Annotated in this window: 49 protein-coding genes and 4 pseudogenes; 21 read left to right on the top strand and 32 right to left on the bottom strand. The window is 69.3% G+C overall.

Translation table 11 applies throughout. The features are described 5' to 3' along the window. Nucleotides 1–296: 296 nt before the first annotated feature. Together J7E89_RS12210 and J7E89_RS12205 are read left to right on the top strand one after the other, a co-directional pair. Nucleotides 297–500 carry a cold-shock protein gene (locus J7E89_RS12210; RefSeq protein ID WP_006604711.1) on the top strand — a complete coding sequence of 68 codons (204 nt, stop codon included), beginning with the start codon at nt 297–299 and terminating at the stop codon, nt 498–500. Between the two features lie 215 nt (nt 501–715). Next, nucleotides 716–1024, top strand: coding sequence for an SCO5918 family protein (locus J7E89_RS12205; RefSeq protein ID WP_214972636.1), 309 nt, complete (start codon nt 716–718; stop codon nt 1022–1024). A 20-nt stretch (nt 1025–1044) separates the two neighbouring features. On the opposite strand, the gene J7E89_RS12200 is transcribed toward J7E89_RS12205, so the two are convergent. Then, the gene (locus J7E89_RS12200; protein WP_214972634.1) at nt 1045–2004 is read right to left on the bottom strand and encodes a DUF3048 domain-containing protein; all 960 of its coding nucleotides are present in this window, start codon (nt 2002–2004) and stop codon (nt 1045–1047) included. 167 nt (nt 2005–2171) lie between these two features. Here J7E89_RS12200 and J7E89_RS12195 point away from each other — a divergent pair, with 167 nt between their 5' ends. Continuing rightward, the gene (locus tag J7E89_RS12195) at nt 2172–4280 is read left to right on the top strand and encodes a SpoIIE family protein phosphatase (RefSeq protein WP_214972633.1); all 2109 of its coding nucleotides are present in this window, start codon (nt 2172–2174) and stop codon (nt 4278–4280) included. 7 nt (nt 4281–4287) lie between these two features. Here the strand turns inward: J7E89_RS12195 and J7E89_RS12190 are convergent, their stop codons facing one another. The 3 genes from J7E89_RS12190 to J7E89_RS12180 all read right to left on the bottom strand — a co-directional run bounded on the left by J7E89_RS12190 (nt 4288) and on the right by J7E89_RS12180 (nt 9856). Continuing rightward, the gene (locus tag J7E89_RS12190) at nt 4288–6060 is read right to left on the bottom strand and encodes a ThuA domain-containing protein (RefSeq protein ID WP_214972632.1); all 1773 of its coding nucleotides are present in this window, start codon (nt 6058–6060) and stop codon (nt 4288–4290) included. 22 nt (nt 6061–6082) lie between these two features. Next, a complete protein-coding gene (locus tag J7E89_RS12185; RefSeq protein WP_374196809.1) occupies nt 6083–8899 on the bottom strand; it encodes a carbohydrate-binding protein in 2817 nt (938 codons plus the stop codon). Between the two features lie 510 nt (nt 8900–9409). Next, on the bottom strand, nt 9410–9856 hold the full coding sequence (locus tag J7E89_RS12180; RefSeq protein WP_214972629.1) for a subtilase-type protease inhibitor: 447 nt from the start codon (nt 9854–9856) through the stop codon (nt 9410–9412). A gap of 437 nt (nt 9857–10293) precedes the next feature. Here J7E89_RS12180 and J7E89_RS12175 point away from each other — a divergent pair, with 437 nt between their 5' ends. Further along, nucleotides 10294–11841: a PHB depolymerase family esterase gene (locus J7E89_RS12175; RefSeq protein WP_251060437.1), complete on the top strand. Its 1548-nt coding sequence runs from the start codon at nt 10294–10296 to the stop codon at nt 11839–11841. 25 nt (nt 11842–11866) lie between these two features. Here J7E89_RS12175 and J7E89_RS12170 read toward each other — a convergent pair whose 3' ends face one another. The 5 genes from J7E89_RS12170 to J7E89_RS12150 all read right to left on the bottom strand — a co-directional run bounded on the left by J7E89_RS12170 (nt 11867) and on the right by J7E89_RS12150 (nt 17410). Further along, nucleotides 11867–12109 carry a hypothetical protein gene (locus tag J7E89_RS12170; RefSeq protein WP_214972626.1) on the bottom strand — a complete coding sequence of 81 codons (243 nt, stop codon included), beginning with the start codon at nt 12107–12109 and terminating at the stop codon, nt 11867–11869. Between the two features lie 10 nt (nt 12110–12119). Continuing rightward, a complete protein-coding gene (locus J7E89_RS12165; protein ID WP_214972623.1) occupies nt 12120–12809 on the bottom strand; it encodes a TNT domain-containing protein in 690 nt (229 codons plus the stop codon). 106 nt (nt 12810–12915) lie between these two features. Continuing rightward, the gene (locus J7E89_RS12160; RefSeq protein ID WP_214972620.1) at nt 12916–14952 is read right to left on the bottom strand and encodes a CocE/NonD family hydrolase; all 2037 of its coding nucleotides are present in this window, start codon (nt 14950–14952) and stop codon (nt 12916–12918) included. 40 nt (nt 14953–14992) lie between these two features. Continuing rightward, the gene (locus J7E89_RS12155) at nt 14993–16303 is read right to left on the bottom strand and encodes an ATP-grasp domain-containing protein (RefSeq protein ID WP_214972606.1); all 1311 of its coding nucleotides are present in this window, start codon (nt 16301–16303) and stop codon (nt 14993–14995) included. Nucleotides 16304–16393: 90 nt separating this feature from the next. Beyond that, nucleotides 16394–17410: a LacI family DNA-binding transcriptional regulator gene (locus tag J7E89_RS12150; RefSeq protein WP_214972764.1), complete on the bottom strand. Its 1017-nt coding sequence runs from the start codon at nt 17408–17410 to the stop codon at nt 16394–16396. A gap of 285 nt (nt 17411–17695) precedes the next feature. Here J7E89_RS12150 and J7E89_RS12145 point away from each other — a divergent pair. The 3 pseudogenes from J7E89_RS12145 (at nt 17696) to J7E89_RS12135 (ending at nt 21290) form a co-directional block, all read left to right on the top strand. After that, nucleotides 17696–19015: pseudogene (locus tag J7E89_RS12145) on the top strand (ABC transporter substrate-binding protein). A 54-nt stretch (nt 19016–19069) separates the two neighbouring features. Further along, nucleotides 19070–19771 (top strand): annotated as a pseudogene (locus J7E89_RS12140) (carbohydrate ABC transporter permease); the annotation flags it as partial. 62 nt (nt 19772–19833) lie between these two features. Then, nucleotides 19834–21290, top strand: a pseudogene (locus tag J7E89_RS12135) (GH1 family beta-glucosidase). 52 nt (nt 21291–21342) lie between these two features. Here J7E89_RS12135 and J7E89_RS12130 read toward each other — a convergent pair. Continuing rightward, a complete protein-coding gene (locus J7E89_RS12130; RefSeq protein ID WP_214972604.1) occupies nt 21343–21951 on the bottom strand; it encodes a helix-turn-helix domain-containing protein in 609 nt (202 codons plus the stop codon). Between the two features lie 82 nt (nt 21952–22033). Between J7E89_RS12130 and J7E89_RS12125 the strand changes: the two genes are divergently transcribed. Next, nucleotides 22034–23041 carry an NAD(P)/FAD-dependent oxidoreductase gene (locus J7E89_RS12125; protein ID WP_308315447.1) on the top strand — a complete coding sequence of 336 codons (1008 nt, stop codon included), beginning with the start codon at nt 22034–22036 and terminating at the stop codon, nt 23039–23041. Here the strand turns inward: J7E89_RS12125 and J7E89_RS12120 are convergent. The 6 genes from J7E89_RS12120 to J7E89_RS12095 all read right to left on the bottom strand — a co-directional run bounded on the left by J7E89_RS12120 (nt 22978) and on the right by J7E89_RS12095 (nt 26800). Beyond that, nucleotides 22978–23757: a hypothetical protein gene (locus J7E89_RS12120; RefSeq protein WP_214972601.1), complete on the bottom strand. Its 780-nt coding sequence runs from the start codon at nt 23755–23757 to the stop codon at nt 22978–22980. The two genes, J7E89_RS12125 and J7E89_RS12120, sit on opposite strands and share 64 nt — an antisense overlap. 121 nt (nt 23758–23878) lie before the next feature. After that, nucleotides 23879–24364 (bottom strand): CBS domain-containing protein, encoded by a 486-nt coding sequence (locus J7E89_RS12115; protein ID WP_214972597.1) that lies wholly within the window; start codon nt 24362–24364, stop codon nt 23879–23881. Nucleotides 24365–24427: 63 nt separating this feature from the next. Continuing rightward, entirely contained in the window at nt 24428–25726 is a 1299-nt protein-coding gene (locus J7E89_RS12110; RefSeq protein WP_214972594.1) for an SLC13 family permease, read from the bottom strand. Further along, nucleotides 25723–26181: a CBS domain-containing protein gene (locus tag J7E89_RS12105; protein WP_214972592.1), complete on the bottom strand. Its 459-nt coding sequence runs from the start codon at nt 26179–26181 to the stop codon at nt 25723–25725. The genes J7E89_RS12110 and J7E89_RS12105 overlap by 4 nt, the downstream gene beginning before the upstream one ends. A 49-nt stretch (nt 26182–26230) precedes the next feature. Then, the gene (locus tag J7E89_RS12100; RefSeq protein ID WP_214972590.1) at nt 26231–26527 is read right to left on the bottom strand and encodes a hypothetical protein; all 297 of its coding nucleotides are present in this window, start codon (nt 26525–26527) and stop codon (nt 26231–26233) included. Between the two features lie 81 nt (nt 26528–26608). Further along, a complete protein-coding gene (locus J7E89_RS12095; RefSeq protein WP_214972589.1) occupies nt 26609–26800 on the bottom strand; it encodes a hypothetical protein in 192 nt (63 codons plus the stop codon). 213 nt (nt 26801–27013) lie between these two features. Between J7E89_RS12095 and J7E89_RS12090 the strand changes: the two genes are divergently transcribed. Next, nucleotides 27014–29488, top strand: coding sequence for a SpoIIE family protein phosphatase (locus tag J7E89_RS12090; RefSeq protein WP_308315446.1), 2475 nt, complete (start codon nt 27014–27016; stop codon nt 29486–29488). A gap of 35 nt (nt 29489–29523) precedes the next feature. After that, on the top strand, nt 29524–30393 hold the full coding sequence (locus J7E89_RS12085) for a glycosyltransferase family 2 protein (protein WP_374196808.1): 870 nt from the start codon (nt 29524–29526) through the stop codon (nt 30391–30393). Between the two features lie 171 nt (nt 30394–30564). Here the strand turns inward: J7E89_RS12085 and J7E89_RS12080 are convergent, their stop codons facing one another. Then, a complete protein-coding gene (locus J7E89_RS12080) occupies nt 30565–31689 on the bottom strand; it encodes a haloacid dehalogenase-like hydrolase (protein WP_214972586.1) in 1125 nt (374 codons plus the stop codon). A gap of 243 nt (nt 31690–31932) precedes the next feature. Here J7E89_RS12080 and J7E89_RS12075 point away from each other — a divergent pair, with 243 nt between their 5' ends. Beyond that, complete coding sequence (locus J7E89_RS12075; protein WP_214972585.1) at nt 31933–32556, top strand: hypothetical protein; 624 nt, start codon at nt 31933–31935, stop codon at nt 32554–32556. Here the strand turns inward: J7E89_RS12075 and J7E89_RS12070 are convergent. The 3 genes from J7E89_RS12070 to J7E89_RS12060 all read right to left on the bottom strand — a co-directional run bounded on the left by J7E89_RS12070 (nt 32508) and on the right by J7E89_RS12060 (nt 34139). Next, nucleotides 32508–32900: a hypothetical protein gene (locus J7E89_RS12070; RefSeq protein WP_214972583.1), complete on the bottom strand. Its 393-nt coding sequence runs from the start codon at nt 32898–32900 to the stop codon at nt 32508–32510. The genes J7E89_RS12075 and J7E89_RS12070 overlap by 49 nt on opposite strands. Nucleotides 32901–33066: 166 nt before the next feature. Continuing rightward, nucleotides 33067–33465, bottom strand: coding sequence for a hypothetical protein (locus J7E89_RS12065; protein ID WP_214972580.1), 399 nt, complete (start codon nt 33463–33465; stop codon nt 33067–33069). Further along, nucleotides 33459–34139 (bottom strand): TIGR03086 family metal-binding protein, encoded by a 681-nt coding sequence (locus J7E89_RS12060; RefSeq protein WP_214972579.1) that lies wholly within the window; start codon nt 34137–34139, stop codon nt 33459–33461. The genes J7E89_RS12065 and J7E89_RS12060 overlap by 7 nt, the downstream gene beginning before the upstream one ends. Before the next feature lie 187 nt (nt 34140–34326). Between J7E89_RS12060 and J7E89_RS40790 the strand changes: the two genes are divergently transcribed. Both J7E89_RS40790 and J7E89_RS12050 read left to right on the top strand, forming a co-directional pair. Beyond that, a complete protein-coding gene (locus tag J7E89_RS40790) occupies nt 34327–34656 on the top strand; it encodes a hypothetical protein (protein ID WP_251060436.1) in 330 nt (109 codons plus the stop codon). A gap of 100 nt (nt 34657–34756) precedes the next feature. Next, on the top strand, nt 34757–35101 hold the full coding sequence (locus J7E89_RS12050) for a hypothetical protein (protein ID WP_251060435.1): 345 nt from the start codon (nt 34757–34759) through the stop codon (nt 35099–35101). 78 nt (nt 35102–35179) lie between these two features. Here J7E89_RS12050 and J7E89_RS12045 read toward each other — a convergent pair whose 3' ends face one another. The 3 genes and pseudogenes from J7E89_RS12045 to J7E89_RS42345 all read right to left on the bottom strand — a co-directional run. Then, nucleotides 35180–37177: a transglycosylase domain-containing protein gene (locus J7E89_RS12045; RefSeq protein WP_214972566.1), complete on the bottom strand. Its 1998-nt coding sequence runs from the start codon at nt 37175–37177 to the stop codon at nt 35180–35182. Between the two features lie 112 nt (nt 37178–37289). Next, nucleotides 37290–38216 carry an ATP-grasp ribosomal peptide maturase gene (gene tgmB, locus J7E89_RS12040; protein ID WP_214972563.1) on the bottom strand — a complete coding sequence of 309 codons (927 nt, stop codon included), beginning with the start codon at nt 38214–38216 and terminating at the stop codon, nt 37290–37292. A gap of 130 nt (nt 38217–38346) precedes the next feature. Continuing rightward, nucleotides 38347–38436, bottom strand: a pseudogene (locus tag J7E89_RS42345) (hypothetical protein); the annotation flags it as partial. A gap of 247 nt (nt 38437–38683) precedes the next feature. On the opposite strand from J7E89_RS42345, the gene J7E89_RS12030 reads away from it, so the two are divergent. Next, nucleotides 38684–39433, top strand: coding sequence for a protein phosphatase 2C domain-containing protein (locus tag J7E89_RS12030; RefSeq protein WP_308315445.1), 750 nt, complete (start codon nt 38684–38686; stop codon nt 39431–39433). 5 nt (nt 39434–39438) lie between these two features. After that, on the top strand, nt 39439–40359 hold the full coding sequence (locus J7E89_RS12025; protein WP_251060444.1) for an ADP-ribosylglycohydrolase family protein: 921 nt from the start codon (nt 39439–39441) through the stop codon (nt 40357–40359). 32 nt (nt 40360–40391) lie between these two features. Here the strand turns inward: J7E89_RS12025 and J7E89_RS12020 are convergent, their stop codons facing one another. From J7E89_RS12020 to dnaK, 6 genes are all read right to left on the bottom strand, one after another. Further along, nucleotides 40392–41540 (bottom strand): CapA family protein, encoded by a 1149-nt coding sequence (locus J7E89_RS12020; RefSeq protein WP_214972557.1) that lies wholly within the window; start codon nt 41538–41540, stop codon nt 40392–40394. Nucleotides 41541–41558: 18 nt separating this feature from the next. Next, nucleotides 41559–41864 (bottom strand): cupin domain-containing protein, encoded by a 306-nt coding sequence (locus J7E89_RS12015; protein ID WP_214972554.1) that lies wholly within the window; start codon nt 41862–41864, stop codon nt 41559–41561. Between the two features lie 59 nt (nt 41865–41923). Further along, on the bottom strand, nt 41924–42376 hold the full coding sequence (locus J7E89_RS12010) for a YbhB/YbcL family Raf kinase inhibitor-like protein (protein WP_214972551.1): 453 nt from the start codon (nt 42374–42376) through the stop codon (nt 41924–41926). Nucleotides 42377–42447: 71 nt separating this feature from the next. After that, a complete protein-coding gene (locus J7E89_RS12005; protein WP_308315444.1) occupies nt 42448–43440 on the bottom strand; it encodes a zinc-dependent alcohol dehydrogenase family protein in 993 nt (330 codons plus the stop codon). 44 nt (nt 43441–43484) lie between these two features. Then, entirely contained in the window at nt 43485–44120 is a 636-nt protein-coding gene (gene grpE, locus J7E89_RS12000; protein WP_214972548.1) for a nucleotide exchange factor GrpE, read from the bottom strand. After that, nucleotides 44117–46000: a molecular chaperone DnaK gene (dnaK, locus tag J7E89_RS11995; protein WP_214972545.1), complete on the bottom strand. Its 1884-nt coding sequence runs from the start codon at nt 45998–46000 to the stop codon at nt 44117–44119. The genes grpE and dnaK overlap by 4 nt, the downstream gene beginning before the upstream one ends. A gap of 318 nt (nt 46001–46318) precedes the next feature. Between dnaK and J7E89_RS11990 the strand changes: the two genes are divergently transcribed. Then, nucleotides 46319–46657 (top strand): STAS domain-containing protein, encoded by a 339-nt coding sequence (locus J7E89_RS11990; RefSeq protein ID WP_214972542.1) that lies wholly within the window; start codon nt 46319–46321, stop codon nt 46655–46657. 174 nt (nt 46658–46831) lie between these two features. On the opposite strand, the gene J7E89_RS11985 is transcribed toward J7E89_RS11990, so the two are convergent. The 3 genes from J7E89_RS11985 to J7E89_RS11975 are packed head-to-tail and all read right to left on the bottom strand — an operon-like array spanning nt 46832 to nt 50385. After that, complete coding sequence (locus J7E89_RS11985; RefSeq protein WP_214972539.1) at nt 46832–49126, bottom strand: FtsX-like permease family protein; 2295 nt, start codon at nt 49124–49126, stop codon at nt 46832–46834. A 3-nt stretch (nt 49127–49129) separates the two neighbouring features. After that, nucleotides 49130–49882: an ABC transporter ATP-binding protein gene (locus J7E89_RS11980; RefSeq protein WP_214972536.1), complete on the bottom strand. Its 753-nt coding sequence runs from the start codon at nt 49880–49882 to the stop codon at nt 49130–49132. Beyond that, nucleotides 49879–50385, bottom strand: a complete 507-nt coding sequence (locus tag J7E89_RS11975; RefSeq protein WP_214972534.1) for a PadR family transcriptional regulator — start codon at nt 50383–50385, stop codon at nt 49879–49881. The genes J7E89_RS11980 and J7E89_RS11975 overlap by 4 nt, the downstream gene beginning before the upstream one ends. 180 nt (nt 50386–50565) lie before the next feature. On the opposite strand from J7E89_RS11975, the gene J7E89_RS11970 reads away from it, so the two are divergent. The 5 genes from J7E89_RS11970 (at nt 50566) to J7E89_RS11950 (ending at nt 57367) form a co-directional block, all read left to right on the top strand. Further along, on the top strand, nt 50566–51840 hold the full coding sequence (locus J7E89_RS11970; RefSeq protein ID WP_214972533.1) for an ABC transporter substrate-binding protein: 1275 nt from the start codon (nt 50566–50568) through the stop codon (nt 51838–51840). Nucleotides 51841–52060: 220 nt separating this feature from the next. Beyond that, nucleotides 52061–53722 carry a glycoside hydrolase family 13 protein gene (locus tag J7E89_RS11965; protein WP_214972531.1) on the top strand — a complete coding sequence of 554 codons (1662 nt, stop codon included), beginning with the start codon at nt 52061–52063 and terminating at the stop codon, nt 53720–53722. Then, on the top strand, nt 53719–55050 hold the full coding sequence (locus J7E89_RS11960) for an ABC transporter substrate-binding protein (protein ID WP_214972529.1): 1332 nt from the start codon (nt 53719–53721) through the stop codon (nt 55048–55050). The genes J7E89_RS11965 and J7E89_RS11960 overlap by 4 nt, the downstream gene beginning before the upstream one ends. A gap of 11 nt (nt 55051–55061) precedes the next feature. After that, nucleotides 55062–56456 (top strand): ABC transporter permease subunit, encoded by a 1395-nt coding sequence (locus tag J7E89_RS11955; RefSeq protein ID WP_214972528.1) that lies wholly within the window; start codon nt 55062–55064, stop codon nt 56454–56456. Further along, complete coding sequence (locus J7E89_RS11950; RefSeq protein ID WP_251060432.1) at nt 56453–57367, top strand: carbohydrate ABC transporter permease; 915 nt, start codon at nt 56453–56455, stop codon at nt 57365–57367. The genes J7E89_RS11955 and J7E89_RS11950 overlap by 4 nt, the downstream gene beginning before the upstream one ends. Nucleotides 57368–57390 lie beyond the last annotated feature (23 nt).

The raw sequence follows: 57390 nt of genomic DNA, 5'->3' as shown, positions 1-57390 counted from the left end.
CCTCCATGTGCCCGGCGAATATCTGTGGCCGCCAGCATAGAAAATAGTGCGATATGCAACGAGGGTTTAAGGGATTCCGGGCGAAATGATATTACTTGCCGCCCTCCCGTGCCCAAGTCGTGCTACGGTGAATATCAGTTGCAGTTGTGGTTCCCAAAGACTTCAAGTGCTCTTGTCGGCGTTCGCGTCGACGGGTGCACTTTTATATTTCCGGTGCTTTTTCCGGAGGGGCGATCATCGCGCGACACCGGGTCCGCACAGTGCGGTTCCGGGCACTGCCCCGAAGGAGATATGACATGGCTACTGGCACCGTGAAGTGGTTCAACGCGGAAAAGGGCTTCGGCTTCATCGAGCAGGAGGGCGGCGGCGCTGACGTCTTCGCTCACTACTCGAACATCGCCGCCCAGGGCTTCCGCGAGCTGCAGGAGGGCCAGAAGGTGAACTTCGACGTCACGCAGGGCCAGAAGGGCCCGCAGGCCGAGAACATCGTTCCCGCCTGACGCTGAAGCGTACGGCGTAGCTGGGGCCCGCACCTTGGGGTGCGGGCCCCAGCTCGTTGCATTTTTGAGGACGTATTGCCGTGGCCGATTACCGGCGGTCCTGCTTCATTTTGTATTTTCTTGGCTCGCCGTGCCGCACAAGCCTCAGTTCGTCCTTCATGCCGTCCGTGAGGACGTCAACCATTTCCGGCTCTCTTCAACCTTGCTGAGGCATTATGCGCTGCGTCATCGCCCGTTTCCCCTTCGATCTGATCAAGAGCGACGTGCAGGAGTCGATGAAGGGCATCAAGCCCGAACCCGTCACCGGCGAGTCCGTGATCATCGGCCGTCGTCACTACCCCGTCAAGCAGGTGGGCGAAGTGATCACCGGCCAGGACCGCCGCGACTTCAGTGCCAGTGAGGTGACCAGGGCGCTGACCCGCCTCGGCTTCACCTGCCGCGCCGTACCCACGCCGGCCGAACCTCCCGTCCTGACTCCCCTGGAGACCGCGTCGGCACTGCTCGGAGCGCCGGAACGCGTCTGAGACCGGACAGTGAAGAGGGCTCAGCGCGCGACGTACACGATCCATATCTGGCCCGCGGCGAACGTCATGCGCTTGCCGCCCGGGGTCGTGAACGCGGTCCGGGACTCGGCGGTGTCCCTTGCCCATTCGGCGTCGTACGCCTTGCCTTCGCGCAGGACGGTCGCGGATCCCGAGCCGACGGTCTCGGTGAACGGTGACGTATTGCCGGACCGGTCCCTGAAGAGCGACGGGCGTACGGTGACCTCCTGCAGGACGACCGTGGCCGCGGCCAGCCGCCCCCCGTCAGCCGTGCGGGCAGGTGCGCCGTCCATCTCCACCAGCCATCGCTTCTGGTCTGCGGACCACGTGAAGGCGAAGCGCGCAGCCGGATAGCGGACCGTCTGCTCGCTGACGGGTTTGCCACCGGAGGGCGCCGGTCCGAAGCGCAGCCCGATGCCCTCGGCGGCATTCGTATCGGAGCCGGCGTGGGGTATGTTCCCGGGCCGCAGATACAGGTTGTGCGGCGCCGGCCGGTCATTGCTGCGGAAGTACGCGTCCGGATCCTTCGAGGGTGGCAACGGGTTCAGCGGCGCTGCCTCGATGAGCGGCGTGAGCCTGCTCTGCGCGCCGGAGTAGGCGAGCGTGGGCCGCTCGAACTGGCGCAGCAGCTCCAGGTCCGTCTCGCGGGCGCTGCGCACCGGGCCGACGACGGACGGCACATCGGACGAATAAATGGCGAGGATGCGGCTGAGGCCGGCCTCGACCTGCTCCACGTAGACGATGTCCGCCCTGTCCAGCCCCGTCGGCGGCCGGGCCGGCGCGACGTTGTCGATCTTCACCGCCAGAACGCGGGCACTGGACGAGACCCGGTCGTCCGGCGGGGGAGTGGTCCCCTGCCCGCCGACTCCGCTTCCTCCCCCGCCTGAGCACGCCGTCACGATGAAAAGCGCCAGCGTGGCGAGTGAGGTTGTGGCTGATCTCTTCGCGCCGGCTGCGTGCATGGCTGCCACCCTTCCGAGTCGTCCCACATCAATCATCACGCGGTGTCGCCACTGGTCTGTCATGTACCGGCAATAAGTGCCCTAACCTCGCGTAGGGCAGGGGATGCGGGCCCATCGTGGGTAGAGAGACGATGGGAGATAACGGCGGCGGGCGGAAGGAGCCCGGGATGCGCGCAACCGAACCCGTCCCTGCCCACCCTGACCAGCCGGGGGGTGCTTCGTCAGCGTCGGGGGGCCTGCTGGATCTGCTGAGCGTCGCTGCCGTGGTGCTGGACGCGGAGGGGCGGATCGTGCTGTGGAGCCCGCAGGCCGAGGAATTGTTCGGTTACTCCGCCGACGAGGCGCTCGGCCGGTACGCGGGCCGGCTGCTGGTCGAGGAGCAGCACCTGAAGCTGGTGAACGGACTGTTCGAGCAGGTCATGGCCGGCAAGGCAGGAGGAGGGGGAGCGTCCGGCTGGGCTGGAGTCTTTCCCATGCGCCACAGGGACGGCAGCACCCGGCTGGTGGAGTTCCGCAACATGCGGCTGGAGGACGACCGGAAAGATCTCTACGCCCTGGGCCTGGCCACCGACCAGGCCACGCTGCGAAGCGTGGAGCGCGACCTCGCCCTGTCCACCCGACTGGTGTCCCAGTCCCCGATCGGCCTGGCGGTCGTGGACACCGACCTGCGGTACGTCACTGTCAATCCAGCACTCGAACGCATCAACGGGCTGTCCGCTGCCGAACATGTCGGGCGTAAAGTCCACGAGGCCCTGCCCTTCCTGGACACCGAGTCCATCGAGGCCTCGATGCGTGAGGTTCTCGCCACCGGCGTGCCGATCCTCGACCGGGAATCCGTCGGGCGTACCCCGGCCGCCCCGGACCGTGAAGACGTCTGGTCGGTGTCCTTCTACCGGCTGGAGGCGTCCAACGGGAAGGTGCTCGGGGTAGCCACCTCCGTCGTGGACGTCACCGAGCGGCGGCGCGCCACCATCGAGGCCGCCCAGGCCCGCCAGCGCCTCGCGCTCGTGGCCGATGCCTCCATTCGCATCGGCACCACGCTCGACCTCGACGTGACCGCTCGTGAGCTGGCGGATGTGTCGGTGCCACAACTGGCCGACGTGGCGGCCGTCGACGTACTCGACAGCGTCCTGAACGGCCGCTCCGCCGCGACCTCGGGGCCCGCCGTCTTCCGTGCTCTCGCCGTGGCCAGCGCGTACCCCAACGAGGCGGTACGAGCGGCCGACCCACCCGGTGACGTCGCCCGGTACGAGGCCGACCGGCTCGTCACCCAGTGCGTGAACACCGGCCGCCCGGTCCGCGTGTCCCACGTGAGCGGCGACGACCTGCCGTCCATCGCCCGCAGCCCCGAAGCCGCCGCGCTCCTGGCCACCGCCGGACTGCACTCCTATCTGGCCGTGCCGCTGATCGCGCGCGGCAAAGTGCTGGGTGCCCTCGACCTCAAGCGCACCCGTAACCCGGAACCCTTCACCGCCGACGACGAGGTCCTGGCCGGCGAACTCGCGGCGCGGGCGGCGGTGTGCATCGACAACGCCCGCTGGTACCGCCAGGCACGCAACACCGCCCTCACCCTCCAGCGCAGCCTCCTGCCCCAGCAGCCACCGGACCAGCCGGGCCTGGAGATCGCCAGCCGCTACCAGCCCGCGCAGGCGGCCGACGAAGTGGGCGGCGACTGGTTCGACGTCATCCCGCTGACGGGCGACAAGAGCGCGCTCGTCGTCGGCGATGTGATGGGCAGCGGCATCAGCGCCGCCGCCATGATGGGCCAACTGCGCACCGCCACCCGCACCCTGGCCGAACTCGACCTCGAGCCGGCCCAGGTGCTGCACCACCTCGACCGCATCACCGACCGCATGGGGCAGCCCATCACCACGTGCATCTACGCCGTCTACGATCCGCACCAGGCCCAGTGCCTCATCTCCAACGCCGGGCACCTGCCGCCCGTTCTGCTACGCCCCGGCCGGCCCCCCGAACTGCTGGACCTGCCCACCGGCGCCCCGCTCGGCGTCGGTGAAGTCACCTTCCACACCACCACGCTCGACCTGTCTCCGGGCGACCGGCTGGTCCTGTACACCGATGGCCTGGTCGAGACGCGTGACCGGGCCATCGATGTACGTCTGGACACGCTCCTCAGCCACCTCACCGACCCTCCGAGGTCACTGGAGGAGACGTGCGACCTGCTGCTGCACGCCCTGCGCCAGCCGGGAGACCACGACGACGTGGCGCTGCTCATCGCCCGGGCCACGGTCATGACCGCGCAGGGTGATCAGTCCTGACTACCACTCAGGGCAGCACCCATTTCTGGTTGGGACCGGTGTGACAGCTCCACAGATGGATGCGGGTGCCGTCGTTCCAGGTGGCGCCTTCGGCGTCGAGGCACTTGCCCGACTGAGGGTTGCGTACGGTTGCGTCGGCCTGGGGCGCCCACTGCTGCGCGCCGGTACCGTTGCAGGTCCACAGCTGGATTTTCGTCCCGTCGGCGCTCCCGCCACCGCTCACGTCGAGGCACTTGTTCAGCGCCCGGAACGTGCCGTCGCCGGGCCGGGTCCATTCCTGTGCGTTGGCACCGTTGCAGGTCCACAGCTGGATCTGGGTGCCGTCGCCGGTCGCGCCGCCGGCGACATCCATGCACTTGCTGTTGACGCCCTTGACCTCCCCCGGCTGCGGACCGGGCGGCGTACCGCCGGATGTCTTGACGCGGACGTTACGGAAGGACACCTGGTCGTCGGCGCCGTGGTTCTGGATTCCGATGTGCCCTTGGCGCAGGCTCCTGGCGGGGTCGGCGTTGGTGAAGTCGTTCACCTTGCGGCCGCCCAGGAAGACCTCCAGTCGTTCGCCCGTCACGCGGATCTCGTACGTGTTCCACTCGCCGGGCGGGTTGAGCGCGGCGTCGCGGGCGGCGACATCGGCGGACTTGAACCCGTACACGGACCCTGTCGTCCGGTCGGCGGTGTCAGTGGCGTCGATCTGGATCTCGTACCCGTGGTCGACCGCCGACCAGGGGTCGTCGGACGCCGGGAAGCCCACCAGGATCCCGGAGTTGTCGTCACCGTCCATGCGCCAGTCGAGCTTGAGGGAGTAGTCGCCGGTGAACTCCTTGGCGGAGTACCACAGCATCCCGAGCCCGCCCTGTGACGTGAGCGTGCCGTTGGCCAGCGTGAACGAACCGGGTCCGGCCTGCTTCCAGCCGGTCGTGCCCGTACCGTCGAAAAGCGGTGTGTACCCGGTCTCCGGACGGCAGTCGGCCTCCGTCATGCCCGCCGCCCACCGGATGCCACCCAGCAGGTGCCTGCGGAAGGCCGCTTCGGTGTACGACTCGTCGGTGTGACCGCCGCCGGTGTAGAACGCCCGGCCGCCCTCGTAGCCCTTGCACCAGGAGATCGGGTGGTCGCCGGACATGTTGCCGCCCGAGTAGCTGGACTCGTCGAGCGAGGCCAGGACGTGGGCCGTCGTACGGGGGTTGGTGCGGTAGTTGTACCACTCGTCGAAGCGCTGCCAGGTGGCGCCGAGATGGGCGGTGGCGTCGTGGGCGCGGTCCTCCACCTTGACCGTCGCCGTCTGGTTGTGGGGATGGGAGTGGAACAGGGCTCCGGCGAGACCGGCGTAGAAGGGCCAGTCGTACTCCGTGTCGGCGGCCGCGTGGATGCCGACGTAGCCGCCACCGCCCTTGATGTACTGCTCGAACGCCGTCTGCTGCGTGCCGTTCAGCACGTCCCCGGTCGTCGACAGGAAGACCACGGCTTTGTACTGCGCCAGGTTGGCGGTGGTGAAGGCCGCGGAGTCCTCCGTGGCGTCCACGGTGAAATTGTTCGCGCCGCCGAGATCGCGCAGGGCGGCATGGCCGGCGGCGATGGACGAGTGACGGAAGCCCGCCGTCTTGGAGAACGCGAGGACCTTGTACGCCGGATCAGCCGCGGCAGCGGCCGCAGCCCGGGCGGGGGTGCGAGGGGATTCGTCCGGAGACTGTGCGCCGCTCGCGGCCACACCGGGCGCGGCAGCCACGCAGAGCAGCGCTCCGGCGAGCCGGCAGCCGGCCTTGGTGAGAGTGGTACGCATATCGGTTACGCCTCCTCTCCTGCTACGGCAGGGTCCATTTCTGGTTCGGGCCGGTGTGGCAGGTCCACAGATGGGCTCGCGTGCCGTCGTTCCAGGTGCCGCCCTCGGCGTCGAGGCACTTGCCGGACTGCGGGTTGCGTACGGTCGCGTCGGCCTGGGGCGCCCACTGCTGCGCGCCGGTGCCGTTGCACGTCCACAGCTGGATCTTGGTTCCGTCGGCGGTGTCGCCGGCGCTGATGTCCAGGCACTTGCTCAGGGCCCGCAGTGTGCCGTCGCCGAGCAGCGTCCACTGCTGGGCGCCGCTGCCGTTGCAGGTCCACAGCTGGACCTGCGTCCCGTCGGCGGACGAACCGTCGGCGACGTCCAGGCACTTGCCGTTCACACCCTTCACCTCACCCGTCCGAGGACCTGCCCCCGCCGTGGTGAAGCGGAAGTCGTCGACGTCGAAGAGCGCGCCGAGGCCGCCCTTGAAAACGAGGTACAGCGTTGTCGTACCGGCGGGCCGGTTGGTCAGCGCGGTGCTGACCTCCTGGTACGTCTCCCAGCCGCCCGTCAGGGGCACCGTCGCCGTGCCCAGCACGGTGCCGGTGGGGGAGCCCGCCCGTACCTCAATGGTGCCGCCGATGCCCGCGGAGGCGACCCGCGCGGTGAAACGGGTGGCGTCGTCGAGGGCGTACGGCTTGAAGGAGATCCAGTCGCCGTTGTCGATGTGGCCGACCGTCTTTCCGCCGTGGGCCGGAGTGTGGCTGACGACCTGGACGCCCGACGAGTCGCCGTAGTGCTCGCCCTGTCGGTGGCTGGGCTGGCTGATGTGCTGGGCGTGGGTGGTCAGGGCGGGCTGGCCGTTCGCTCCCTTGTCGGTGTACTCCGCGTCCCAGACGCCGAAGATGTTCGCGTTGGGGTCGTGCTCGCCGTCCGCGATGGTCTGTACGGTGCCGGAGCAGCCGGTCGCGGAGGTCTGTGGGTGACCGTGGCTGTCGTGCCCGACGATGAAGGTGATCTTCACCTTGGAGCAGTCGATGGAGGCGTCCTCCGGGTCGGTGACGGTCACCTTGTACGGGACGGCCGCGCCGGGGTCGATGATGCGCCCGTCCACCGGCAGCTCCAGCTTCACGGTCGGTGCCGTGTTGCCGACAGTCACCTGCACGGAGGCGGTGGTGCTCTTGCCGGTGCCGTCGGAGACGGTGAGCTCGGCGGTGTACTGGCCGTTGACGGTGTACGTGTGGGAGGGGTTCGCGGCGGCCGATGTGCCGCCGTCGCCGAACTTCCACGCGTAGCTGAGAGGGTCGCCGTCCGGGTCGGAACTGCCGGCCGAGGAGAACGCGACGGCGAGCGGCGCCTTGCCGGAGGTGCGGTCGGCCTTGGCCTGCGCGACGGGGGAGCGGCCGCCGGTGATGTGCTCGATGCGGTACAGCGCGGAGTTCGCGTCACCGTTGAAGTAACCGGTGCCGTAGTCCAGGACGTACAGGGCGCCATCGGGGCCGAAGGCCATGTCCATCACCTGGGTGCCGTTCCAGGGGAAGGCGTTGATGGACTGTACGGTTCCGTCGCTTCCTTGCGCTATCCGCTTGATCCACTTACGGCCGAACTCCCCGGCGAAGAAGTTCCCGTCGTAGCTCTGGGGGAACTTCACGTCGGAGGTGGAGGAGGCGTCGTAACGGTAGACCGGTCCGCCCATGGGGGATTCGGAGCCGCTGCCGAACTCGGGTACCGAGCCGCCGTCGTACGGGATCCAGGCGGGCTGGGCCGGGGGCAGGTCGGTGAGTCCGGTGTTGCGGGGCGATGTGTTCTTCGGGGCGGCGCAGTCGAACTTCGCGCCCGATGTGCCGGTGGCGAAGTTGTAGTCGGCGTACGCGTCGTTCTTGCCGGTGCAGTACGGCCAGCCGTAGTTGCCGGCCTTCGTGATGCGGTTGAACTCGACCTGCCCGGCGGGGCCACGTGCCGCGCTCGCCGTCCCGGCGTCGGGTCCGTAGTCGCCGAGATACACCGTGCCGGTGGCCTTGTCGACGCTCATCCGGAACGGGTTGCGAAAGCCCATGGCGTAGATCTCCGGGCGGGTTTTCGCGGTGCCGGGCGCGAACAGGTTGCCCGAGGGGGTGGAGTACGAGCCGTCCGCGTTCACCTTGATACGCAGTACCTTGCCGCACAGGTCATTGGTGTTACCCGCCGAACGCTGGGCGTCGTACGCCGGGTTGCGGGAGGCGCGTTCGTCGATCGGCGTGTAGCCGTCGGACGCGAAGGGGTTCGAGTCGTCTCCGGTGGTGAGGTAGAGGTTGCCCTGCGCGTCGAAGTCGATGTCACCGCCCACATGGCAGCAGATTCCGCGCGATGCCGGTACGTCGAGGATCTTCTTCTCGCTGGCGAGATCCAGGGTTCCGTCGGCGGTGAGGGAGAAGCGGGAGAGCCGGTTCACGCCGTCGAAGGGGGTGAAGTCCCCAGCCGTACCGTCGCCCGGCGCGTCCCCGCCCGGGGTGCTGAGCTTGGGAGCGTAGTAGAGGTAGACCTGGCGGTTCGAGGCGACGCCGATGCCTTGGATGCCTTCCTCGTCGTGACTGTAGACGTCGAGCTTGCCCGCGATCTTTGTTGTGCCCGCCGCGTCCGTGAGACGCAGCGTGCCGTCGCGCGAGGTGTGCAGGACGGAGCGGTTGGGGAGGACCGCCATCGTCATCGGCTCGCCGGTTTCCGCGACGCCCTTGGCGAGTGTGACCTGCTGGAACTCTTCGGCCGCGGCTGCCTTCGCGGTACTTCGGTCCGCGTCCCGGGGGACGGCGGAGGCGGAGCCTGCGGGCGCCAGGAATCCGGCGGTGAGTAACGCTGTGAGCAGGAGCGCTGGGAACACACGGGGTCTGAACGGTTTTTTGCGCACAGAAGTCTCCCGAAGGGGTGGGGGTGTCCGGCGGACCAGGATGGGAGTCCTGCCGGGGGGAGCCAGGCGCGCGCCGTCGCGCCGGAAAGGTCACCGGTCACGCATTCACGTCCGGTTCATTTCAGGGAAGTTAGCGGGCTCGGTCCCGTCGCGTAACCCCTTTCGCACCAGCTTTCGCAACTTCTTCCGCGCACAGGACAAAGCGCGTCAGTGGTGCGGCATCAAGCTGTCGTCGCCCGCGAGGTCCTCGCCCTGGACGCGAAACCGGCGCCACGCGGGGCTTCCGCATGGCGCCGGTCGGTGGTGCACATCACGCCCGGTTACGGGGGAGGAATGGAACGTCCGGGAGTGGTTGGCCGTTCAAGTACATGTGAGTACGGAGGGGACAGCGTCCGTCCCCGGGCCTCACCTCCTCACACCCTTGCCGCCCCGGCTGGTTTCCCCCGACCAGTCGGGGCTTCCTCGTGGGTGGGAACGACACGGTCAGAAGGCGAACAGCGCACCTTCTGCCAGGCCGCCCTCCATCAGGCACCGGTTGCCGAAGGTGGTCGACCAGGAGACCTGCTTGCCCTGCCACACGCCCTGGGCGGTGATCACGAGCGGGTCCCACTCGCGCGTACAGCTCCGCCGCGGCGCCGTGTCGATCACGCCGGAGAACTCGCCGCCGGCATCGTGGAGTTCGGCGCAGGCGGCCACGGGCGACGGATGGGTGCCGCCGGGCGTCGGTGCGCAGGTCAAGGTCACCGCGCGCCCGACAGTCGCCGTGCCGGCTTCCTCGCCCGTACCCACGGTGAGCACTAAGGCGGACGGCGCGTAGAGGCTGGTCGTCCCGGTCGGCTGCGCCTGCGCCGGGCTCGCGGTGGCGGCGCCCGTCAGTGCGAGGACGGTGGCCGCCCCGATGGCGCCGAGCGTGTTCCGGAGGTGACGCATGAATGACTCTCCTCTGATTGCGGATAAGTTGCGGGGGTGTTGCGCTGAGGAGTGTTGCTGATGCGGACAGTGAGTGCACACTGATCAACTCATTCCGGCCTCCCCCGGTCGGGCGGGGGAGACCGAATGGTCGTTCGGGCAGCTCGGGGGCGGTATGCGTGCCACCCGACGGGGCGTCCGTCATGTGGACATGCGTCAGTGGTACAACGCAAAACGACCGTCTGACCTGCACTCATGAGTAAGTGGTTCATTCCTCACTTACGCTGCTTCGACTGGAAAGCATCGCTTCCGGATGGGATTCGCGGCGGACGGCAACGTGTCCGGACCACACCGCGCGTGGTGATTGACGGTGGCGTCGCCCCGTCCTGTGTTGTGTACGAGCGGCGCTACGGTCCGTCATTCCGGACGTACGGGGGGAGACCCTTGGAGGAGCCGCCATGCGCACAGATCCACCCCGTACGAAGATGAGACTTTCGGCCGTCACCGTGCTGCTGGCACTGCTCGCCACGCTGCTCGGCGCCGACTGGACCACCTTCGCGCCCGCGGCCCGGGCCGCCTCGCTCACCGAGGTCACCGGCTTCGGAACGAACCCGGGCAACCTGCGGATGTTCCGGTACGTCCCGGACGGCCTGCCGGCCGGTCGGCCCCTCGTCGTGGCGATGCACGGCTGCACGCAGTCGGCCGCCGCGTTCGACACGGAGACCGGCTGGACGACCTGGGCCGACCGCTGGGGCTTCGCGCTCCTGCTGCCGCAGCAGCAGTCGGGCAACAACCTCAACTCCTGCTTCAACTGGTTCGAATCGGCGGACATCAAGCGTGGTTCCGGTGAGGCGCTGTCGATCAAGCAGATGACGGACCGGATGAAGTCCGACCTGGGCAGCGACCCCGCCCGCGTGCACGCCACCGGGCTGTCCGCCGGCGCGGCCATGACCAACGTCATGCTGGCCGCGTACCCCGACGTCTTCGCATCCGGAGCACCCGTGGCCGGCCTGCCGTACGCCTGCGCCACCACCGTCGCGGCCGCCTACACCTGCATGAGCCCCGGAACCAACCTCCCGCCCGCCGCATGGGGCGACAAGGTCCGCGCCGCGTATCCCGGTTACGCGGGCCCGTGGCCGGCCGTCTCCGTCTGGCAGGGCACGAGCGACACGACGGTCGTGCCCGCCAACATGACCGAGACAGTCGAACAGTGGACCAATGTCCATGCCGCGGACACCACGGCCGACACCACGGACACCGTGGCCGGTTACCCGCACGCCGTGTACCGCGACAGCGCCGGACGGCCGGTGGTCGAGACGTACTCGATCACCGGCATGGGCCACGGCCAGCCGGTCGACCCCGGAGCGGGCGCCGAGCAGTGCGGCACCGCGGGCGCGTACATACTCGACGTCAACCTGTGCGCCTCGTACCGCATCGGCCAGTTCTGGGGCCTCAGCGGCGGCGGAACACCACCCCCGGGAGGCGGCGCGAAAACGGTGGTCGTGCCGAGCCGGGCCGCGGACGACGGTTACGTGAAGGCGTCGGCGACCGGGGTCGGACCCGCCGTCGGCACGCTGGAGGGCACGTACGGAGTGGCAGTCGGCAGGGGCGCGGACGGGCAGCACAACCGCGCGCTGCTCTCGTTCGACACCTCGTCCGTCCCCGACGGGGCTGCCGTGAAGCGCGCCTACGTCAGCGTGACGTACGCCGACGGCAGCGGTGATCCGTGGGCGGCCGGAAACCGTATGGTCCTGGACGTCAGGTCCGACTGCTTCGGCGCCGCCTGCACGACGGGCGCCGACGACTGGAGCGCCGTCGCGTCGGCGTCCGAAGTGGCGGAGATCGGCCGGTTCACATCCGGCGCGCAGACGTCGACCGACTTCACGGCGGTGAACGACACGGGAACCACGCAGGTACGTCTGCGCCTGGCATCCCCGCCCGCCACCACGGCGTACGTGTTCCTGAAGTCGGGGGCGTCGGCCACCCTGACGGTGGAATGGGAGTGAGGGGGCCCGGGCCACTCCGGCAGGCTCAAGTCAGCAGGCGCAGTAGCTGCGCACAGGCCTCGGCCTCGCTCGCATGCCGGGTGACCGTCTCGTAGACACCGCGCTCGTACGCACCGGTCTCCCACGCCCCGCCCTCCTCCTGACCGCACTTCCTCAGGTACAGGAAGTCGGGGGGCGTGGGAGCCGGTTCATGGACGGCTTCGATGCGGAAGTAGTCGTCGGGCACTCCCGCCGCGCTCAGCGCGGCCCGCAGTTCGTGGCGGTCCATGGGAGTGAGGCTACGCGCCGGCCGGTTCGAGGTAGTCGTGCTCCAGCAGCCACTTCACATTCAGCCGCTGCCCCTCACCCGGATCCAGGAACACCGGGTCCAGCTTGATCTGCTGCCCGCCGCCGGGCTGCTCGAACCACGGCGCGATACCGCCCTGCCACACCCAGAACGGCTTGGCGACCTCGTAGACGCGGTAGTCGCACGGCACCGACGGTTCACGGGTGTTCAGGTTCTGCGGGGGCAGTGCGCGCTTGGCGTACGCGTCGCCTGCGGGCGCCAGATAGGCCCCGTACTCCGAACCGAAACGGTCCAGGCGCTGACCGCTGCGGAGCTGGGTGGGCGCCTTGTCCACGTCGCCATTGACCTCCCTGAACCCGTCGTTGGGCGGATACTTCCAGCCACCCACGTCTGCGGGCCCCTGCCAGTACTCCTTCAGGAAGCTTTCCGGCGACAGCTCCCCTGTCCGCTTGTAGCCCTTCAGCAGCGGGCCCACCGGCTTCTCGTGCTTCGACGGGAGCCACTTGGGCCCGAGCCGCGCGTCGCCCTGGAACGAGCCGGTGCACGGGTCGTGCCGGGACACGCCGGCAGCCGACCGTTCCTCGTGCTGCTGCTGTTGCTGCGGAGCGGCGCTCGCGGTGGGCGCGAGCACCGTTGCCGCGGTGATGCCGAGCGCGGCGAGTACGGTGCGAATTCGGTTCACTCAGGGTCCCCTCGGATGCGGATCCAACACGTAACGCGGCGGAGCGTAGTGGATCAACTACTTTCCGCGTGGCGTGTCGGTGCATTTCGCCCCGAGGGGGGACCGTTTACAGCCAGTCCCGTGGCAGCGTCTCGTTCCAGGTGCGGGAGAAGACCCGGCGGTCTCCCTCGTAGCCGTCGAGGGTCGCGTCGACGAAGAACTCCGTCTCACCGCACCGCAGTTCGGTGCGCGTCTCCACGCGTACGTCCCAGTCGTCCCGCCGGAAGCGCATGGTCCAGGCCGATTCGCCGGCGACGGAGGTGAAGTCGTCGGCGGTGGCGGTGTAGCGCTCGTACGCGCGGCAGCCGACGTCGAGCCCGATGTCGTCGATACGCACCGTGCCCCGGTCCTTCACGATCTCCAGCGCGGAGTCGTACCCGATCAGGTCGCGCTTGACCTCCCAGCGCTGTTCGGGAGCCGACAGCCGGGTGGTGGTGATGGGCTCGGCGCCTTCGGGTTCACCGAAGGGCCGCTGCGGCACTTCGTCCGGCTCGGCCGTGGGCCGCACCGGCAGCGTCAGCGTGCTGGACCGCTCGTGAACGCTCAGCAGGACAGGCTTGGGGGGCGGCCAGGCCAGCGGCCAGTAGGACGTGGACAGGGAGAGCCGTATGCGATGGCCGCGCGGGAAGACCTGGGCCACGCCGTTGAGCTCGACGGTGGCGCGGTAGCGACGGCCCGGCTCCAGGGGTTCGGGTTCGCCCGTGCCGTCGCGGTGCGTCAGGTTGAGCAGGCCGTACGTGACGCGGGTGGCCCGGCCGTCGGGTGCGACGTCGGAGAGGCGGGCGGCGACGGTGGCCACCGGTTCGCTGACGGACAGGTCGAGTTCGACCGTCGGGGAGCCCAGGATCTCGACCGGTTCGCTCAGCGGTCCGGTGTCGAAGACCAGAGAGCCGCCGTCCTCCTCCCGCTGGTCGTACGGCAGGTCCGGCGGGGCGTTGTACGAGGCCCACTTGCCGGCGAACTGGCCGACGGACAGCGGCGACTGCACGGTCATCGCGTCGCCGCCGCCTTCCTCCGGCACCACGTCCCCCGGCATGACGATGCGGTGCCGCAGGAGCGGATGGGCGACCGGTTCGATGTGCGGCGAGGGCCAGTCCGGCTCGCCGACCCACCGGCCGGGCCGCTCTTCGTACGACGTCGAGGGCGGCACACTGTCCTGCATCCACGCCTGCAGCATCGGTCCGTCCATGACGCCGTTGTCGGCACCCTTCAGCCAGTGGTCCCACCAGCGCACGACCTCCTGGAGGTAGCCGATGGCCGGACCGGGCTCGCCCAGATGCGGAAACTTGTGGGACCAGGGCCCGATCAGCCCCTTGCGCGGTACGTCGAGGTTCCCCAGCAGCCGCGTCACGGCGTTGGAGTAGCCGTCCGCCCAGCCGCTGGACGCGAGGACGGGGCAGCGTACGGCCGCGTAGTCCTCGCAGACCGAGGCATGGCGCCAGTAGTCGTCGCGGCGCTGGTGGCGCAGCCACTCCAGGACCCACGGGCGGGTGTGTTCCATCCGCTCGTGCCACATGTCGCGCCAGCGGTCACCGACCACGGCCGGGTCCGGCGGGCACGTTGCGTACGCGAACATCGTCCCCGCCTCCGCGAGGTTGTCCGACAGCATCGCGCCGCCCATGTAGTGCATGTCGTCGGCGTACCGGTCGTCCGTGAAGGACGCGATGACGACGGCGCGCAGGCTCGGCGGCCGGCGGGCCGCGGTCTGGAGGGCGGCGAAGGCCCCCCAGGAGATGCCCATCATGCCGGTACTGCCGTCGCACCACGGCTGCTCGGCCAGCCAGGCGAGGACCTCTTCGGCGTCGGCCTGCTCCCGCTCCAGGTATTCGTCGGCCAGTACGCCCTCCGACTCGCCGGTGCCGCGCAGGTCCAGGCGTACGCACGCATAGCCATGACCTGCGATGTAAGGGTGGTTCATCGAGTCGCGCACCGCGGTCAGATCGCGCTTGCGGTACGGGATGTACTCCAGCACCGCCGGCACGGGCTCCTCGTCGGAGGAGACCGGCCGCCAGATGCGGGCGGACAGGCGGGTGCCGTCGGACATGGGGACGACGACGTGTTCTTCTTCCTTCGTCGCGTGCGGCAGATTGCTCACGAAACGCATACGGCGGGGCCGCTCCTTTCCCTCGGGGGCCTCGGGGTCCTCAGACGTTCTTCTGGTCGCGTCCGCCCGGAGTGGTCTCGTCGAAGGCGAGACCGAGAGCCGCCACACAGCGGTCGTACTTCTCCCGCAGCTCCTTCTCGCTGTTCCCACCTGTGAAGATGTGGGCCAGCTCGTAGCTGTAGCTGTCCTGCTGCGGAGTGTCGGACAGGCGCTGCCCCTCGTCGGGTACGACGTCGACCCGTACGCCGGGGATCTCGCGCTCGATGCGCGCGATGTCCGCGGGCGTGGGCACCCGGCGCGCGGCACCGTCGGCGAACCACCGGTAGTACCACTTCGCGGCCACCTCGTACGGGCCGGACCGGTGCGGAAGGGCAGGGTCCTCGCCCAGCGCGAGAGCCAGCATGCAGTGGTGGTTGGGGACTCCGTCGACGTACTCGAACAGCTCGGCGTGCGACTGGGAATGCCGGGGGTTGATCTCCAGCAGATTGATCGCGTCGGTCTGCGGATCGTAGAAGTACTCGATGCTGAAGGTTGCCGCGTCCATACCGATCTGCCGCATCACCCGCTTGGAGACGTCATGCAGCCGGCGTACGACCGGCTCGGGCAGGGCGGAGGGGTACTGGTGACGCAGGAAGCTGGAGGAATCGGGGTAGTTGATCGAATCCAGGACGCCGTACACGGTGACGTCGCCGTTGTGGACGTACCCCTCCACCGCGACCTGGATGCCCGAGAGCGCTTCCTCGGCCAGACACACCTGACCACCGACACCGGCCATCTCGGCGGGCAGGTCAAGCCGGTCGAGGATGTACTCGAAGGGCCGGCCCACCCGGGCGACGCCCTTGCGGATCTCGTCGACCGCTTCGCGGAACTCCTGCTGGTCCTTGACGCCGAAGGCGAGTTCCGACGAGTACGACAGGGCGGGCTTGAGCCACATCGGAAAGCGCACGCCCTCGGGCGGGCGCGGATCGTCCGCCTCCAGATCGACCCGGCCGAACCGCGGATGCTCGTCGACGACCTTCTGCTGCTCCAGCCGGCTCCAGTACTTGTGCTCGCACTTGACCACGGACTCCAGGCTGGTGCTGCGCGTGCCGTAGCGCTCGCTGAGCATCGGTACGAGCGTACTCACGGGGAAGTCCCAGTAGCCGACGATCGCGTCGATGCTGCCCTCGAAGGCGTCGAGGGCAACCCGTGCCTTCTCGAACAGCTCCGCCACCGACACTTCGCCGTGCTGGAGCTCCTCGATGGTGAGAAGAGGGTGGAAGTCGTACCTCTGCGCGTCGGGCACGGCTCGCAGGGTCGGCAGATTGGCCTCGTCCAGGCCGATCACGAATATGTTCTTGCGATCGCTCACTGACTCTCCTTCGTAGGCTCGTCCCGATCGCCTTCCTCGTCAGGGGCGTCTCACACATCGGATCGGGTGAACCGGTCAGTCAGTGGTCCTTCACGAGGAGCCGCGGACGATCAGCTCGGTCGGGAGCAGGATGTGCTGCCGCGGTGCGTCCGGGTCGGCGATCTCCCGGAGCAGAGTCCGGGCGATCGTGGTGCCGATCTCCTCGATGGGCTGGCGCACGCTCGTCAGGGGCGGGTCGGTGTGGCGCGCGAAGAACGCGTCGTCGAAGCCGACCACGGCAACGTCGTCCGGAACGCGCCGTTCCTGCTTGCGCAGCTCCATCATCGCGCCCGCGGCCATGACGTCGGACGCCACGAAGACGGCGTCCAGATCGGGTGCTGCTTCAAGAAGTGAACGCATCGCGCGTTCGCCCCCGGCCTCGGTGAAGTCGGCCGTGGCCACCAGCCGTTGGTCTGCCGCGCGGCCCGCTTCCTCCAGCGCGTCCCGCCAGCCCTGCAACCGGGTACGGCCCACATCCATGTCCAGCGGACCGGTGATCGTCGCGATCGTCGTCCGGCCGCGCGCCACCAGATGGCGGACCGCGGCGGCCGCGCCCCCGAGGTTGTCGGAGTGGACGTGGCTCAGGGTCTCGGTGGGGGAGCGGCGGCCGGCGAGTACGGTCGGCAGACCCATGTCCTCCAGCAGGCCGGGCAGCGGATCGTGCTCGTGCACCGAGACCAGCAGCACGCCGTCCACGCGCCGTTCGGCGACCGAGTCGGTCAGCTGGTCCTGCTCGCCCTTGTCCCGTACGAGCATGAGCTGGAGCTGGGTCCTGGTGTCGGCCAGCGCCGTGCTGACTCCCCGGATGACCGCCGAGAAGTAGGGCTCCGAACCGAGGCGGCTCTCCGACTCGGGAATCACCAGCGCGACGGAATTGGTCCTGCTGGTCACCAGGCCGCGGGCGACGGAGTTGGGTACGTAGTTGAGTTCCGCGATCGCGGCCAGGACGGCGGCGCGTGCTTCGTCGCTGACGAGCGTCGAGCCGTTGATGACTCGTGAAACGGTCGTACGCCCGACTCCGGCTCGTGCGGCCACGGTTTTGATGGTCGGGCGCTGCCTTCCCCCCATGGCTTCCTCCTCGTAGAGCGACGTCCGGACGCCGTTCACCAGCGCATTGTGCCAGACGGTCACCGGTGCGGCGCGGGAGTCAGCGGATTGCCCCGCGACATCTGGACGCAACGAAGTCGATTCAAGTTCTTGACAGAGGGTACGCACGGCGGCCAGTCTTCGGGAACCTTGGTGGGTACGTTCCCACCTGGCCAGTGGGAACGTACCCACTCCACCATTCCAAGCCACAGAGCGGACTGACCGGCTCGTACTCCGGTGCGTCGGCGCCGCCACTGGGAGGGCTAAATGAGCAGGGCTCACAAGCTGTTGCGTACAAAGGTTGTGGCTACCGTTTCGGCCGTTGCCGCACTCGGCCTGGTCGTCGGCTGCAGCGGCAGCGGCGGCGGCGACGGAGGGACCGGCGGTGGAGTCAAGGACGGCAAAGTCACCATCACCATGGGCCTGTTCGGCGTCATGGGATACAAGGAGACCGGCCTCCTCGACCGGTACATGAAGGAGAACCCGAACGTCCGCATCGAGGCGGAGGTGGCGGGGGACGAGCAGACGTACTACACCGCCCTGCAGACCCACCTGGCGGCGGGCAGCGGCCTCAAGGACATCCAGGGCATAGAGATCGGGCGCGCCAAGGAACTGGCCGACACGCAGGCCGCGAAGTTCACCGACCTGTCCGGTGTCTCCGGCGCCGACCACTTCCTCCCCTGGAAGCTGAGCCAGGTCACGGCCAAGGACGACAAGGTCATCGGCTTCGGTACGGACATCGGCCCCATGGCGGTCTGCTACCGCAAGGACCTGTTCGAGCAGGCCGGTCTGCCGACCGACCGCGAGGAGGTTGCCAAGCTGTGGGAGGGCGACTGGTCGAAGTATGTCGAGGCGGGCAAGGACTTCAAGAAGGGCACCAAGAACGACAAGGTCGCCTTCATGGACAGCGCCAGTGGCCTGTTCAACGCCATGATCTACGGAAACTCCGAGCAGTTCTACAACGAGTCCGGCGAACTGATCTACCAGGACAACCCCGCCATCGCCGAGGCCTGGAAGCTCGCCTCGGAGGCCGGCGGGACCGGACTCACAGCGAAGCTGCGGCAGTTCCAGCCCGGCTGGGACCCCGGCCTCGCCAACAGCACGTTCGCGACGGCGGTCTGCCCCGCCTGGATGCTCGGCCACATCAGTGAGAAGGCCGGCCCGGCGAACAAGGGCAAGTGGGATGTCGCCAAGGCGCCCAAGGGCGCCAACTGAGGCGGCTCGTTCCTCGGCGTCATCGACAAGAGCCCGGTGAAGGAAGAGGCGAAGAAGCTGGTCGCCTGGCTGACCGCACCCGAGCAGCAGGAGTTCGTCTTCACGAAGCTCGGCAACTTCCCGTCCTCCGAGGAAGCCCTCAAGGCCCCCGCGGTCGCCGACGCGAAGTCCGAGTACTTCAACGGCGCACCCATCGGCAAGATCTTCGGCGACGCCGCCCAGGAGATCCCCGACAAGCAGGTCCTCGGGCGCAAGGACGGCACGATCAAGGACATCTTCTCCCAAGGTCTGACGCTCATCGAGTCCCAGAACAAGAGCCCGGACGAGGCCTGGAAGACCACGGACGACCGGATCAAGAAGGCCACCGGCTGAGACCAGCCGCCCCGGTGACCCGGCGACCGCCGCCTCAAAAAACCAAGCGGTCGCCGGGCCCCGCCACCGTTCCTGCCGGGACCGCACCTCCTGGAGAACCTCGGCAAGGCGTGGCAGGACGCCGCGCTCGGCAAGACCATGATCAACAGCTTCATCGTGGCCGGTGTCATCGCGCTGTCCACCGTGCTGTTCGCCACCCTGGCCGGTTTCGCCTTCGCCAAGCTGCGCTTCAGGGGCCGCAACATCCTGCTCATGCTCGTCATCGGAACGATGATGGTGCCGCCGCAACTCAGCGTCGTACCCCTGTTCATGATGATGACGGACCTCGGCTGGGGGCAGAAACTCCCCGCCGTCATCTTCCCCACACTCGTCAGCGCGGTCGGCGTGTTCTTCATGCGGCAGTACCTGTCCGAGGCGCTGCCGGACGAACTCGTCGAGGCGGGCCGGGTGGACGGCGCGCATTCACTCCGCATCTTCTGGAGCATCGTGCTGCCGATCGCCAGGCCGCCGATGGCGGTCCTGTTCATGATCACCTTCGTGCACGCCTGGAACGACTTCTTCTGGCCGTTCATCGTGCTCGACATGACCAACCCGACGGTCCCCGTCGCCCTCACCCAACTGAGCGCGGGCTACGTCCGCGACCAGTCCCTGATCATGGCCGGCGCCCTCCTAGGCACCCTGCCGCTGCTGGCGATGTTCCTCATCTTCGGCCGCCAGATCGTCGGCGGCATCATGCAGGGCGCGGTCAAGGGCTGAGCCACCTCACGCACGCACGCTCGCACCAGACACCCCTCCCCACCCCGGAAGGACCTACGTACGTGGTCACCGCAATCCGACACACCGCACCCGCTCCCCACGCCGCCGCCGACAGCCGCGCGTTTCCCCCGGGATTCCTCTGGGGCACGGCGACCGCCGCGTACCAGATCGAAGGAGCGGCGGCGGAGGACGGGCGCACCCCGTCCATCTGGGACACCTACGCCCGCACCCCCGGCAAGGTCCGCAACGGCGACACCGGGGACATCGCCACCGACCACTACCACCGGTGGCGCGAGGACGTCGCCATCATGGCCGACCTCGGCGTCGACGCCTACCGCTTCTCCCTCGCCTGGCCCCGCATCCAGCCCACAGGCCGCGGCCCCGCGGTGCAGAAGGGACTGGACTTCTACCGCAGACTGACCGACGAGCTGCTGGAGAAGGGCATCCAGCCCGTCGCCACGCTCTACCACTGGGACCTGCCCCAGGAACTGGAGAGCATGGGCGGCTGGCCGGAGCGCGCCACCGCCGAACGGTTCGCCGCGTACGCCGCCCTGGCCGCCGACGCCCTCGGCGACCGGGTACGCACCTGGACCACCCTCAACGAGCCCTGGTGCAGCGCGTTTCTCGGCTACGCGTCCGGCGTCCACGCGCCGGGCCGTACCGACCCCGTCGCCGCCCTGCGCGCCGCGCACCACCTCAACCTGGCCCACGGCCAGGCCGTACAGGCACTGCGCGCCGGTCTTCCGGGCGACGCGCGGATCTCCCTCACGCTCAACGTCCACCATGTGCGCCCGCTCACTGCGAGCCCCGAGGACGCGGACGCCGCCCGGCGCATCGACGCGCTGGCCAACCGGGTCTTCACCGGCCCCGTTCTCGGCGGCGAGTACCCGGCCGACCTGCTGCGCGACACCGCCCACCTGACGGACTGGTCCTTCGTACACGACGGCGACACGGCCGCCATCCGGCAGCCGCTCGACTTCCTGGGCGTCAACTACTACACGCCGACTCTCGTATCGGCCGCCACCGACGAGGCCGGCCACGGCTCCGACGGACACGGCACAGCGCGCACAGCCCGTGGCCGGGCGCCGACAAGGTCACCTTCCATCTGCCGCCGGGCGACAAGACGGCGATGGGGTGGGCCGTGGACCCCAGCGGCCTGTACGACCTGCTGCTCAGGCTCAAGGCGGACTTCCCGGACCTGCCCCTCATGATCACGGAGAACGGCGCGGCGTTCGACGACTACGTCAACCCGCAGGGCGAGGTGATCGACCCCGACCGGATCGCCTTCCTGCACGGCCACCTCACGGCGGTGCACCGGGCGATCCAGGCAGGGGTCGACGTGCGCGGCTACTTCCTGTGGTCGCTGCTCGACAACTTCGAGTGGGGGTACGGATACAGCAAGCGCTTCGGCGCGGTGTACGTCGACTACCCGACCGGCCGGCGCACCCCGAAGGCCAGCGCGCGCTGGTACGCGGACGTGGCACGTACGGGCACGCTGCCGGCGGCGGACGCGACCTGATCCGCCGCACATGACCACTGTGCCCGGTGTGCTGTGTGCGCGCCGGGCACAGTCAGTGGCCGGGCTTGTCGCGGGGGCGGGGTTTCGCGCGTACGTGCATGCGCTCGCCCTGGCGGCCGAACAGGCTGAGGACCTCGACGGGGCCGTCGCCGGTACTGCCGAACCAGTGCGGCAGCCGGGTCTCGAACTCGGCGGCCTCGCCGGGGCCCAGGACGAGGTCGCGGTCGGCCAGGACCAGACGCAGGCGTCCGGAGAGGACATACAGCCACTCGTAGCCCTCGTGGGTGCAGGGCTCGGGTGTGCTCCGGGTGGCCGGCAGGATCATCTTGAAGGTCTGCAGCGGCCCCGGCTGCCGGGTCAGGGGCAGCACGGTGCTGCCGTTGACGCGCTTGGGCTTGAGGCGGACGCGCGGGTCGCCGACTTCGGGGGCGCCGACCAGTTCGTCCAGCGGAACCTGGTGGGCCTGGGCGATCGGAAGCAGGAGTTCCAGACTGGGGCGCCGCTGGCCGGACTCCAGCCGGGACAGGGTGCTCTTGGAGATGCCAGTGGTCTCGGACAGCGCCGTCAGCGTCACGCCGTTCTCAGTGCGCAGCCGTTTGAGGCGAGGGCCGACCTCGGTGAGGACTTGGGCGATGGCAGGTGAGTGTTCCACGCTTCCCATTGCACAAGCTCGTTCCGGAAATAGCAACAAAGATTGCCACTGCTGAATCCTTGGTCGCACCCTGTGGGCGGAGGTGATCGCCGTGAGCGATACGAAGAGCGTGGCATCGAAGGATTCCCTGTACGACGTGGTGGTCGTCGGCGCGGGGGCCGGCGGCCTGAACGCGGCCCTGGTACTGGCCCGGTCCCGCCGCCGGGTAGCGGTCGTGGACGCCGGGGAACCGCGTAATGCCCCGGCCGCGCACATGCAGGGCTTCCTGTCCCGGGACGGGATGGCCCCGGCTGCCCTGCTGGAAGTGGCCCGGGCCGAAGTGGCGGGCTACGGCGTGGAGTTGATGAAGGGACAGGTCGATCACATCGACTCCGGCTTCCTCGTGCATCTGGCCGGCGGCCCGGTGCTCCGGGGCTGCCGCGTGCTGGTGGCCACGGGCCTGCGCGACGAGCTGCCCGAGATTCCCGGCGTCCGTGAGCGATGGGGCAACGACCTGCTGCACTGTCCGTACTGCCACGGCTACGAGGTGCGCGACCAGCCCATCGGGGTGCTCGGCAACCACCCCGGCTCCGTGCGGCACGCGCTACTGCTGCGGCAGTGGTCGAGTGACATCGTGTTCTTCCCGCACACCCTGGACCTCACGGACGACGACCGCGAGCGGCTGACCGCCCGAGGTGTGCACATCACCGAGGGCGTGATCAAGCGGCTGGTGGTGGGCGACGACCGGCTGCGCGGGGTCGAACTGGCCGACGGCCGGGTAGTGCCCCGCAGCGCCGCGTTCGTCCTTCCCCGCATGGTGCCCCGCGACGCCCTGCTGACCGCACTGGGCTGCGAGCGCGACGACAACGGCTGGGTGACGACCGACCCTTCCGGCCGCACCAGTGTGTCCGGGGTGTGGGCGGCGGGCAATGTCGCCGATCCGCGGGCGGCGGTGGTCACGGCGGCCGGCATGGGATCGGCGGCCGCCTTCGCCATCAACCACGACCTGGTGGACGAGGACGTGGCACGGGCCGTCGAGATCCACCGCGCGGCGGTCTACTGGGAGACACGCAGGACAGCGGCGTGTCCGATGGTCAGCTCCGTCCGGCGCTCACCGTAGACGGTGAGGCGCACTGCGTTGACGTACCCGCTCGTCGACTTCGGATCGTAGGCGTACCGGCCGTCCTTGCCGAGAGTGGGCCGACCCTGCGCGTCGGTGGTGACCTGCTCGTTGAAGACGACCAGTGCTGCGACGGGCTGGGAGGTGTCGGCGGGAATACGCACCGAGAAGTTCACCGGCCACTCGGCCGGCACGGTAGCCACCTTCCGCCCGGCCGACGTGACGTAGGCGTGCCTGGCACCGCTGGCGAGGGTGACCGGCTGGCCGGGCTTGGTGACCGCCTCGGCCGTCGCCGCCTCAACGTGCACACCGAAGGGCGAGAGCGGCGCGCCGCCGTCGGGATTAACGCCGTACGCAATGGAGACGTCCCCGCTCGCGAGACGGCTGTCGGCGTGGGCCGTGCCGCGCTCCGCCGAGACATCGGGACCCGCCGAGGGCGACAGAAGGGCGTTCTGCGCGGCGCGCGACATGGGGGCCGCGACTTTCCCGAGCGCCGAACCGGCAACCTCCAGCTCGTGCAAGGTCTGCCGGCCCGACGCATGCCCCGGCGCGTCGGCCGCCTCAGGAGCGTGCGCCTGGAAGAAGAAGGAGTCCTGCGGGCCGAATCCCGTGAGCAAGGCCGTCCAGGCATGCGCCTGAGACGGGTGGCTGCCGTCAGCGACGATCCCCCAGCCGTGGTCCGACGGCTCGACCTGAGGGGGTGTTTGCAGTGTCATGGCGGTGACTCCTCGACTCGGTGAATCTCGCCACCAGTCAACGCGCCACACCTCCGGTGGGCACGACAGCCGCGCACTGCCACCGCACACTCCACTCGGCAGCACCAAGGCCGGACCGAGCCTACGGGCCGGTCCCCGCCGCGGGCGCGCTCGCCGAACGGAGCAGCTCATGCAGCAGGTGCGAGGCCGTGATCACGCCAATGAGGCGGGTACCGCCCCGGGTCTTCTCCACCACCGCGACCAGCGGGCTGCGTACCCGTGCCATCAGCGTGGCCACCTCCAGCGCGGTGTCGTCGGGAGCGGCAATGGGCGGCGGGGCCGTGGTGCGGGGCAGACAATCGCCGACGCGGCGCCCGGCCAGGGACTCGCACAGCCGGTCGGCGTGCTTCTCGTCGATGACGGACGCGAGCCCCGGATCGTCGATCACGTAGGAGGGAACCAGGGTCTTGACCATCTGGGACGCGGGCAGGATCGCCTTCGGCTCGCCGCGTTCGTCGAGCACCAGCAGTCCGGGCAGCCGGTGCTCGGCCATCAGCCGGGCAGCGTCCAGGGCGTCGCTGTCGAAGCTCACGGCTTCGTACTCTTCTGCCAGGTCTCGCGCGCGCACGGCCGGCTCCCGTCTGTGGGAAGGCTCCTCATTTCCAGCCTCATTCGAATATACGAGAAAACCCTAGGCCGCGGCGAAGTACCGCAGCCAGATGTACACCGCGGAGATCGCCACGGTGACGGCGGTGACGACAAGGCCGTACTTGGTGAACTGCCAGAACGAGATGGGTGTGCGGTTGCGTTCGGCGATGCCCAGGACGACGACATTGGCGCTGGCTCCGATCGCGGTGGCGTTGCCGCCGAGGTCCGCGCCGATGGCCAGCGCCCACCACATGACGTGGTCTCCGGAGCCGCCCATGGCCTCGACGACGTCGCTGGTGACGGGCGCCATGGTGGCGACGTACGGAATGTTGTCGACGATGCCGGAGAGCACGGCGGAGGAGCCGAGCAGCAGCATGGACCCGCCGATTTCGTTGTCGCCGATGGCGTCCGCGAGCTTCCTGGCGACCTCACCGATCACACCGGTCTCGATCAGCCCGCCGATCATCACGAAAAGCCCCGCGAAGAAGGCGAGCGTGGGCCACTCGACGTCGGCCAGCACATCACCGGTCCGCACGCTGGAGACGGCGATGAGCAGCCCGGCGCCGAGCAGGGCGACGACGCTGGGTTCGTAGTGCAGCACGGGGTGCAGTACGAACCCAGCGACGACGAGCACGAGCACGACCAGGCCCTGGACGAGAAGGCGCGGGTCGTGAATGGCCTCGCGCTCCTCCAGCGACATCACCTCGGCGGCGCGCTCCTCGTCGTACACGAAGGATTTCCGGAAGAGCCAGCGGCACAGTGCGATCAGGACCAGGATCAGCAACGCAGAGAGCGGGGCGAGGTGTACCAGGAAGTCGTTGAAGGTCAGGCCGGCGCGGCTGGCGATGATGATGTTCGGCGGATCACCGACCAGGGTGGCCATGCCGCCGATGTTGGACGCCAGCACCTCGGCGATCAGGTAAGGGGCGACCGGCAGCCCGAGCCGCTCGCAGACCAGCAGGGTCACCGGGGCGATGAGCAGCACGGTGGTGACATTGTCGAGGAGGGCCGAGGCGACGGCCGTGATGACGACCAGCCACGTCATCACCCTGAAGGGCCTGGCCCGCGCTCTCTTCACGGACCAGATGGCGAGGTACTCGAACATGCCGGTCTTCTTCAGCACGCCGACGATCACCATCATGCCGAGCAGCAGGAAGATGACGTTCCAGTCGACCCCGCTGCGCTCCGAGTGGAACGCCGCCTTGTCGTCGGTCGCCCCGATCACGAGCATCAGCCCGGCACCCCCCAGGGCGGCGGCCGTGCGGTGCAGCTTCTCGCTGATGATCAGTGCGTATGTACCCGCGAAGACGACGACCGCGGCCCAGCTCTGCCAGTCGTTCACGCTTCTCCGATGAGATGCGTCATCAGTGAGGCGGCCGTGATGGCGCCGAGCAGGCTGATCTGGTCGCCGTCGCGCTCGATCACGGCGACCAGCGGACTGCGGGTACGGGCCATGAGCGCCGCCACGTGCAGCAGACCGGCGTCGGGCCCGACCACTGGCGGCGTGTACGTGCGCTTCGGCAGCCATTCGGCGACCGTGAGTCCGGCGATCTTCTCCGCGACTTCACCGAGGTGGCGGTCGTCGATCACGGCGGCGAGCAGCGGTTCCTCGATGAGGTAGTCCGGCACCAGCTGCTTGATGAGCTGGGAGCCGGGCACGATGGCGTACGGCCGATGGTCGGCGTCGACGACGAGCAGCGCGGGCAGCTTGTGCCTTGCGAGCAGCCGGGCCGCGTCCACCGCATCGGCGTCGACCGATACGTAGGGGTAGGTTTCCGCGAGATCACGCGCGAGCATGGCCGTTCTCCTGAGTGCGCCGACCCAACGACCGGGGCAGCAAGCGGCGCTACTGTGCCGAGGGGCTGTGCGGCGGGGAGGGGACGGTGGCGGCGCCACCCTCACGTATCGCCGCCACCACGGCGTCGTGCAGGTCGCGGCTGTCACTCTCCGAAGGAGAAGGCACGGGACTGCCCGACATGGTGAACCAGTCGGACGCCCCGCTGTACTGCACAGCGATCCGTGCCTCACTGTCGGCCCACGTGGTGTGCACCGTGAGATCACCGGTCAGAACGCCCACCTCCTCGGTGAGGACCCCGCCGCGGCCCGTCAGCACCCCGAGCGTCGTCCATGAAGCCCAGTCCATAGTCCAAGTCTCGCATTCGTGGCCGCATCCGCGACCGGCGTGAAGGGGGTGGCCGGGATGAGTACGTAAGACCGGCTCGGGTCAGTCCGAATCGCGATCGTCGGGGTACGTCGCGGCATCCCGCTCCCCGGACGGCTCCCCGGACGGCTCCCCGGACGGCTCACCGGGCTCGGAGCCCCGTTCGGGGGACTTCCGATCCTGCTCCCGGGCCTGCCGCTTCTCCTCCTCCAGCCGCTTGCGGACCTCTTCCGGCTTGTCTCCGAGCTGATTCATCCCTGACTCCCTCCGGTCGGCACGGCCTTTCTCGCGGCAAGGGTCACACAGCCCCACCACGCCCGCACGCCGGCATATTCCGAGTGAGCGGATCCATGGCCGGTCCTTGCCCTCCGGGCGGGCGGACAGGTGGGGTGATGGATAGCCTGGCCAAGAGCGCAAGACAACGACGGCCAGATCAAGACCGGTGAGACGCTGATCCCGGGGGTGCGTGTGCGCATTGCTCGCAGCAAAGACGATCCCCTCGACGCAGGCAACGCGGCCGGGCTTCTCGTGGACGGCACCGGGACGGTCCTCGGCTGCACTCCGGCGGCCGAAACCCTTCTGCACCGGCGGGCCGACGAGCTGTGTGGCCGACGGGTCCAGGACCTGCTGGCCGACCCCGGCCGATGGCGGGACGTCATGGCGCAGCGGGACGGCCCGGTGTGGGAGGGCCGGGCTGTGGTGCGTGAGGGCGGTGGCGGGGAGACGGAGGTCATGTTCCGCGTCCTTCCGCTGGACCCCGGGCAGCCGGACCGTCGCGTGTCGCGCTTCTTCCTGCTGGGAGCACCTTGGGCTCTGGTGTTGAAGTGGCGCCAGGATCACGCCTTCATGCAGGAACTGTTCCTCCAGGAACGCGTCGGCTTCGCGGTGTTCGACCGGGAACTGCGATTGGTGCGGACGAACACTCAGCTTCTTCCGTATACGGGTGTGCCCCCTGACTTGCGCGGTCTGCGGCTCGCGGAGTTCCTCTGGGAGGAGGACGCGGGTGTGATCGACGAGCAGCTGCGGAAGGTTCTCACGACCGGGAACCCGCTGGTGGCGATGGACGCGCTCGTACGTACCCGGGTCGACCCGGGGAGGGGCCGGATCATGGCACTGTCCGCGTTCCGCCTCCAGGAGACGGACGGGCGCGTCATGGGCGTCACCGCCCTCTTCACCGATGTCACGGAACAGCGTCGCGCGCGCGAGCGCCTCGACCTGCTGCACCGCGCCACCGCCGTGCTCGGCAACTCGCTGTCGGTCGCGGAAACCACGCAGGACCTGGCTGATGTGCTGGTTCCCGTGCTTGCCGATCTGGCGGCCGTCGACATAGCGGAGGCCGGGTTCGCCCACGAGGAGCCCGGGCCCGAGCATCAGCGACATCACGTCTTGCGGCGGGCGGCGGTGGCCGCGAGAGCGGGCGCGGGCGCCGGGCGGCTGCCGACCGGTGGTTCCATGCGGGTGGATGTCGGCGACGGGTTGCGGGGCCGCGTATGGGGGCGACCCGCCGAGCAGCCGTCGGCCGATGCCGATGCCGATGCCGATGCCGATGCCAATGCCAATGCCGATGTGCTGGGCGACGCCGACACTTGGCCCGGTTCGTTGCCCGGGCCGGGCACCCGCTCGGGCATGAGCGCGCTGCTGCGAGCCAGAGGCAGGCTCCTGGGACGGGTCATGGTGTGGCGCGACGGCGACCGCGCGCCCTTCGGCGCGGACGACCTGGACCTGCTGGAGGAGATCGCCTCCAGCGCGGCCCTCGTGGTGGACAACGCACGCCGGTACGCGCGCGAGCGCCACGCCTCCGTGAGTCTGCAGCGCAGCCTGCTGCCCCCGATGACGACCGAGACGGCCGCGGTGCAGAGCTTCAGCGTCTACCTCCCCACGGATACGGCCGGCGGAGTGAGCGGGGACTGGTTCGATGTCATCCCGCTGTCGTCCGCCCGGGTCGCCCTCGTGGTCGGCGACGTGGTCGGCCACGGTCTGGAGGCCACAGCGATGATGGGCCGGCTGCGCACCGCCGTACGCACGCTGGCCGACCTCGATCTCGAACCCGACGAGCTCCTCACCCACCTCGACGACCTTGTTTCCCAGCTCACCGTGGAGAACAGCAGCTACGAGAACGGTACGCAGACTCCCGAACGCCGGAGCGCCTACGACTCGTTCGGTGCCACCTGTCTGTACGTGACGTACGACCCCGTGTCGCGTCAGTGCGCCATGGCCAGTGCGGGGCACCCCCCGCCCGCCCTGGTGGCTCCCGACGGGACCGTCAGTTACGTGGACGTAAGCCCCGGGCCGCCACTGGGAGTCGGCGGACTGCCCTTCGAGCCAGTGGAGTTGGAGGTCGAACCGGGCAGCGTGCTGGCGCTCTACACCGACGGCCTGGTCGAGCGGCCGCAGGCCGATCTGGACGAAGGAATGGCGGCCCTCAAGAGCCGGCTGGCGGCCGCGGACGTCCTGGGCCGTCCGCTGCGGGACGTCGGCCAGGAGGTGGTGGCAGACCTGGCCCCGAGCCCGCTGTCGGACGACGTGACCCTACTGCTCGCCCGTACCCGTGGGGTTCCCGCACAGGACAGCGTGATGTGGGTACTGGAACCGGATCCAGCGGTGGTGGCCGACGCCAGGGCGCTGGTGGTGGGGCAGCTGTCCCGCTGGGACCTGGACGAACTCGCCTTCACCACCGAACTGGTGGCGAGCGAGCTGGTCACCAACGCCATCCGCTACGCGGGCGGCGGCCCCGTCGAGCTCAAGCTCATCCGTACGACGACGCTGATCTGCGAGGTGTCCGACCCGAGCAGTACGCAGCCCAGAATGCGACGCGCACGCGCCACGGAGGAAGGCGGGCGCGGCCTTTTCCTGATCGCGCAGCTGACCGAGCGGTGGGGCAGCCGGTACACGCGCCACGGAAAGACCATTTGGACGGAACAGCCACTCCCGGGAGCGCCGTGAGTCCAGAACATCTGGATGGTCGTACCACCGTCGTGGTGATCACAAAGGACCGCCGCGCGGAACTGCTCCGGACCCTGCGGATACTGCGCGAACTCCCGGAGCGGCCACCGGTGATCGTCACGGACAACGGGTCGGGCGACGGCACGGCCGAAGCCGTCGCGCGGGATTTCCCCGACGTCGTACTGCTGCGGCCGGGACACAATCTGGGCGCGCTCGGCCGCAACCTCGGAGTGCGCCACGTGCGTACTCCCTATGTCGCCTTCTGCGACGACGACACATGGTGGCAGCCGCACTCCCTGCGGCACGCGGCGGGCATTCTCGACGAACGGCCGCTGCTGGCCGCCGTCACGGCCCGGATCGTCGTCGAGCCGTCGGGCGAGGACGACCCCATCGTCGCCGACATGCGCGATTCACCGCTGTCCGGCCCCGACTGGCTGCCCGGCCCCGCGCTGGGATCGTTCCTCGCCGGGGCGACGGTCATGCGTACGGTCGCCTTCCGCGCGGTGGGCGGATTTCACGCGGGCCTGTGGTTTGGCGGCGAAGAGGAACTGCTGGCCACCGACCTGCTGCGACGGGGGTGGTGGCTGAGTTACGTACCGAGTCTCACGGTCCACCATGCCGCGTCCAAGGCCCGGGACAGCACGGCGCGGCGGACCGTGGGGCTGCGCAACACCCTGTGGTTCACCTGGCTGCGCCGGCCTCTGCGCCCGGCCCTGCGCCGTACCGGGTATCTGCTGCGGACAGTGCCGCGTGACGTGGCGTCCCTGCGGGCCTTCGCCCTCGCCGCGGCGGGTCTGCCGTGGGTTCTCAAGCAGCGCGAACCGGTGCCGGCCGAGCTGGAGGACCGCCTGTGGCTGCTGGAGAAGGCACAACGCGCCTCCACCGCGCGGAGGTATGTGGGGTGACCATCGACCCGGAGAACGCGGTCGGCAGTCCGGCGACACACGTGCGGGCCGCAGCGCCCCGGTGCCTGAGGAGGCACCGCGGCGATGACATCGGCGTATTGGGACGGGATGTCGGCATCGCACCAACGCAGCCAACGCAGCCAACGCAGCAACGAGAACAACGCCTTGTGGCTAGCGAATCTCTTCGTGCTTGACGACCAGCCACCGCTTGTCGGCCGTCACCGGCCCACCGAGCTCCCGCTGGCGGGCGGCATTGGACCGCTGCATGTCCTGGATCTGCTTCAGGTACTTGTCCTTGCGGTTGACCCAGAGCTTCGTGCCCGCGTTCTTCGAATCTGTGCTGTGGAACAGCATGGGGCCGTCGCTCACCGGCGTGTCACCCGCCACCAGAATCGGCTTGCGCCACTCGTCGATGTAGGTCCGGATCGCTGCGGGCTTTCCCTCGAACCATGTCAGGGGCGCCCACAGCGTCGGAGTCAGTTCGCGGTCGCTCAGTTCGGCGGGATCGTATGTGCCGGCCGCTATCTCCTTGCGGGCGGTGGTGACATCGCCGGTCGCGCGGTCCTTGAGGAGCATTGATACGCCTATGACGTTCCGCGGCTTCACGTGGTAGCCGTACTTGGGGTCGGAGAGCACCATGCGGACCAGTTCCTCGCTGGCCGCGCTGACGACGTAGACCTCGATGCCGTTGGCCCGCAGTGTCTTGTACAGCTCCTGCATGCCCCTCAGGAACTCGGGCGCCTTGACCTCGGTCCTGGTCAGCCTCCCGTCCTCGTAGTACTCGGCCGGAATCGGTTTGCCGTACGCCAGCAGGTCATCGACATGCCCCTTGAGCTGCTTCAGCGTCAACCCCGAGAAAATCTGGGCGACCCACGGGTAGCACACCTGGTCGTCAATCTCGCACAGCCTGTTGTAGTAGCTGTACAGGCTCTCCTTGTGGCCCGTGGTGTCCTTGAAGGGAATGGTCTTCAGTGACGGGTCCATCGACTCGCGCGTGACGACCCCGCGCATCTCGAGGAAGGGCAGGAGGGATTCCTCAAGGTCGTTGCGGTAGGTCGTGTTGTCCGCGTCGAACACGGCGTACGCACCCTTGTGGGCGTTCTTCGAGATGACGTGGCCGAGTCGGTCCGCCACCGGCTTGGGCCAGTGCCGCAGTTCGGCCGTGGCCCGGCCGGACAGATCCGCGGCCTTCGCCTCGGGACGCGTGTCGATGAGACCGGCCCCTGCCACCAGAGCCCCGGTCAGTACGCTTACGGTCCCGAGGACCGCCAGCCTGCTCTTTGTGCGCTTTGCCATCTTGGTTACCCCTGAGATCGATCTTCACAGCGACCCGCGATCGTAGCTGGCCGCGCTCCCGACGCCCGTTAGGGAAGTCACCGTTCAAGGAGGCGTGACCGGAGCCGATTTGGGTATTCCGGTGCTTGCCGGTTGGGCGTTTGTCCTCAGGGGTGGCAGTGGAGTTCGCACCAGAGGTTCTGCAAGAGCCACAAAAGTGAGTAGCATCCGCCCCCAACAGTTGTACAAGGAAAGAGAGCTGTCATGCCAGAAGGCAACCCCACTCTGCAGACCCAATACGCCCAGCAGGTCGATACCGACCTCGAGCGCAACACCAAAGAACAAGAACGCATCACGGCCGAGGTTGCCGCCCTCCAGGCCCAGCTCGAGGCACTGCAGAAGGACCATGAACTGCTGGTCAGCATGCAGGCGGCACTGGGCAGTTCACCCGTGAAGAAAGCCAGGGTGTCCAAGGTCGCCAAGGTCGCCAAGACGGGTAAGGCGGCCGCGGCGGCACCGGCCGTAACGGTTCCCAGGGCGCGCCGCGCAAAGGCAAACCCCGGCACCGACAAGCGTTCCAAGAAGACGGCGGAGTCGAATACCGGAGCGAAGGCGAACAAGACTTCGCCTCCCCTGCGTGAACTCGTCGTCGCCGTCCTCGCCAAGCACGAGGAACCCCGGTCGGCAGCCGAAGTCACCCAAGAGCTGGCACAGGCACACCCCGAACGCACGCTCAGCGTCACGGTGGTGCGCAACGCCCTTGAGGCATCGGTCGCCAAGAACCAGAGCGAACGAACCAAGCAGCAGAAGTCCGTCTACTACCGCGTCGTCAAGAACGGTCAGGCAACGGAGGAGCCGGCTGCCGCGCCCAGCACAGCGAGCGCGTAACCGGCACACACACTGAGGGCGGTGGCAGGAGCCACACCTCGGTGAGGTCGGCCGTGGACGCGAGGTTCTTGCGAGGCGGCGGCGCGGGCCGGCGCCCACGCCGCCGCCCGGCTCGCGCCGGCCAGGGTGCCCGGCACATACGTGAGGGTGCTGCCCAGTACGTCGTCGAAATCGGCGACCAGCGCGTACAGCTCCTGCCGGCGATGCAGGAGGAGGTGCGGGGTCCCGGCCTCCTCCAACGCCCGTACGACCGGCCCGTCATCGGGAGGACAGTCCTGTGCGGGACCGTCCTTGTGGCGGAATGCGACCGTGGACGGCAGCAGGGCAGCAGGGCGGCGGGCCATGGGCCGGGGGGCCGGACGCCGGGCAGCAGGGTGCGGCCCTGCGGAGTACAGAGGAAGAGCGCGTACCCGGACAGCCGCTCCAACCGCCGGAAGAATTCCACGGTTTCGACCTTCTGCTCCGGTCCGCAGCCGCGCCGCCCGCCGCGTGACGAGCGGATACGCATGGTCAGGTGGCGTCTGTCCGCCCGGCCCGGAGGGCGGCTCGCGCGCGGGGCCATGTGTTTACCGGGTCGAATTCCGCTGCCTGCCAGGTGGTTGAGGCCAGCGTGCCGCGTCCCTCGTACTGGCGCATGATCGCGACATGGGGTGGCCAGGCGATGAAGCGGTGCAGGGCGGCCGCGTCGCGCCAGACGGCCACGGCGCCGCACCGACGGGCTGTGGGGACGGTCCACAGCCACAGCCCGTGGGCCCCCTCCAGCTCAGGCCAGGCCGCCACGAGCCGACGGGCCGCGCGGTAGACGCCGGGCAGGTCCGTGATCCTGTCGAGCCTGAAGTCGGTGACGCTGACGAGCACCGGGCCGCTGCGGCCGTGGTCCTGGCCAGGCGTCCAGGAGGACCTCAACATGTCGTGTCGTGGACTGCCGCGCAGGGGGGCAGTCCGGCTGCCGCATCCGGGGACGGGCTTTGCCAGTCCGGCGACCGGCCCAGGGACATCAGGATCCGAGTCAGGGTGCTCGCGTCGGGGGCCGGGATCAGCCCGGGACGGAAGTGGCTGTCGGGGGCCAGCCGGGAGGCACCGTCCGGGACGGCACGGGCTATCGGCAGTGCGGCTCGCAGGAGTTCGGGGCCTGGGGCGTACGCGAGGCCCAGGCTGCGGGCGACGTCCCAGCTGTGCACCACGTAGTCGACGAGGTGGAAGCCGACGGCCTGAGCGGCGGGGAATGTGTGGGTGACGGCGAATTCGGGGAGGGCGAAGGCGCGGTCCGGGGTATCCACGGTCGCGAAGGCGGCGATGACCTGCTCGGCGGCCTCGCTGTACTGCGCGGCGGCGTCGTCGCCGAGCGGCCGGACCGTCCAGTGCGCCGCGTCCTGGCCGTGGCCGAGCGCGGCCGCCGCGAACCCCCGGTGCTGGGCCGTCATATGGGCGAGCAGATCGCTCATCGCCCACTGGGCGCAGGGCGTCGGCCGGGGCAGGTCGTCGCGGGTCACCCGGCGTACGAGGGTGACGCTGTCCCGGACGGCCTGCGCGTGAAGGCGTTGTGTGCGGTCGAAGTCCGAGCATTCAGAGTTCGTGTGCATGTGCTTACGATCTGCGGACGCTTACGAACTGTCAACGTGGATTACCGGCCATGGCTGAGAACGCTCCTTGAACATGCCGCCCACACCTTGCGTACGTCTCTGTGCCAACGACAGGAGCGGACATGGCTGATCGCATGGAATCGATGATGCAAGGGCTTCCGGGTGGTGGTGCTGAGCTCTCCGTAGTGTGCTGACTCTGCGCTGGGACGACGTGGCCGCGCTCGGCCGGGAGGCGAGCCGGCTGGCCGAGCAGCGCGGCGCGCCCGTGACTCTCGACGAGGCCGCCAGCCACCGGCTCCGTACCTGGTCTTCGGTGGCGAACGCGCCTGACGAGCGCAAGAGCCAGGCGCCCGCATCAGCTCCGGCGACCGCTGCCATCGCCGGTACTCAGACCGCCGACCGGGCCCGCCCGCACGTGGGGCACTTGAGCGAGACGGCCCCGGTCGCGTCCATCTCACCGCACTCCGCCCAGCAGATGCCGGCGCCCTTGGGAGCGGTCGGCGGCCCGCAGCGATGAATGTCGCGCCTCGGCGAATGACAGGCACCCCCCGGCCCCGGCGACACACCGAACACACCGAACACACCGGACACACCCAGAAAGGAATTGAACGATCGTGATGGCCCGGCGCACCACTCGTCTCGTCACACTCGTCGCTCTGCCCGCCGCCCTGGCTCTCGCGGCAGTCGCCTCTTCCCTGCCCGCCGTCGAAGGGACCGCGTACCAGGACAAACTGGACCCACTGAACGACTCCGGCGGCAACGGCACGGCGATACGCGGCGGTGGGTTCCACCCTGTGGGCGGAGCCGATACCAGGAGCGGGCCCGTCCAGAGCAACGAGGTCTCCAGCGCGGTGGTCGCCGCGGGCGGGGTCGCGTTCGTGGCGGTGGCCGGCGCACTCGCCGTGGGCCGCAAGCGGCCCGCCGCTACCACCAAGAAGCCGGCCGACGGGAGCGCCGCGTGATCACCGGCATCCGGTAGACGCTGAGCAAGCCGAGGCCGACGTCCCTTTTCGGACGTCGGCCTCTTCGCGCGTACGTCGCTACGGTCCGGAAAGCGCCGCGGTCATGTACGACGACCACACCCGCAGCGGCAGGAAGTCGCCCCGCTCCGCCCCGGATCCGCCCACTCCAGTCACCGGGAGCAGGCCACCCTCGCCAGGTTTGTCCCTGAAGACGGTCACGGCGGTGGACAGTTCTTCCGTGTGGCCGATGAACCAGGCGGCCGGCAGCCGGTCGGTGTCACCGGTGCGGCCCGCGGCAATCGGCGTCGCCAGTGCGCGCAGGGTGTCCGGGCCCAAGGCGTCCACGGCCACGTCCCGCATCGCCCTGGAGACCTCACGGGCCACCTCTGTCTCCAGGACTTGCCTGCCGGGCGGCCGCTCCAGCCCCTCCAGCTGTGTGCCCCGGTAGGTGACCGCGGTGACCGAGTACGGGTCCGTCCGCCGGCCGTCCTCGGCGAAGGTGGCGTAGGCGTCGGCCATCCGGATGGCGCTCGGGGTGGAGGTGCCGACGGAGAAGGGCCGCTCCAAGGGGGCCATGCTCTGCGGAAGCAGTCCCGTACTGACCGCGAGATCCCGTACCTTCTGCAGGCCGATGTCCTCGCCGAGCCGGGTGTAGACACTGTCGCCGCCTGCGACCAACGCCTGGCGCAGGGTGGTGGGAAAGCCGGTGGAGAAGGGAATGGCACCGGTGGCCGATCGCTCCGGCAGCAGCCACGGCGTTCCGGTGGTCAGCACGCCGGTCCCGTCGTAGAAGCTGTCGGTGGTCACCGGCAGCCGCAGCGGGGCCGTACCCGCCGAACGGACACCGTGCTGAAGAGCCGCGGCCAGGACGAACGGCTTGAAGGCCGACCCCACCGGCACACCCGCGGTGTCGGCGTTGTTGGTGAAGTGTTTCGTCGCGTCGGAGCCGCCGTACAGCGCCAGCACCGCCCCGTCGCCCGGGCGTATCGACGCGGCGCCGAACTGGACGTCCCGGTCGGCGACCCGGCGTTCGGGATCCAGCGTCTGCGCCGTGACCTTGTCCACGGTCTGCCGCAGTTGCTCCACCTTGGTCCTGTCGAAGGTCGTACGGATCTTGTATCCGCCGCGGCCCAGGTCCGCGGCGGTCAGCCCGGTACGTTTTTCGATGTACTTGTTCGCCACGTCCACCAGGTAGCCGGTCTGTCCGGACAGGCCGGTGGACACCGTCTGCGGGCGCGGCTCCGGGAAGGCGGTGTACTGAGCCCGCTCCTGCCGCGACATGTGGCCGAGCTCCACCTGCCGGTCGAGGACGTACTTCCAACGGGCCTCTGCCCGGCGGTGGTTCGCCTCGCTCAAGGAAGGGTCGTACTGCTCAGCCCCCTTCAGCAGCGCGGCCAGCAGCGCGCTGCGCCCGGGATCGAGTTCCCGGGCGTCCATGCCGTAGTAGGCCATCGCGGCGGCCTGCACTCCGTAGGCGTTGCGGCCGAACCAGCTGGTGTTGAGATACCCCTGGAGGATCTCCTGCTTGGACAGGGAACTGGACAGCTTGACCGCCAGGCACAGCTCACGCAGCTTGCGGTCCACGGTCTGCTCCGGCGTCAGATACGTGTTCTTCACATACTGCTGCGTGATGGTCGAACCGCCCTGGATCTCCCCGCCGCGGGCCATGTTCACCACGGCCCGGCCCAGACCGCCTACGGAGAACCCCGGGTCAGTGTAGAAGTCGGCGTTCTCCGCCGAGATCACGGCGTTCTGCAGTGACGGCGGGATGTCGGACAGCGGGACGTTCTGCCGGTTGATCGCCCCGACACTGACCATTTGGGTGCCGTCGGCCCAGTAATAGACGTTGGCTTCGGCTCGCGCGGTGGCGTTCACGTCCGCGATGTGCACAGTGGAGTAGACGTAGCCGACGAGAGCGGCGACCGCCGCGCAACAGATCAGCGAGAGACCCAGCAGCTGGCGCCACGACGGAACCAACCGCAACAGTCCGCGACGGCCCCGGCGCGGGTAGTCGATGCGCAGCAGGCGGCTCCTGCCGGAAGGCGGGTGCGGCCGCCCCCACGCTTTCGGTCCCATTCGACGCATCACAGACGCTCGCCCTTCTCCGTACGGTCCATCCTGCCGCTCCCTACTACGCGGTGTGACGGCCACCTGTTCAGGGGGCCGGCGGCGGCGCCGTGAACGACTCTCACGTCTGCGGAGCCAGCCAGGACGCGACCGCTTCCGCGATCGGCTGGCCGGTCTCCAGCTCCACGAAGCCGAACTGACCACCCTGGTTGCACTCCAGGAACCACCAGACCTTCTCGGCGTCCTCGGCGAAGTCGAAAGCGGCGTAGGCGAGGCCTGCCAGCTCCGTGTAGTCGCGAACCGCCCGCGCGATGCGGTCGGGTACGCCGACGGGCTCCCACACGTGGCCCGTATCGCCGTAGCGTCCGTCGACCTGCCCGTACGCGGAGAGCTTCCGGGCGGCGAACGTCCGGCCACCGACGCTCGTCAGCCGGATGTCCGCCCGTTTGGGGACGTAGCGCTGAAGCAGCGTGGGGCCGGCCGCGACGTCGGCGAAATCCGTACCGGGCTCGACGAGTGTGGTGGGCAGGGAGACCGGGGGTTCCCTGCGCGGCGGCCCGGACAGGCACTTCACCACGACCTTCCCGTACTGCGCCGCGAACTGCTTGGCCACCCGCGGGAAGGTCGTGATGACGGTGGGCGGCACGGCGAAGCCGCTCTGGTGGGCGAAGCGCAGCTGCCAGGGCTTGAGGCGGGCCTGCGCCGCCTGTCGGGGATGGTTCATCCAGCGTGCCGTGGTCGAGTACAGCGCCCCGTACAGGGCTTGTCCGGTCTCGGCGGTGAGCCACTGCGACGGCTCGGGGGCGTGCGCCGCGGGCTCGCCGGGCCGTCGTACCCAGATGGAGCTCAGAGCCTGGGAGCTGACCATGCGCCCGTCCGCCGACAGGTAGCAGTGGAAGTCACCACGGACGTACTCGGCCGACAGACCGGCTTCGCCGGGGAGACCAGCGGGGTCCAGGCGCACCAGCGGGACGCCCCGCTCGTGCAGCTTGGCCACCACCAGGTCGGTCGTGACATCCTGATGGCACGTCAGAATCAACACCGTCATCGGCGTGCCGGCCGGTCAGTCGTCGAAGTGCGTCTGGGAACCGGCCGTGGACGTCGTGGTGCTGGTCGCCCAGGAGCAGCACCCGGTCGCTGATGGCGGGACGCCCGCCGGACAGCACGTTCAGCTGGAGAGCGGTGCTGTATCCGTACGGAACCGGGCTCCCCGCCCCCGCCCCCGTCCCTTCATTCTGCCGAGCGTAGTTCGGTACGAACGGTTGCATGTGGCCCCCTCGTCGCGTGACCGGTCAACGGTGTTCGTGGGTCAGTACGTACCGGACATGTAGGGAGTTCACTACTTTCCGCTACCCCCGTTTGGTGTGAGCCGAGAGGAGCCGCGCGGCCAGGGCGCGTCTGACATGATCGCGATTGATGACCGAGATTTCAGGCTGTGTTCTGTGTGGCGGAACGATTGCGCCCGATGGCTATTGCTGGGACTGCGGTGAGGCACAGCCCGGCTTCCGCTCACACGTGGAGATTACGGCGGACGACGGTGCGGCGGGAGTCAGCGACCGGGGTAAGCGACGCGGCATCAACGCGGACGCCATGGCGTTGACCACGACCGGCAGGTGGACCATCGGTGTCGTCTGCGACGGCGTTTCCATGTCGCCCCGAGCGGAAAGAGCCGCTCAAGTCGCGGCCGAAGTCGGCATGACCACCCTCGCGGAACGGCTGGGGGCGGGTGTTCTGCCGGAGGTCGCGCTCAGCGATGCCGCCGTCCGGGCAAGCCGCGCGGTCACCGCCTTGGCCGCGTCGATCGATGCGGCACCGGCCTGCACGTATGTGGCGGGCATCGCCGGTCCGGAAGGTATCTGGAGCGCTTGGATCGGCGACAGCCGCGCCTACTGGCTGCCCGACGAGGGGACAGGGATGGCGCTGACCGAGGACGACACGGGTGAGCACGAGGCCCTCACCGCTTGGCTGGGAGCCGACGCCGACGAACCGGAACCGCGCATCCGGAGCTACCGGCCGTCGGTGCCGGGGCGGCTGCTGCTGTGCACCGATGGACTGTGGCGGTACCTGCCCGATGCCGGTGGACTGCGGGCTGCGCTGACTTCCCCTTCCCGGCGCGCGTCCTCGCCGGGCAGCGGGCTTCTGGAAGACGCCCGAACGCTGGTCGGACACGCCCTGGACGCGGGCGGGCACGACAACGTTACGGCGCTGCTCCTCCCCGTCGCGGCAAGCGTTCCACCCGGCGCCCCCGATAACCTGACGCCGTGAAACGAATGCGGCGGACCGCCGGTACGGTCATCGGCTCTGCGGTCGGCGACGCACTCGGCGGCCCCTTCGAGTTCGGGCCGGCGGGAGCGTTCTCCACGCGGTTCCCCGAACCCGGCGACGGCAGCGAGATGTGCGGCGGCGGTGGGTGGGACCCCGGCGAGGCCACGGACGACACACAGATGGCCGTCCTGGTGGGGGAGTCGCTGCTGGAGCGGGGCGGACTGGAGCTGCCGGACATCTTCGCGCGCTTCCAGCGATGGGCGGCGTCCGAACCAAAGGACATCGGCCTGCAGACCGAGGACGTCCTCACCAACGGCATGCCGTGGGACCTGGCCGCCGCAATCCACTTCCAGGTCAACCAGCACGCCGCGGGCAACGGCTCCTTGATGCGGGCAGCCACCTCCGCGGTGTACTTCGCGCCCGGAGGCCGGCAGGCCACCATGGACGCCGCCCGCCACATCGCTGCCCTCACCCACGGCGACCGCGCCGCCTGGGAAGGTACAGCCGTCTTCCACGAACTCATCCGGGTCACCCTGGACGGCACCGAGCCCCTCGCGGCCCTCCCCGGCATCCTGGACCACGTCCACCCGGACCACCGCCCGCGATACGCCACGGTCCTCGCCGCCGACTGGCACCCCGATCAGGCCACCGAGTTCAACGGAGCCGTCTGGCCATGCCTGGGCTCCGCCGTCTGGGCCCTACGTACCACGGGGAGTTACGAGCAGGCGGTACGCGCCGCGATCGACCTCGGTGGTGACACGGACACCGTCGCCGCGGTCACCGGCGGCCTGGCGGGCGCGTACTACGGACTGGACTCGATACCCACTCGCTGGACCGACCTTCTGCACGTTCCCCTGCCGGGATCCGGCGGGCGGGTGTTGCGTCTACCGCATCTGCTCGACCTCGCACACCACCTCGGAGCCTGACCACCGGCCATCGCCCTCGCTCCGGGTTCGACCTACGAGGCCGTACGACGTCCTACGACGCGCTCGGACCAACGGAGCCTGAGAAAGCCGTCGGAGCCGGGCTCCGGCTCCAGCACCGTACCGAAGGCCTCGCCGGCCCTGGTCAGCGCCTCGCACAGCCAGCCGGCGTCCGGCGCCGACGCGTGGTGCAGCGTCATCCGCCGGGCCTGCATCGGGGCGATCCGCAGAGCGGCCAGTTCGCCCGTGCCCGCGTCCAGCGACGCAAAGTACAGCAGCCGCAAGTCGTCGCGGTAGCGCTCGTACCCCGTGATGCCCTCGTAGTCGTCGATGAGGTCCCCGCAGCCGTACAGGATGAGCCTGCCCCGATAGACCTCGACCGGACGCGGATGGTGCGAGGAGTGACCGTGCACGACGTCGACACCACCGTCGACCAGCCGCCGTGCGAAGGCGATTTGGCTCCGCGCCACCGCGTACCCCCAGTTCGACCCCCAGTGGATCGAGACGACCGTCAGATCACCGTCCCGGCGCGCGGCCCGCAGCCGCCGTACGAGGGCGTCCGCGCTGCGGACCGACAGATCGGGTACGAAATCGACGCCCGGCCGGTTTTCCGTCGCCGCCCACCGTGACGGGATCCCGCTGGACGCCATCCCGCACGAGAGCACGACCACCCGCCCGCCGCCCCTGGTGGCGACCGCCACCGGCCGCCGCGCCTCGGCCACGTCCCGCCCCGCCCCGGCGGGCACGAGCCGCGCACCGTGCAGAACGTCCAGCGTCTCCTCCAGGCCGCGGTATCCGAAGTCCAGTACGTGGTTGTTCGCCAGCGCGCACACATCGGGCCGAGCAGCGGTCAGACACGGTACGTTCGCCGGGTGCATCCGGTAGTTCACGGCCTTGCCGGGAGCGAAATCGTCGCTCGTCGTGATGCTCGTTTCCAGGTTGATGACCCGGACGTCGGGTGCGACGGCATCCATCACGTCCAGCGCCGCTCCCCAGGGCCAGGTGTGGTCCACGGGCGCGGGGATCGGGCCGTTGGCGGCCTCGGCCAGCGAGACGTAATCGCGCGCGTCCCGGATGTACCCCTCACGCAGCTCCGGATCGCCGGGGTGCGGAAGGATCTGGTCGACACCCCGGCCCGGCATCACGTCGCCGCTCAGCAGGAGCGTCACCAGGGCCTGGCCCATGACCCAATTTTATCGGCTTCACGCGGTCACGGAACGTAGTGGCTTGAGTTCGATCTCGACAAATGCCAGCCATGAGCCGCCGGTGTTGACGACATCGTGTTCGCCACCCGCCGACCGGGCATACGACTGCCCGGCCCGCAACTGTGACTCGGTCACCGACCCGTCGGGCGCGACGGCGCTGATCCGGCCGTCAACCACGGGCACGACCACATAGTCATACTCGTGCACATGGCGTCCCGTACGCGTTCCGGGCTCGAAGTCCCAACGTGTGACGCGCACTTGCTCGTCTTCATGCTGCACGCTCGCACGAGCCGTTGTCGTCATCGGCCTTCTCCTCGCAGTCCGACGGTTCGCCGCGCGCGCAGTCAGGTCCCTTCCACGACTCAGCGCTGGTAGAGGCCGACCAGTGTGCCGCTGGCCAGTTGCTGCTTGTCCACGGCGGCGTGCACATCCGCGGCACTCGCGTCGTCGGCCAGATCGACAGCCTCCGAAAGCGCGTAGAGGTGGAAGAAGTACCGATGAGCCTTGTCGCCGGGGGGAGGGAGCGGACCTCCCCAGCCGGACTCGCCGAATCCGTTCATCAGGGCCTGTCCGCCGTCGGGTGTCTGTCCCGCTTCCACGCCCGTGCTCGCGGGATTGATGCCCGTGACGAGCCAGTGCACGAAGGTCCCGCTCGGCGCGTCGGGGTCCTCACACAGCAACAGCAGCTCTGACGTGCCGTCCGGCACCCCGGACCAGGACAGGGCGGGGGAGACGTTCTCGCCTTCCATGGCGTAGCGGCGCGGGATGAGCGCTCCGTCGTTGAATGCGGAACTCTTGAGTTCGATACCAGCCATGCGGAAGTGGTACCCCTCAGCGGTGCGGCTCTGCCGAGCCGGTCGGAAGATGCACCGAGTGGCGCAGTTGTTCACGGCGCGACGAGCACCGCCACCCCGGTGATCCGTCCGGCCCCCAGGTCCTCCAGGGCGTGGTCGGCCAGCCTCATGGGATAGCTCGTTACCCGCACCGTGGGGCGCAGTTTCGTCACCTCGGCGAGGTACGCCCGGCCGTCCTCGCGGGTGTTGGCGGTGACGCTGCGTACGGTCCGTTCCTGGAACAGGTGGCGGGCGTATTCCAGCGGCGGGATGGCGCTCAGGTGGATCCCGGCGATCGCGAGCGTGCCGCCCCGGTCCAGAGCCGCCAGCGCCACCGGCACCAGATCCCCGGCCGGTGCGAAGAGGATCGCGGAGTCCAGCGGCCGCGGGGGTGCGTCGGCTCCCGCCGAGGCCGCGCCCAGTTCCAGGGCCAGCTGCTGCGCCGTCGGTGAGCGGGTGACGACGTGGACGTCGGCTCCCCGCGCGATGGCGAGCTGGGCGGTCAGGTGCGCCGAGGCTCCGAATCCGTAGATGCCCAGCCGGCCGCCCGGCGGCAGGTCGGCCCGCTGAAGTGCCCGGTAGCCGATGATCCCCGCACACAGCAGGGGAGCTACTTCTTCGTCGCTCCACCCTTCGGGCAGCCGGTAGGCGAACCGGGCGTCCACAACGAGGTGGCCGGCGAATCCGCCGTCGATGTCCCAGCCGGTGTAGCGGGAGCCCGGGCACAGGTTCTCCCGTCCCGTCCGGCAGTAACGGCACTGCCCGCAGGTCCCCGCCAACCAGGCCGCGCCCACCCGGTCACCGACGCGAAACCCGTACCCGACCCCGATGGCGGGCCCGCCCGCGACCACCTCGCCGACCACCTCGTGGCCCGGCGTGCAGTGCGGTCTGCGAGGGGCCAGGTCGCCTTCGGCCAGGTGCAGATCGGTCCGGCACACCCCGCAGGCGCGCACGCGCACCAACAGCTCGTACGGCCCGGGCTCCGGAATCCCGCGCTCCACGAGCCGCAGCGGTGCGGACCCGATCGGGCCCGGGCGCTCGACCACCCAGGCGGATGTGATCGTACGCCCCGCCCCTGCGACCTCTGGTTTCACGGGCCCGTCGGAGGTCCGGCGACCGCTACCTGGGCGGGCCGCAGGAGGTGGTCACCGACCCGGTGCCCGGGGCGCAGGATCTCGGTGCAGATGGGGCGTTCCAGCGTGTCGGAATAGCTGTACGACACGGCCTCGTGCACGAACGGATCGAAGGGTTCGCCCGCCGTCCCGAACGGCTCCAGGCCCAGGGCGGCCACTTCGGACCGCAGCACCTCGGCGACGCGCTCGAAGCCGCCCTCCACCTCGCCCTGCTCGTCGGCCTCCGCAAGGGCGTCGAGCACGGGCAGGAGCCGTCCGAGTACGTTGGCCACGGCGATCTCGCGGACCGCCAGGCGATCGCGGCGTACCCGCTTGCGGTAGTTGTCGTACTCGGCCTTCACCCGCTGCAGGTCGGCCGTGCGTTCCCGCAGTTGTGCACGCAGCGCCTCCTCACGGGAGGGTTGAGGTACGAGGTCGGTCCCGCCGTGGCTGGCCGACGCCCGCTCAGCCCCCTCCGCCCGCTCGGCCTGCTCCTCGCGCCGGGCGGCGGCGCGGGTCGGAAGCGAATCCTGGGAGCCACGCCTTCGTCCGTCCCGGACGATCTCCAGCGACGGCGCACCGGGGTGGCCGCGACCGTCGGTCGGGCGATTCATCCCGCGCCTCCCTGCTGCTTGTCGTCATCGACGATCTCCGCGTCGACGACGTCCTCCTCCGCGCCGCTCTCCGCGCGCGCCCCGCTCTCGCCCGCGCCGCCCGTGGCCCCACCCGAGCCCTGCGCCTGTCCCTGCGCCTGGGCGTACATGGCCTGGCCGAGCTTCTGGGAGACGGCCGCGACCCTTTCCGTGGCCGAGCGGATCTCGGCGGTGTCCTCTCCCTTGAGCTTTTCCTTCAGCTCGGTGACGGCGGTCTCGACCTCACTCTTCACGTCGCCCGGAACCTTGTCCTCGTTGTCCTTGAGGAACTTCTCCGTCTGGTAGACGAGCTGCTCGGCCTGGTTGCGCGTCTCGGCGGCCTCGCGGCGCCTGTGGTCCTCCTCCGCGTACTGCTCGGCGTCACGGACCATCCGCTCGATGTCGTCCTTCGGCAGCGCCGAGCCACCGGTGACGGTCATCCGCTGCTCCCTGCCGGTGCCGAGGTCCTTGGCGGCCACATGCATGATGCCGTTGGCGTCGATGTCGAAGGACACCTCGATCTGCGGGACCCCGCGCGGTGCGGGCGGCAGGCCGGTCAGCTCGAACATGCCGAGCTTCTTGTTGTACGCCGCGATCTCCCGCTCACCCTGGAACACCTGGATCTGCACCGACGGCTGGTTGTCCTCGGCCGTCGTGAAGATCTCGGAGCGCTTGGTCGGGATCGTCGTGTTGCGCTCGATGAGCTTCGTCATGATGCCGCCCTTGGTCTCGATACCGAGCGACAGCGGCGTGACATCGAGCAGCAGAACGTCCTTGACCTCACCCTTCAGCACGCCGGCCTGGAGCGCGGCGCCGATGGCGACGACCTCGTCGGGGTTGACGCCCTTGTGCGGGTCCTTGCCGGTCAGTTCCTTGACCAGCTCGGTCACCGCCGGCATACGGGTCGAACCACCCACCAGGATCACGTGGTTGATGTCGGAGAGCTTGATCTTCGCGTCCTTGACCGCGTTGTGGAACGGAGCCTTGCACCGCTCCAGAAGGTCGGCGGTCAGCTGCTGGAACTGCGAGCGCGTGAGTTTCTCGTCCAGGTGCAGCGGGCCCTCGGCCGACGCACTCAGGTAGGGCAGGTTGATCGTGGTCTCGGTCGCGGCCGACAGCTCGATCTTGGCCCGCTCGGCGGCCTCGCGCAGCCGCTGCGTGGCCATCTTGTCCTTGGACAGGTCGATGCCGTACGCGTTCTTGAACTGCTTGGCCAGGTGATCCACGACCCGCTGGTCCCAGTCGTCACCACCCAGGTGCGTGTCACCGTTGGTGGCCTTCACCTCGACCACGCCCTCACCGATCTCCAGCAGCGATACGTCGAACGTGCCGCCACCGAGGTCGAACACGAGGATGGTCTGGTCGTTCTCCTTGTCCAGGCCATAGGCGAGCGCCGCGGCTGTCGGTTCGTTGATGATCCGCAGCACCTTCAGGCCGGCGATCTCCCCGGCCTCCTTGGTCGCTGTGCGCTGCGAGTCGTTGAAGTAAGCCGGAACCGTGATGACCGCGTCCGTCACGTCCTCGCCGAGATAGGCCTCGGCGTCGCGCTTGAGTTTCTGCAGTACCCGCGCTGAAATCTCCTGCGCGGTGTAGCGCTTGCCGTCGATGTCCCCGTGGTCGGGGAAACGCCACTGTGCCTCGCCCACATGGCGCTTCACCGATCGTGCGGTGCGTTCGATGTTGGTTACGGCCTGCCGCTTGGCGATCTCACCCACCAGCACCTCACCGCTCTTCGCGAAACCGACCACCGACGGGGTGGTCCGGGCGCCTTCGGTGTTGGTGATGACCGTGGGCTCGCCGCCCTCCAGCACGCAGACCACAGAGTTCGTCGTACCGAGGTCGATACCCACTGCACGTGCCATTGCCTTCTCCTCACCCTGTGCTCCACTTCCACGGCGGCGCGCCATGCCCGGGCGGAGCCGCGTGCGGCGTCATTTTCATGGTCACACGTCAGTGGCCAGATGGCTCAGAGCTGGCCACCGCGCGCACCTCCCAACCGCTCTGACCTGCGAATATGGGGGAACCTTGTTCAAAACCTGGATAAAACGCGTCGACGCGATTGTCAAGATATCCACGGTGCGACGGCCACGGTTCGTCGCTGTCGCCGGCCGGGGTGGACAGGACGGCCGGTCAGGGGTTTCTCTGGATGAACAGTCCGTCCACCTTCCCAAGGGGGCGCTGTGAACGACACGATTCAGGTCGGCGTTGACGCCACCGGACCCGACAGCTGCCGGATCACCGTGGCAGGGGACCTCGACGTCGTCGGCGCCCCGGATCTCAGAGAGGCCCTCCAGGCTGCCGTGGCCACTCGCCGGCAAGTCCTGGTGGACTGTGCGGGCCTGACCTTCTGCGACTGCTCGGGATTGAACGCCTTGCTGGCCGCGGCCCGTACGGCGAAAACGAACGGAACCGAGCTGCGGCTGTGCGCCGTCCCGCGCGCGCTGGCCCGGCTCCTGCGGCTGTCCCACACCGGCAGCGCGTTCACCATCGAGAACGAGCAGGCGGCCGTCGACGCCTGACCTTGCGGCGGTCGCCGCCCCGGAGCGGTTCTCCTCAGGGCCCTCGGGCGGTTGATCGCCAAGTTGCGTGCAGTTCGCACTAACGACCGGTGGTGAAGAGGGATATGAGTACAGGTTCAGCTCGGTCAGCGGCAGCCTGTACGTGTGGTCGAAATCGTCCTGAGCGGACCCGGCTCAGGCGACCGCGCTCAGGGTGTCCGCCAGGCGGCGGTGCGCGGCGCGAGCGGCCGGCAGGGTGGCGAGCGCGGCCGCGCCCAGCACCGCCGCCGCGCCCAGCAGGACGAGCAGCCACGGCGACGGGGTCTGCGCGATACCCGCGCCGATGCCGCTCGACCGGCCCTGGGCGTCGATCAGCAGGCGGGCGAGCGGCACTCCCAGCGCCGCGCCGACGACGGCGGCGGCCAGGGCGGTGCCGGCGACGGCCGTTACCGTCACGGCGGTGATCTGGCGCGGAGACAGTCCGACGGCCTTCAGCGCCAGCAGGTCCCGCTCGCCCTCCCGTACGCTGCCGCCGATCACCGTCGACAGTTCGGTCAGCCCGATCAGGGCGAGTACGGCGATCAGTCCGAGTACGACGCCGCGCAGCGGGGCCGGACCCCCGGCCGGGTTGGTCACTTCGCGGATGTCCAGCCGGCCGTCCGACGCCCCGGTCAGTGCCGCGCCGACGGCGTGCGGGTCCGCGCCGGGGCGCAACTGGAGCTGATAGAGCGCCGGCCGGAGCCCGGGGTCGTTCTCCCGCAGTGTGTCGAGCGAGGTCGAGATGACGCGGCCGGAGTTTTCCGGCTCGATACTGCGGCCGACGATGTGCAGGATCTGCGGGCGCCCGCCGACCGTCATCCGTATCCAGTCACCGACCTGTACGTCCAGCAGGTCCAGCAGCCCCTGCCCGGCCACCGCCTCGTCGGGTCCCTGCGCCGGGCGGCCCGCTGCCAGCGTGAACGGATACGGCTCCTCGCGGGTGCCGAGACCGCGCAGCGCGATCGTCCCGGTCTGGCCCGGTACCAGCGCCGTCACCTCCACGCCCGGGTGGGCGGCCCGGACCCGGTCGTCGGCTTCGAGCAGGGCGCGCGCCTCACGGTCGTCGAGTCCCTTGTCCGCGCGGGCCGTGAGCGCGGCCGCGAGACCGAGCTGTTCGGGCTTGCTCTCGAAGCGCTCGACGGTCGTCCACGCGCTGAGGGCGACCGTGATCAGCACCAGCGGCAGGGCGAGGCGCGCGATCGTGGCCATCGAGCGGGGACTGCGGGTGAACGTCCGGTGCAGGCCGAGGACGAGGGCCGGCGGCAGCCGCAGCCCCAGCGCCCTGCGGGCCGGACCGGAGAGCCGGCTCCCGGCGGGACCGGCCGACCGCAGCACGGGCACGGGCGAAACCCGGCCCGCCCGCCAGGCGGCGAGACACGTGGTGGCGCCGATGAACAGCACCGCACCGACCGGCACCGCGAGCAGCGCCGCGGCATGGCCGGGCAGTCCCTGCCACACCCTGACCGCGTCGCCGAGCCTGCCCGGGATGCCGCTGCCGAGCGTCTCGATGAGTACGGTCGCCAGCACGGTGCCCAGCAGCGCGAACGCCACGTGCTGGGCGAGGAAGACACGTACCACCTGGCCGGGTGTGAAGCCGATCGCCTTCAGTACGGAAATGTCCCGCAGATGACCCCGGATCCGGGTGCTGATCGCGCCGAACACGGCCAGCGCCGCGGCGAGCAGGGCGCCCAGCCCGAAGAGTCCGAGGACCTGGCCGAGCAGCCGGGTGTCGCCCTGCGCCTCGGCGCGCGCCTGCTGCCAGCTGGAGACCTGTGTGACGGCCCCGGCACCGAGCTCGGTCACGGATCGCTGTACGGCGTAGTCCGTGTCGCCGGGGTCGCTCAGCCGCAGCCCCACGACCTGTCCGGTGCGCTCGCCCGTCCGTTCCACGACCGACGGCAGCGCCCAGACGGTGCCGGACCGCTCTCCGGGGCTGTACCGGGGCTCGGCATGGTCCGCGACACCGAGCACCGTCAGGGGGCGCGGGCTGCCCGGGAGGGTAAGCCAGTCGCCGGTTTCCACCCACAGGGCGCGGGCGAGATCCCTCTCCAGTACGACGCCGTCAGGCGTGCCGGGGTCCAGCCACCGCCCGGAATCCAGGAGCGGACGCCCGGTGGTGGGCGGGGTGTCATCGGCGCCGCGGAGTTCCACGGTCGCGCGGGTCCCGCGCGACTCCACCGTGGCGGACGCGGTGCGGTAGGGGCCCGACACGGATTCGACGCCGTCCAGCGCGGCGAGCCGGGCCGCGTCGGCGGACGGGCCGGTGTGGATCCACAGGTGAGCGCCGTTGGCCCGGGTGAAGACGCGCTGCCAGGGGTTGGTGGCGTAACCGAACAGCGCGGTGGCGAGCAGCAGTGAGGCGATGATTCCGGCGGTGGCGAGGACGATGAAGAGCGCTTCACCGCGATGCGTACGCAGATCGGCGTGCGCCCAGCGCAGGGTGGCTCGCACGGCTCAGTCCTTCAGTTCGAGCACGGAGGATATGCCCGTACCCGGCGATCCCGTGGCGTCGTCGAGCTCCGCGTCGTCGGCGATCCGGCCGTCGTAGAAGCTGATCACGCGATCCGCGGCGCTGGCGAGCCGCGCGTCATGGGTCACCAGGACGATCGTCTGGCCGCGCTGGTGGAAGCGGGTCAGCAGCCGCATCACCTCACGGGTGCCCTTGCTGTCGAGGCTTCCCGCCGGCTCGTCGGCGAGCAGCAGCCCGGGGTGGTTGACCAGCGCCCGCGCCAGTGCGACGCGCTGCTGTTCACCGCCGGACAGCTCGCCCGGCATGCTGCGCGCCTTGCTCTGAAGTCCCAGCTCCGCCAGCAGGCTCTCGCGCTCGGCGCGGGCCCGCTTGGGGGACGTACCGGCGAGCAGTGCGGGCAGCTCGACGTTGTCGGCGACGGTCAGGTTCGACACGAGGTTGAAGAACTGGAAGACGATGCCGATCCTGCGGCGGCGCTCCACCGCCCAGCGGGCCTCGCTGTAGGAGTCGGTGCACGCGCCGTCCAGCCAGATGCTGCCGCTGTCCGGCCGCTGGAGGCCGCCGAGCAGATGCAGCATCGTGGACTTCCCGGCGCCCGACGGTCCGGTGACGGCGACGAACTCACCCTGCCGTACGGAGAGATCCACACCGCGCACGGCACGGACCGGCGCGCCCTCGCCGTGGTGGGTCTTGACCAGGCCCTCGGCGCGCAGAGCGGGAACGGGGGTGTCGCTCATTCCAGCTCCTCCTGGCAGCGTTCCAGCCAGTCGAGGTCGGCCTGCAGATGCAGAATGGCGCCCTCGACGAGCAGATGGGCGATGGGGTTTTCCCGGTTGTCGGCGGCGGCCAGCTTCGACAGATTGCGCATGGTGTTCAGGTACTGACGGCGCTGTTTGTTGATCAGCGCGATCTGGTCGGCGAGGCCGGTCCGGGGAGCGAGGGCGAGCTTCATGAAGAAGTCGTCCCGCACCCGAGGCTCGTCCGAGGTCTCCTCGAACCAGACCTGCAGTGCTTCCCGCCCGGCATCCGTGAGCCGGTAGACCTTCTTGTTGGGCCGGCTCGACTGGGCGACCTCTTCGCCCTCGATCAGGCCCGACTTCTCCAGCCGTCCCAGAGTCACATAGATCTGGCCGACGTTCGGCTGAGGGTACTCGGCACCCAGCAGTTGCTCAAGGTCCTGTTTCAGTTCGTAACCATGGGCGGGTCCGCGTGCGAGAAGAGCCAGGAGGGGCAGCCGCACTCGTGCTCTCCTCCTTTGCGTCGTCTGCATGCCTGTTGCACAGTGATTCTGGCCGCGGTTCGCAGTGTGGTCCGGATCGCCTCGTCATTCTGTCGCAGGCCCTAGTATCGCCCATGCCTAACGGGTATACATGGCCCGTCACGCCGAGGGTGCTCGGCGCCGGTGTACAGGGAGGAACCTATGCGGTGGATACGTGCCGCCGGTAGGGGCCTGCTGGTCGCCGCGGTCGTCGTGGCGGGATACGTCGCCCCGGACGCGCCGGGGGGCGGGGCGCGCGACGACGGGCGCGGCCCGATGACCCTCGCCACGGCCGGGGACCTCACGGACTACCTCGGCCCGCTGCTGGACGGCTGGAACCGTACGCATCCGGACGAGAAGGTCACGCTCGTCGAGCTGCCCGACTCCGCCGACGAGACCCACGCGCAGATGGTCACCGGACTGCGCTCGGACCGGGGCCGGTTCGACATTCTCAATATCGATGTCGCCTGGACCCCGGAGTTCGCCGCCGCCGGATGGATCTCCCCGCTCGACCGGGACCGCTTCCCGCTGAAGGGCTTCCTGCCGCCGGTGGTGGGCACGGCGACGTACGACGACAAGCTGTATGCCGTTCCGTACGTCACGAACGCAGGGATGCTCTTCTACCGCAAGGACATCCTGGACCGGGAGGGCGAACGGCCCCCGCGCACCTGGCAGGAGCTGGAACGCCAGGCGCGCACCATCGCCCCGAGGCACGGGCTCGGAGGGTACGCCGGTCAGTTCCTGCCGTACGAAGGGCTGACCGTCAACGCGGCCGAGGCGGTGTACTCGGCGGGCGGCAGCATCCTCGGCGACGAGGGGGAGCGCGTCACCGTGGACTCGGCCGCCGCCCGGGACGGACTCGGCTTCCTGGCCCGTGGCGTGCGCGACGGGTGGATCCCGCGCGAAGCGCTGACGTACAAGGAGGAGGAGTCCCGGGAGGCGTTCCAGAACGGCCGGCTGCTCTTCCTGCGCAACTGGCCGTACGCCTACGCGGGAATCTCCGGCAAGGACTCCGAGGTCGCGGGGAAGTTCGGCGCGGTGCCGCTGCCGGGTGCCGACGGGCCGGGCACCAGTGTGCTCGGCGGCTCGAATCTCGCGGTCAGCGCTGATGCCCGGCACCCGGAGTCGGCGGCCGATCTGATCGCGTATCTGACCAGCGAACCGGTGCAGCGCAAGGTGCTCACCGAAGGCGCGCTGCCGCCTGTGCTGGCGGATCTGTACGGGGATGCCGATCTGGTACGGAAATATCCCTATCTGCCGGCCCTGCGCACAAGTGTGCTCGCGGCCGCGCCGCGTCCCAAGAGCCCGCGCTACGACCAGGTGAGCCTGGCCGTGCAGGCGGTCGTACACGACGCGATGACGCAGCAGCAGTCGCCGGCGGTGGCTGTGCGCAGGCTGGCCGAAGAGCTGGCCGCCATCGCGCGTCGCCAGGGCTGAGCCCATCCCGCTAGTTACTTGTTAGGTAGATGGCAGACCTGCGAACGTGCCTGTGCTCAAGTCAAATCCGGGCATAATACCCCAACTTTGCGCAGCTTTCTGTTCAGTCGTTGACACCCTCTCGTCACGCCTACTTAACATGCATGCATAACAGCGCGGCCCACCTCTTCTGGTCTTCTGGCCGCGCGCACCCCTTCACGTAGAAACAGGTCAACGGGTGATGCACAACTGGTGGCGCGACGCGGTGATGTACCAGGTGTACGTCCGTAGCTTTCTGGACAGCACGGGGGACGGCATCGGCGACCTCGCCGGCGTCCGCGCGGGACTGCCGTACCTGAAGAAACTCGGGGTCGACGGCATCTGGCTGAGCCCCTTCTATCCGTCGCCCCAGCACGACCACGGCTACGACGTCGCCGACTACTGCGATGTTGACCCGGTCTTCGGAGACCTCGGCGAGTTCGACCGGCTGGTCACCGGCGCCCGGCGGCTCGGCATCAAGGTGCTGCTCGACATCGTCCCCAACCACTGCTCCAGCGAGCACCCGTGGTTCAGCGAGGCACTCGGCGCGGGGCGCGGCAGCGCGGCGCGTGCCCGCTTCCACTTCGCCGAGGGGCGCGGCCCGGGCGGCGAGGAGCCGCCCAACAACTGGCACGCGATGTTCGGCGGTCCGGCCTGGAGCCGGGTCACCGAGCCGGACGGCAGCCCCGGCCAGTGGTACCTGCACATGTTCACGCCCGAGCAGCCGGACCTGAACTGGCGCAACCCCGAGGTCGGGGCCCACTTCGACCACGTGCTGCGCTTCTGGCTCGACCGCGGCGTCGACGGCTTCCGCATCGACGTGGCCGCCGGACTCTTCAAGCACCCCGAACTGCCCGACTCGCCGGACCCCGAGGCCGACGCCCGCACCCGCGACTCGGTCAACCCGCTGGCGTGGAACCAGCCCGAGGTGCACGACGTGTGGCGGCACTGGCGGTCGGTGTGCGAGGAGTACACCGCGCGCGACGGCGGGGAGCGGCTGCTGGTCGGGGAGGTGTCCGTACCGACGACCCGCGAACACGCCCTGTACGTACGCCCCGACGAACTGCACCAGGCCTTCTTCTTCGACCTGCTCAGCGCCCCCTGGGACGCCGACCACTTCCGCAAGGTCGTATCCGAGGCCATGCAGGACATCGCCGGCACCGGCTCCACCGTCACCTGGGTACTCAACAACCACGACCAGGTCCGCACCGTCACCCGTTACGGCGACCACGGCACCGAGGGCAGCGGCCTCGGCACCGCCCGAGCCCGCGCCGCCGCACTGCTGATGCTGGCGCTGCCCGGCGCGGCGTACCTCTACCAGGGCGAGGAACTGGGCCTGGCCGAAGTGCTCGACCTGCCCGACGAGGTGCTCACCGACCCGATCTTCCGCCGCACCGGAAGCCGGGCGCGGATACGCGACGGCTGCCGGGTGCCGCTCCCGTGGTCGGGCCACGCCTCACCGTTCGGCTTCAGCGCGGACGCCGTGGACGTCAAGCCGTGGCTGCCGCAGCCGGACTGGTTCGCCGAGCACGCCACCGACCGCGCGCTCGCCGACACCAGCTCCTTCTGGCACCTCTACCGCGACGGGCTTCAGCTGCGCCACAGCCTGCCGCAGCTCGGTGAAGGCACCCTGCGCTGGCTGGAGAGCGCTCCTGGAGTGCTGTCCTTCGTCCGCGGTGACGGCCTGGTCTGCGCCGTCAACTTCGGGACCGCCCCGGTGCCCGCACCGGTCCCCGGCGCCCCTCTGCTGGCCAGCGGGCCCTGCCCGGCCGGCCTCCTCCCCGGATCCACCGCCGCCTGGTGGATCAGCGACGACACCTCCCACAACACCGACACCGACGACTCGATGGGACTTTCACGATGACGCAACGACGCACCACCACCACGCTCGCGTGCTGCACGGCTCTCGTCCTCGCGCTCGGCGCGACCGCCTGCGGCGGCGGCCCCGTCACCACCGCGGGCGGCGGCGACAAGGCGCTCAACGGCCAGACGATCACCGTCGCCGGTGTCTGGTCGGGCACCGAGCAGAAGAACTTCCAGAAGGTGCTCGACGCCTTCACCGAGAAGACCGGCGCCAAGACCCGGTTCGTTTCCACCGGGGACAACGTCTCCACTGTCGTCGGCAGCAAGATCGAGGGCGGCAACGCCCCCGACGTGGTGATGGTGCCGCAGGTCGGCGTACTGCAGCAGTTCGCGAAGAACGACTGGCTGGAGCCGCTTTCCCGTACGACCGAGGAGTCCGTCGACACCAACTACGCCAGTGTGTGGAAGAAGTACGGCACTGTCGGCGACGACTTCTACGGCCTGTACTTCAAGGCCGCCCACAAGTCGACCGTCTGGTACAGCCCCGACGCTCTCGACCAGGCCGGCGTCAAGCCGCCGACGACGTACGCCGAGATGCTGAAGTCCGGCCGTACCGTGGCGGATTCGGGCCTTTCCGCCTTCTCGGTCGCCGGTGAGGACGGCTGGACGCTCACCGACTGGTTCGAGAACATCTACCTCTCCCAGGCCGGCCCCGAGAAGTACGACCAGCTCGCCGCCCACAAGATCAAGTGGACCGACCCCACCGTCGTGAAGGCGCTGACCACTCTCGGCAAGCTCTTCTCCGACAAGCAACTGATCAACGGCGGCCAGAAGGGCGCCCTGAGCACCGACTTCCCGGGCTCGGTCGAGAAGGTCTTCGGCCCCGAGCCCGAGGCCGGGATGGTGTACGAGGGCGACTTCGTCGCGGGCATAGCGAAGGACCAGTTCGGCAAGAAGCCCGGTGAGGGCGTCTCCTTCTTCCCCTTCCCCGCGGTCGAGGGCGGCGAGGCACCGGTGGTCAGCGGCGGCGACGCGGCGGTCGTCCTGAAGGACGGCAAGAACCAGAAGGCCGCCATGAAGTTCCTCGAATACCTGGCGAGCCCCGAGTCGGCCGCCGTCTGGGCCGGGGCGGGCGGCTTCCTGTCCCCGAACAAGAAGGTCGAACCCGCCGCCTACGGTGACGACACCAGCCGGAAGATCGCCAAGTCGCTGACCGACGCGGGTGATTCGGTGCGGTTCGACATGTCCGACCAGGCGCCGGCGTCCTTCGGCGGCACCAAGGGCACCGGCGAGTGGAAGATCCTCCAGGACTTCCTGCGCGACCCGTCCAACCCGCGCTCCACCGCGAACCGGCTGGAAGACGCGGCAGCCAAGTCGTACGAAGGCTGAGGCGGACCGTCATGACCACGGTCACCGCACCCGGCACAAAGGGAGGGCCCGGCACAGTGAAGGGCCCCCGACCGGACGACAGGCACGACAGGCATACGGACCACCGGCGCCGCGCCCGGCGGCGCATGCGGATCGTAGCCGTGGCGTTCGTACTGCCCGCGCTGCTCCTGCTCGGCGCCCTCGTCGTCTACCCCGTCCTGTTCTCGGTCGGCCGGAGCTTCTTCGACGCCCCGGGTACCCGCTTCGTCGGCGGCGAGAACTACGCAGAGATATTCCGCGACCCGGCCACACTCACGGCCATCCGTAACAGCACCATCTGGGTGGTCGTCGCTCCGACACTGCTCACCGGGCTCGGGCTCATCCTCGCCGTGCTCGTGGAGAAGGTCCGCTGGGCCACCGCGTTCAAGCTGCTGCTGTTCATGCCGATGGCTGTTTCCTTCCTCGCCGCGGGCATCATCTTCCGGCTGGCGTACGAGGAGGACCCCGACAAGGGCGTACTCAACGCGACCGTGGTCGGCGTGCACGACGCCTTCCAGGGCGCCTCCTCCTACCCGACCGCCCGCGCCCGTGAGGGGCAGGGCCTGACCAGGGCGGCTGACGGCTCGTACGGTACGGACCAAGCGGCCTCCCCTGGCAGTACGGTCAACCTCGGGCTCGTCGGCGTACAGCCCAAGGAGCTTCCCGCCGGGGCGAAGGAGGCGCTCCCCGGCGCCAAGCAGCAGGCGGGCCGCGACGAGTTGCGCGGAGTCGTCTACCTGGACTTCGCGCCGGGCGGCGGTGGCAAGCAGGGCGCGGTCGACAAGGCCGAGAGCGGACTGCCGCAGATGCGGGTCGAGGCCGTACGGGACGGGAAGACGGTCGCCACCGCCAACACCGCGGCCGACGGCTCCTACCGGTTCCAGGATCTGGCGCCGGGTTCGTACACCGTACGGCTGCCGGCGGCGAACTTCGCCCAGCCCTACGAAGGTATTTCGTGGCTCGGGCCGGCCCTCGTCACCCCGGCCATCATCGGGGCGTACCTGTGGATCTGGACCGGCTTCGCCATGGTGCTCATCGGCGCCGGGCTCTCCACCCTGCCGCGCGACACGCTCGAAGCGGCCCGGATGGACGGCGCCAACGAGTGGCAGGTCTTCCGCAAGATCACCGTGCCGCTGCTCGCGCCGGTGCTGACCGTGGTGTTCGTGACCCTGGTGATCAACGTGATGAAGGTCTTCGACCTCGTCTACATCATCGCGCCGGGACCGGTGCAGGAGGACGCCACCGTACTGGCCACCCAGATGTGGCTGGTGTCCTTCGGCGGCGGTAACAACCAGGGCCTCGGCAGCGCGCTCGGCGTCCTGCTTCTCCTCCTGGTGATCCCCGCCATGGTCTTCAACGTCCGCCGCTTCCGCAGGAGCCAGTCATGAGCGCCGCCACTGCCACCGTCCCCGCGAAGGAGCAAAGGCCCGCCCCGGCGACGCCGGTGCGGGGACGTCCGGCCGGGCGGCTGAGGCGTTGGCTGGGCAACGGCCTGGTCCAGGCGTTCCTCGTCGTCGTCAGCCTCGTCTGGGTCACCCCGCTCGCCGGGCTCTTTCTCTCCTCGATGCGTACGACGCAGGACAACTCGGCGAGCGGCTGGTGGACGGTCCTGACCAGCCCGGGGCAGTTGTCCTTCGACAACTACTCCACTCTGCTCGGCAACGCGGGCATCACCCAGGCGTTCTGGAACACCGTGCTGATCTCGGTGCCCACCACCACCCTCGTCGTGGTGATCGCCGCACTCGCCGGATACGCCTTCGCCTGGCTGGAGTTCCCGGGCCGGGACTGGCTGTTCCTGCTGGTGGTCGCGCTGCTGGTGGTGCCGGTGCAGGTCGGGCTGCTGCCGGTGGCGAAACTCTTCGGCCAGCTGGGTCTGTTCGGCACGATCCCGGGCGTGGTGCTCTTCCATGTGGCGTACGGGCTGCCCTTCGCCGTCTTCCTGCTGCGCAACTACTTCGCCGAGATACCGCGCGAAATGCTGGAGGCCGCCCGGATGGACGGCGGCAGCGAGTGGCGGATCTTCACCCGGCTCGTCCTGCCGGTGGGCCGCCCGGCCATCGCCAGCCTGGCGATCTTCCAGTTCCTGTGGGTGTGGAACGACATGCTGGTGGCGCTGCTCTTCGCCGACAGCTCCGCCCAGCCGCTCACCGTGGAACTGCAGTCGCAGATCCGCCAGTTCGGCAGCAACATGGACGTGCTGGCGCCCGGAGCGTTCCTCTCGCTGATCGTGCCCGTGGCGGTCTTCTTCGCCTTCCAGCGGCACTTCGTGCAAGGGGTGATGGCAGGCTCCGTCAAGTGACGCGGATACGCCCCCGGCCCCGG

The sequence above is a fragment of the Streptomyces sp. ISL-100 genome (genome assembly GCF_018614615.1).
In the GTDB taxonomy this organism is placed as follows: Bacteria; Actinomycetota; Actinomycetes; order Streptomycetales; family Streptomycetaceae; genus Streptomyces.
This window is presented reverse-complemented; position numbering and strand designations above follow the sequence as displayed.

Bases quoted from the DNA above. Each gene is read 5' to 3' on its own strand.
- J7E89_RS12015 (WP_214972554.1), bottom strand. From the start codon at position 41,864: ATGACGACAACGGCTCGTGCGAGCGTGCAGCATGAAGACGAGCAAGTG.
- J7E89_RS12095 (WP_214972589.1), bottom strand. From the start codon at position 26,800: ATGAATCAGCTCGGAGACAAGCCGGAAGAGGTCCGCAAGCGGCTGGAG.
- J7E89_RS11970 (WP_214972533.1), top strand. From the start codon at position 50,566: ATGCGGTGGATACGTGCCGCCGGTAGGGGCCTGCTGGTCGCCGCGGTC.
- J7E89_RS12105 (WP_214972592.1), bottom strand. From the start codon at position 26,181: ATGCTCGCGCGTGATCTCGCGGAAACCTACCCCTACGTATCGGTCGAC.
- J7E89_RS12020 (WP_214972557.1), bottom strand. From the start codon at position 41,540: ATGGGCCAGGCCCTGGTGACGCTCCTGCTGAGCGGCGACGTGATGCCG.
- J7E89_RS12205 (WP_214972636.1), top strand. From the start codon at position 716: ATGCGCTGCGTCATCGCCCGTTTCCCCTTCGATCTGATCAAGAGCGAC.
- J7E89_RS12080 (WP_214972586.1), bottom strand. From the start codon at position 31,689: ATGGCAAAGCGCACAAAGAGCAGGCTGGCGGTCCTCGGGACCGTAAGC.
- J7E89_RS12175 (WP_251060437.1), top strand. From the start codon at position 10,294: ATGCGCACAGATCCACCCCGTACGAAGATGAGACTTTCGGCCGTCACC.
- J7E89_RS11955 (WP_214972528.1), top strand. From the start codon at position 55,062: ATGACCACGGTCACCGCACCCGGCACAAAGGGAGGGCCCGGCACAGTG.
- J7E89_RS12120 (WP_214972601.1), bottom strand. From the start codon at position 23,757: ATGACACTGCAAACACCCCCTCAGGTCGAGCCGTCGGACCACGGCTGG.
- J7E89_RS12070 (WP_214972583.1), bottom strand. From the start codon at position 32,900: ATGGCCCGCCGCCCTGCTGCCCTGCTGCCGTCCACGGTCGCATTCCGC.
- J7E89_RS12130 (WP_214972604.1), bottom strand. From the start codon at position 21,951: ATGGGAAGCGTGGAACACTCACCTGCCATCGCCCAAGTCCTCACCGAG.
- J7E89_RS12025 (WP_251060444.1), top strand. From the start codon at position 39,439: ATGCGGCGGACCGCCGGTACGGTCATCGGCTCTGCGGTCGGCGACGCA.
- J7E89_RS11960 (WP_214972529.1), top strand. From the start codon at position 53,719: ATGACGCAACGACGCACCACCACCACGCTCGCGTGCTGCACGGCTCTC.
- J7E89_RS11965 (WP_214972531.1), top strand. From the start codon at position 52,061: ATGCACAACTGGTGGCGCGACGCGGTGATGTACCAGGTGTACGTCCGT.
- J7E89_RS12065 (WP_214972580.1), bottom strand. From the start codon at position 33,465: ATGTTGAGGTCCTCCTGGACGCCTGGCCAGGACCACGGCCGCAGCGGC.
- J7E89_RS12210 (WP_006604711.1), top strand. From the start codon at position 297: ATGGCTACTGGCACCGTGAAGTGGTTCAACGCGGAAAAGGGCTTCGGC.
- J7E89_RS12170 (WP_214972626.1), bottom strand. From the start codon at position 12,109: ATGGACCGCCACGAACTGCGGGCCGCGCTGAGCGCGGCGGGAGTGCCC.
- J7E89_RS12010 (WP_214972551.1), bottom strand. From the start codon at position 42,376: ATGGCTGGTATCGAACTCAAGAGTTCCGCATTCAACGACGGAGCGCTC.
- J7E89_RS12100 (WP_214972590.1), bottom strand. From the start codon at position 26,527: ATGGACTGGGCTTCATGGACGACGCTCGGGGTGCTGACGGGCCGCGGC.
- J7E89_RS11950 (WP_251060432.1), top strand. From the start codon at position 56,453: ATGAGCGCCGCCACTGCCACCGTCCCCGCGAAGGAGCAAAGGCCCGCC.
- grpE (WP_214972548.1), bottom strand. From the start codon at position 44,120: ATGAATCGCCCGACCGACGGTCGCGGCCACCCCGGTGCGCCGTCGCTG.
- J7E89_RS12195 (WP_214972633.1), top strand. From the start codon at position 2,172: ATGCGCGCAACCGAACCCGTCCCTGCCCACCCTGACCAGCCGGGGGGT.
- dnaK (WP_214972545.1), bottom strand. From the start codon at position 46,000: ATGGCACGTGCAGTGGGTATCGACCTCGGTACGACGAACTCTGTGGTC.
- J7E89_RS11980 (WP_214972536.1), bottom strand. From the start codon at position 49,882: ATGAGCGACACCCCCGTTCCCGCTCTGCGCGCCGAGGGCCTGGTCAAG.
- J7E89_RS12060 (WP_214972579.1), bottom strand. From the start codon at position 34,139: ATGCACACGAACTCTGAATGCTCGGACTTCGACCGCACACAACGCCTT.
- J7E89_RS12150 (WP_214972764.1), bottom strand. From the start codon at position 17,410: ATGGGGGGAAGGCAGCGCCCGACCATCAAAACCGTGGCCGCACGAGCC.
- J7E89_RS12190 (WP_214972632.1), bottom strand. From the start codon at position 6,060: ATGCGTACCACTCTCACCAAGGCCGGCTGCCGGCTCGCCGGAGCGCTG.
- J7E89_RS12075 (WP_214972585.1), top strand. From the start codon at position 31,933: ATGCCAGAAGGCAACCCCACTCTGCAGACCCAATACGCCCAGCAGGTC.
- J7E89_RS12045 (WP_214972566.1), bottom strand. From the start codon at position 37,177: ATGGGACCGAAAGCGTGGGGGCGGCCGCACCCGCCTTCCGGCAGGAGC.
- J7E89_RS12050 (WP_251060435.1), top strand. From the start codon at position 34,757: ATGGCCCGGCGCACCACTCGTCTCGTCACACTCGTCGCTCTGCCCGCC.
- J7E89_RS12160 (WP_214972620.1), bottom strand. From the start codon at position 14,952: ATGCGTTTCGTGAGCAATCTGCCGCACGCGACGAAGGAAGAAGAACAC.
- tgmB (WP_214972563.1), bottom strand. From the start codon at position 38,216: ATGACGGTGTTGATTCTGACGTGCCATCAGGATGTCACGACCGACCTG.
- J7E89_RS12180 (WP_214972629.1), bottom strand. From the start codon at position 9,856: ATGCGTCACCTCCGGAACACGCTCGGCGCCATCGGGGCGGCCACCGTC.
- J7E89_RS12200 (WP_214972634.1), bottom strand. From the start codon at position 2,004: ATGCACGCAGCCGGCGCGAAGAGATCAGCCACAACCTCACTCGCCACG.